The organism is Mesorhizobium sp. BR115XR7A (assembly GCF_020165315.1).
Lineage (GTDB): Bacteria > Pseudomonadota > Alphaproteobacteria > Rhizobiales > Rhizobiaceae > Mesorhizobium > Mesorhizobium australicum.
The window spans coordinates 111,652-166,319 of sequence record NZ_JAIUHW010000006.1; the positions used below are offsets into that span (position 1 = coordinate 111,652).

Sequence of the window (54,668 nt, forward strand, 5' to 3'; positions counted from 1 at the left end):
GGTGACGGACCAGGCTGCGGGAACGGCCGGGATGAAGCTGGTGGAGCGGCCTGAGCCGCAGCCAGCGATAAACGATGTCGTCGTTCAGGTTCATGCTTCGGGATTCGTCCCGACCGAGCTGGCATGGCCCTCGACCTGGACCGATCGCCGCGGCCTTGACCGAACACCGTCGATCCTTGGGCACGAGCTGGCCGGAGTTGTCGTCGCACTCGGCTACGGCACAACGGGACTGTCGGTAGGTCAGAGAGTATTCGGCCTCGCCGACTGGCATCGCGACGGCACGCTCGCGGAGTATGTAGCCATGGAAGCACGCAACCTCGCGCCGCTGCCGGGCGACGTCGACTTCACGGTGGGCGCAAGCCTGCCGATCTCGGGTCTCACCGCGTGGCAGGGACTCTTCCAGCATGGCCGCCTTCAGGCGGGGCAGAGCGTCCTCGCGCACGGTGCGGCCGGCGCGGTCGGGTCGATGGTGACGCAACTTGCACGAGAGGCGGGCGCCTACGTCATCGGCACCGGACGCGCCGCCGACCGTCAGACGGTGCTCGACTTTGGCGCGAATGAGTTCGTCGACCTCGAGAACGACGCCCTCGAAGACGTGGGCGAAGTCGCTCTCGTGTTCGATGTGATCGGCGGGGAAATCGGGAAGCGGTCCGCCGGCCTGATTCGAGCCGGAGGAACACTGGTGTCCGTCGTCGGATCGACAGAGGCGCGGCCTGCCGACGGCCTGGCGGTCGACTTCGTTGTCGAGTCCGATCGTGCCCAACTGAGCGAGATCGTCCAGCGGGTGCGGGACGGACGACTGCGGACGAACATCGGCAACGTTTCGACCCTCAACGATGCCGTCGCCGCCTTCAACCCTACCGGGCGACGCACTGGGAAGACGATCATCCGCGTTCGTCCGTGAGGATTTGGAAATGGCGAGGGGCAAGGGTCCTCGTCGGTCGAAAGCTGAGCATCCAGCAGATCAAATGACCTTCAAGAGGCGTTCGAACGCTAGGCACCGGGAGTTTGCGGCCGGCGTCGATGTTGGCCAGCGCAACATGCTCTCGGCTCATCGAGCCGCCGCTCGTTGTTCGAGCCGTCGCGCATACTGCGTCAGCGGAAAGCATAGGGCGAAGAAGATCAGCGCCACCAGCCCATAGACCTTGAACGGTTCGAAGGTGGCGTTGTTGATGGCGTTTGAGGTTCGCACCAGCTCCTCGAAGCCGATGATCGAGGTCAGCGCGGTCGACTTGATCAGCTGCACCAGGAAACCGACCGTCGGCGCGCGGGTGATCGCGAACGCCTGCGGCAGGATGATCAGCCTGAGCTCCTGCAAATAGTGCAGGCCGAGGCTGGCGCCGGCATCCCATTGGCCCAATGGCAGCGCATCGACGCCAGAACGCCAGATCTCGGCCAGATAGGCGCTGGCGAAGAAGGTGAGGCCGAGCACCGCCGCGGTCCACGGCTCGATGCGCAGGCCAAGCATCGGCAGGCCGAAGAACATCAGGAACAGCTGCATCAAGAGCGGCGTCCCCTGGAACAACGCGATGTAGCCGGAGGCAACGCGCCGGCTCCATTTATTCTTGGCGATCCTCAGGAACAGCACCGCCATTCCGACCAGCGCGCCGCCGACGAAGGCGGCCAGCGACAAAAGCACCGTCCAGCGCGCGGCAAGCAGAAGGTTGCGCACGATGTCCCAGAGGGTGAATTCGATCATGACACGCCAGCTCCGAGCGCGCGGCGGCCGCCTGCAACCAGCAGCCGCCGCAAGGCCATCGACATCAAGAGATAGACCAGCGTCACGACGAAATACGTCTCGAAAGAACGGAAAGTGCGCGCCTGCAGCATGTCGGCCTCATAGGTCAGCTCGCGCACCGCGATCTGCGACACCACGGCTGATTCCAGCATCATGATGACGATCTGGCTGGTCAGCGCGGGATAGATGATCTTGAGCGCCTGCGGCAGCACGATCTTGATGAACACCTGCCGTGGCCTCAGCCCGAGCGCCAGGGCCGCTTCCGTCTGCCCGTGCGGCACCGCGTCAAGGCCGGCGCCGACGATCTCGATCGTGTAGGCGGCCATGTTGAGCGTCATCGCCAGCATGGCGGCCAGGATCGGATCGAGCCTGATGCCGAGGCTCGGCAGGCCGAAGAAGATGAAGAAGAGCTGCACCAGGAACGGCGTGTTGCGCATCACCTCGACATACCAGCCGATGGCCCGGCGCAGCAGCGCGGGGCCGCTTCGCCGCCCGGCGGCACCGAGGATGCTGAGCAGCGTGCCCGCAAGCGTGGTGACGGCGATCAAAAGGATCGTCGTCGCCGCGCCGTGCGCGATGTCGGCCACGGCACCTGGAAGCCAGCCGAAGGCCACGGCAACTCAATCCTTGAGGTTGTCGGGGTTGAGCGGCGTCTTCAGCCAGGCTTTCGAGCTTTCGTCCAGCTTGCCGTCGGCCAGCATCTTGGCAATGGCGTCGTTGACCGCCTTCTTGAGGGCATCCTCATGCTTGTTGAGGCCGATATGCGAAGGCGAGGTCAGAAGCTGAAACTTCTGCTCAGGCTTCAGCGCATCCTGCTTGGCCAGCACCTGCGCGCCGACATCGTTGCCGACGACCATCAACTGGGTCTGGCCTGAGATGAAGGCCTGGATCACCGAATTGTAGTTGTCGAAACGCTTGATGTCCGCCGAGGCCGGTGCTGCTTCGGTGAGCGAGGTGTCTTCCAGCGTGCCGCGATTGACGGCGACCGACTTGCCGCCGAGATCTTCCTTGCCTTTGACGGGCATTGCCGCCGGACCGATCACCGCGATGTAATAGGGCGCGTAGGCAGCGGCGAAGTCGATGACCTGCTCGCGCTCTTTCGAGTAGCCGACGCTCATCAGGATGTCGACGCGATGGTCGTTCAAATAGGGGATGCGGTTCTGGCCGGTGACGGCAACGGTGTTGAGCTTCACCTTGAGCGTGTCGGCGATGTACTGCGCCACATCCATGTCATAGCCCTTGAGGCTCATGTCGGCACTGGCCGAGGAGAAAGGCGGGAAGTCGGCGAAGACGCCGACATTGATGGTGCCGGCCTTGGTGATGTCGGCCAGCGCGTCGGCATTGGCGGCTTGCGTGGCGAAGCCGGCTAACCCCAGGAGCAGAACGGCGGCGATGGATGATTTGCGGTGGATTGTCATTGTCATTCCCCTTCTGGAAGCTTTTGATTGTTTGGGTCGGCCGCCGGCTCCAGTGCGGCGGCCGCCTTTCTCTGTCAGGCCCCCTTGCCTGATACTGCCGGGCTGAACACCATCAGGCTCAGGATCTCGAACAGCACCTGCGCGCCGGCGTGCGCCGTGTTGGTGGTGGCGTCATATTGCGGCGCCACCTCGACGACATCGCCACCGACAATGTTGAGACCCTTGAGGCCGCGCAGCAGTTCGAGCACTTCGCGCGTCGTCAGCCCGCCGACTTCCGGCGTGCCGGTGCCCGGTGCGAAGGCGGGATCGACGCTGTCGATGTCGAAGGACACATAGGTCGGGCCGTCACCGACTATTCTGCGCGCCTTCTCGATGATGGCGGGAATGCCGAGACCGGTCACTTCCTCGGCATGGACCACGGTCATGCCGGACTCGTAGGTGAATTCCCACAGATATTCGGCCGAGCCGCGGATGCCGATCTGGATGGTGCGCGTCGGATCGAGCACGCCGTCCAGCACCGCGTTGCGGAACGGGCCCCCATGGTGGAATTTGGTCAGGTCGAACAGGCCGCTGGTGTCGCAATGGGCGTCGATGTGGATCAGGCCGACCGGGGCCTTCTTGCCGACCGCCTTCAGGATCGGGTGGGTGATCGAGTGGTCGCCGCCGACCGACAACGGGATGACCCCGGCGTCGACGATCTGGTTGATGCGCCGCTCGATATCCTCATGGCTGGTCTCCAGCCGGTAGCGGCTCTGGAACGGAACGTCGCCGATGTCGGCGACCCTGAGTTCATGCGTCGGCGCGCATTCCAGCACATGATTGTAGGGGCCGATGCGCTCGATCGCCCGCAAGGCGCGCGGCCCGAAGCGCGAGCCCGGCCGGTTGGTGACGCCGAGATCCATCGGCACGCCTGTTATCGCCACCTGCAGGTCGCCGAAGTCCGGATTGTCCGCTGCGATTTCGCGGTAGGGCGCGGCAAGGAAGGTCGGGATGCCGGAATAGGGCGCCAGCCGCGTGCCGCTCTTGGAAAAGATCTTGTCGGCGACCTTGCGGAATTTCGGGTCGAACATCTCGCCGCCATGGCTCTCGCCATATTTGCGACGCAGCGCATCGAGCTTGCCGCGATCGTATCCCATATCCGCTTCTCCTCGGCTGATGCAGTGGTGCCGGCGGTGATTTCGGGCGAACCGACCGTCATCCGGCCGGGCCGTTGTCCCGCTGGCAGTCTGCAGATTTCACGTCTTGATGTTGTTCCGGATCAAAGTGTCCGGCAGCCGCTTTGAAAAAGCAATTGATATTGTTAGGGTGTTTCCTGTGAGAAAATCTCACAGTAAAGCCGAGCATCCATGGCCAAGCGCCTGCCACCACTCAACCCGCTGCGCGCCTTCGAGGCCACGGCCCGCCATGCCTCGCTGACCAAGGCGGCGAACGAACTGAATGTCACGCACGGCGCCGTCAGCCACCAGATCAAGGCGCTGGAGCAATCGCTTGGCGTCAAGCTGTTCGAGCGCGTCGGCCAGCGGGTCAAGCTGACCCCGCATGGCGCCGAACTTTTGCCGGCGGTATCGGTCGCCTTCGACGGCATCGCCGCCGCCACCCAACGGCTGACGCGGCCGGCAAGCAGCGGCGCGCTGTCGGTGTCCTGCGTGCCTGCGTTGCTGCTCTTGTGGATGACGCCGAGGCTGGGCAGCTTCACCGCGCAATATCCCGACATCCAGCTGAAGCTCATTCCCTCCAACGATCCCAAGGATATCCGGGCGCCGCATATCGATGTCTGCGTGCATTATGGCGATGGCAGCTGGGCCGATTGCTGGATGCGCAAATGGTCGGGCCTGGAGCTGTTCCCGGTGGTCAGCCCGACGCTGATCAACAACCGGCCGATCCGCAATGTTCGCGACCTCGCCGACCATGTCTTGCTGCATGGCGACGATGGCCGCGAGTGGCACACCTGGCTGGCCGCCGCCGACGCGCTGGACCTGGAGCGCGGCCGGCGCCATCATCTCGGCGATGCACGCATGACGGCGGAAGCCGCCGTCCATGGCCATGGCGTGGCGCTGGGCGACTCGGTGACGGCAAGCGCGCTGCTGGCCAGGGGCATGCTGGTCGCGCCGTTCAGCCTGTCGGTGCCGGCGGTCGACGATTTCTATGTCGTTTGCCGCAACGAAATGCGGACGACGCCGATCGTGCAGGTGTTCATCGACTGGCTGTTTGCCGAGAAGGCCGGGGATGACGGCCGCGCCGACGCCCCGGTTGCGGGCCGCCTCGTCACCCGCCGCAAACGTCCCGCGCTCAAGGTGATGGGCGGCAAACCCACATAGCCGCATGCAGGGCTTTCTTTTTGTCGGGCCAGCCTGAAAGCGGGCAGCGTTTTTGCCAATTCGATGCTATGAGGCCTGTCGCGATTGTGGGTGGCAGGCAGCGAAGGCGGCAGCAAGCATGGCAAAGACCGATATTGCGCGGCGTGTCTATAACCACACCTGGAAGCTCGACCCGATCGTGCGCAGCCTGCTCGATACGGATTTCTACAAGCTTTTGATGCTGCAGATGATCTGGGGCATGTACCCCAAGGTCGACACCACCTTCTCGCTGATCAATCGGACGACTTCGGTCCGCCTCGCCGACGAGATCGATGAAGGCGAGCTGCGCGAACAACTCGACCATGCCCGCACCTTGCGCTTCTCCAAGAAGGAAATGATCTGGCTGGCCGGCAACAATTTCTACGGCCGCAAGCAGATTTTCGAGCCGGAATTCCTCGCCTGGCTGGAAGGCTTCCGGCTGCCCGACTATGAGCTTTCCAAGCGTGACGGCCAGTACGAGCTCTCTTTCTCCGGCCCCTGGATGTACACCACGCTTTGGGAGATCCCCGCGCTCGCCATCATCAATGAATTGCGTTCGCGTGCCGCTCTGCGATCGTTCGGGCCTTTTACGCTCGACGTGCTCTATGCCCGCGCCAAGGCCAAGATGTGGGCCAAGACCGAACGGCTGAAGGCGCTGCCCGGCATCCGCATCTCGGATTTCGGTACCCGCCGGCGCCATTCCTTCCTGTGGCAGCGCTGGTGCGTCGAGGCGCTCAAGGAAGGCATCGGCGAAGCTTTCACCGGCACCTCCAATGTGCTGCTGGCCATGGACAATGATCTCGAAGCGCTGGGCACCAACGCGCATGAACTGCCGATGGTGTTTGCCGCCCTTGCCAATTCAGAGAAGGAGCTGAAACAGACCCCCTACAAGGTGTTGCAGGACTGGCAGCGCTACTATGGCGGCAACCTCTTGATCGTGCTGCCCGATGCCTTCGGCACCGCCTCGTTCCTGCGCGACGCGCCGGACTGGGTGGCCGACTGGACCGGCTTCCGCCCCGACAGCGCGCCGCCGATCGAAGGTGGCGAAAAAATCATCGACTGGTGGCGCGAGAAGGGCAAGGACCCCAAGCAGAAGCTGCTGATCTTCTCCGACGGGCTCGAGGTCGAGACCATCGAGGAGACGTACCGCCACTTCAAGGGCAAGGTGCGCATGTCCTTCGGCTGGGGCACCAACCTGACCAACGACTTCGAAGGCTGCGCGCCGACGCAAACCAACAGCCTCGACGCCATATCGCTGGTCTGCAAGGTCACCGAGGCCAATGGAAGGCCGGCGGTCAAGCTCTCCGACAACCCGGCCAAGGCGACCGGCGATCTCAAGGAGATCGAGCGGTATCTGAGGATTTTTGGGCAGAAGGATCGCGTGGAGCAACTGGTCAAGGTTTGAGGGTGGTCGGGCTCTTGAACAGTTCGAGTTCCGCCGTAGAACGCCTCGGTCTGCCGTTTGCCTTGTGGTTCTCGGCCTTGTGGCTCGTCTCCCCCACTTCCGCCTTCGCCCACGCCTCCGACCGTGGCCACGTCCTGCTCCTCCCCACCGGCTACTATCTTGTCGGCGGCGCTTTCGCCGTGGCCGCCAGTTTCCTTGTCTTGGCATTGCTGCCGCCCGACACCCTCGACCGTTTCTGGCGCCGACGCCTGCCGCTATTCGCCTTCGGCGACAGCGTCCGCGCCGCCATCAGCTTGATCTCCTTTGCCGGCTTTGCAATTCTCCTCGCCGCCGGCTTCATAGGCAGCCGCGACCCGCTCTCCAACCCGCTGCCACTGGTGGTGTGGACGCTGCTATGGGCCGGCCTGACACTGCTGCAAGGCGTGTTCGATCTCTGGTCGTGGCTCAACCCCTGGTACGGCCCGTGGCGGCTGCTGTCGCGGCTGACCGGCGGAAGCGATGACGGCGTCAGGCAACTTCCGCAATGGCTCGGCTGCTGGCCGGCTGTCATGCTGTTTTTTGCCTTCGCCTGGTTCGAACTCGTCTATCCCGCTCCTGACGATCCGGCGCGGCTGGCCTTCGCCGCCGGCCTCTACTGGCTGTTCACCTTGGTGGCGATGCTGGTGTTCGGCTACGACAGATGGGGTCGAAGCGGTGAATTCCTCGGCATCTTCTTTTCGGTGGTGGCGCGCTTCGCGCCGATCGAGCGCGGCGACAAAGGCCGACTTGCGCTGTGCTGGCCGGGCGCCAAACTGCTCCGGGCCCAGCAGCTGCCCGCCAGCGGCATCGCCTTCCTGCTGCTCGCTTTGTCCTCGGTCTCCTTCGACGGCCTGTCGAAGACCTTCTCCTGGCTCGGCCTGTTCGGCATCAATCCGCTCGAATTTCCGGGCCGCACGGCCGTGATCGGCAGCGGCACGCTTGGGCTCGTTATGACCTTCGTGCTGCTCGCGGCGGTGTTCCTGCTTGCCGTCGTCCTCGGCCAGCGTCTTGCCCGCGGCGGCCAGCCTTTCGCCCAGGCAGCCGGCATGCTGGTGTGGTCGATCGTGCCGATCGCGCTCGCCTACCATGTCGCGCATTATCTGACGGCGCTGCTGGTCGACGGCCAATATGCGCTGGCCTCCCTGTCCGATCCCTTCGCGCTGGGCTGGAACCTGTTCGGCACCGCCGACATGCAGGTCGAGGCCGGCATCGTCGCCGGCGCGGCGTCGGCATGGTGGCTGTGGAATGTCCAGGCGGGCGCCATCATCCTTGGCCATGTGCTCGCTGTCCTCGTCGCGCACGGCTTTGCCTGGCGCCTGCATCCCCAGCCTGCCCGCGCCGCGCTCAGTCAGTTTCCGCTCACCGTGTTGATGATCGCCTACACCATTTTCGGTCTCTGGCTGCTTGCCACGCCGACAGTCGGATGAGACAAGCCATCTCCTGTGAGCCATGCCCCGACGGAAAGCTTGCTTGCCAGGCCAAGCCTTTGGTGATTTAGTTTGTACACATGCAATTTTGCATCCTCTTGCCGAGGATGTTCGAGCCGCCTTATCGTTGGTCAAAACACAAAAACAGGGGAACGAACGTGACTGACAAGAACGGATTTTTCGATCTCTCCAAAACCGCACTCACCCGCCGTACCACGCTGAAGGGCCTCGCCGCCGGCGCTGGCCTCGCCATGGCGCCCGGCTTCGTCCGCTACTCCCAGGCACAGAGTTCGGCGCCGATCAAGATCGGCTTCCAGTCGCACCGCACCGGCATTGGCGCCGCCTATGGCCGCTGGTACGAGAAGACGACCGCCGCCGCGATCAAGGCGATCAATGCCGCCGGCGGCATCAATGGCCGCCAGGTCGAGGTGATCATCGAGGATGACGGCACCGATCCCGGCCGCGGCGCCGAAGTGGTCGGCAAGTTCGCCACCCAGCACAAGACCGACATCGTCTTCGGTACGCTGTTCTCGCATGTCGTGATCGGATCGGCGCCTGCCGCCGGCGAAAACAAGATGCCCTACTTCGTCGTCAGCGAAGGTCACCATGTCGCCTCGACCAAGCTCAACCGCTATGTCTTCCAGCCCGGTATCACCGACGTGAAGAGCCAGATCCAGTCGATGGCGCCATGGATCGCGGCCAATGCCGGCAAGAAGGTGACGCAGATATTCCCCGATTTCGCCTTCGGCTACGACCATCGCGACTACCTGCCGCCGGCGCTGAAGGCGCAAGGCGCCGAGGTGATCGCGCAGATCGCCATTCCACCGACGGAATCGTCCTTCACCAAGTACTTCCCGCAAATCCCGCCCGAGACCGAGGTGATCTACCACGTCATGGTCGGCCCGGCGGTGCTCACCTTCGTCAAGGAACTCGGCGAGTTCTACGGTTCCAACCGGCCGCAACTCTTCGGCTTCATCGATTCGCTGGAAGCCGTGGACATCAACAGCCCCGGCCTCGAATTCCTCGACGGCAGCCATTTCTGGGAAGGCTCGCCGCGCTACGCCCAGCCCGACGACACCGAAGCGCAGAAGGCCTATCGGGCCGCTGTCGGCATCGACGACAATGGCGCCGCCGTCGGCGACGCCAAGGATGTCTCCACCGCCGCGCACATGTTCGGCTGCTGGGAAACGCTCTACGTCGTCAAGAAGGCGATGGAAGACGCCGGCTACAAGGGGCCGGAAGACCGCGCCAAGCTGGTCGAGGCGACCGAGGCGCTGAAGGAATTCGCCGAAGGCCCGGAGCATCCGCAGGGGCCAAAAACCTTCAATGGCAAGATCCACCAGTGCTTTGGCATCCAGAACATCTCCAAGGTCGAGGGCGGCAAGCTGAAAGTCGTGCACAAGACCAAGATCGAGGATGGCCTTTACGAGGCCGAAGGGGATTACACGACGCAGGCGCTGTGAACTTGGCCATCTAGCAAGCGTGAGCGCCAAGGCACCCCCCTCTGGCCTGCCGGCCATCTCCCCCGCAAGGGGGGAGATCGGCAGTTCGTATGGCAGCGCCCATCTGCCCGCGTTGATGATTGGCGAAACCAGCGAGGACATCCAATCTCCCCCCTTGCGGGGGAGATGCCCGGCAGGGCAGAGGGGGGTGCCTCGCGCATCCGTTGGTGCATAACAAATGCACTTCGGACCTCACCTTCTCCTCGCAACCCTTGAAGGCCTCGTCACCTCGGCCGTGCTGGCGTTGACGGCCCTGGGCTTGTCGCTGGTGTTCGGCGTCATGCGTGTCGTCAACGTCGCCCATGGCGAGTTCTTCATGCTGGGCGCCGTGCTTGCCTGGGCGATCACATCGGCAATTGGCGGCCATCCGGCTCTTGGCTTCCTGGCGGCGCTGGTGATCGCGCCGCTGATCGTCGGCGCCATCGCGCTGGTCGCCGAACGGCTGGTGCTGAGCCGGCTCAACTACAATCCGGAAGCCACCATCGTCGCCACCATCGGCATGCTCTACATCATCCAGCAGCTGGCGCTGACCTTCTATGGCCCCGAAGCGCGGCCCGTGGAGCCGCCGTTCAGCTATCGCATCCTTCTGCCGTGGTTCGGCTATTCCGGCTACAAGCTGTCTATCATCGCCGCATCCGCTCTTCTGCTGATCGCGACATGGCTGGTGCTGACGCGCACCAGGATCGGCCTCATCATGCGTGCCACGCAGTATGACAGCGAGACGGCGCAGGCCTTCGGCATCCCGGTCGGCCGCGTCTATGGCGGCGTCTTCGCGCTCGGCGCCATGCTGGCGGCGATCGCCGCGGTGCTGATCGTGCCGATCAGCCAGGCGCACTACCTGATGGGGCAGGATCCGCTGCTCTTGTCCTTCATCGTCGTCATCATCGGCGGCCTCGGCTCGTTGCGCGGCACGGTCGTCGCCGCCGTGCTGATCGGCCTCTCTGACGGCATCATTTCGATGTTCTTCTCGCCTACGCTGGCCAAGATCATCGCCACGCTGCTGGTCGCCATGGTGCTGGTGTTCCGGCCGCAAGGCCTGTTCGGGACGGCATCGCGATGAGCGAAGCTTCGCCGGCAAAGGCCTATGCGCTGCATCTCGGCGTGATTGCCATGCTCTTCATGCTGGGCTTCCTCTTGCCGGGCTATTATCACGGCCTGCTCGCCCGCATCATGGTGCTGGCGGTCTTCGCCATGGGCTACAACATGCTGTTCGGCTATGTCGGCCTGCTCAGCCTCGGCCACGCGATGTTCTTTGGCGCCGGGCTTTACGGCGCCGGCCTTGCCGTCATCCAGCTCGGCTGGAGCGTGCCGCTGGCGTTCCTCGCCGGCATTGCCTGCGGCGCGGCGTTGGCGCTGGTGATCGGCCTCCTGGCGCTGCGCACCACGGGCGTCGCCTTCATGATCGTCACCATGATGTTCGCGCAGGTGTTTTATCTGGCCATCCTCTATTTCGCGGCCTGGACCGGCGGCGATCAGGGTCAGGTCGTGCCGCAGCCGGCGCGTGTCCTCAATCTCGGCGCCACCTCGCTCGATCTCACCAACCCGACCGTACGCTACATGACGGCGCTCGGCTTGTTTTCGCTCGTGCTGCTGATCACGCTTGCCGTCGTCCGGTCCAGATACGGTCGCGTGCTGATCGCGATCCGGGAGAATGAGGAACGCACGAAGATGCTGGGCTACGACACCTTCTCCAACAAGCTTGCCGCCGTTATCGTCTCCGGCACGATCTGCGCGGCGTCCGGCGCCGCCTACGCGCTGCTGTTCGGCTATGTCGGGTCGAGTTTCGCCTCGGTACAGTATTCGATCCTGCCGCTGCTGTGGGTGCTGCTCGGCGGTGCGGCCACAACGCTTGGACCACTGATCGGCACGCTGTTCATGTACTATGTCATCGACGTCACCAGCGGCTACACGTCGGCCTACCTGCTGATCGTCGGCATGGCACTCATTCTGCTGGTGCTGTTTTTCCCGAAAGGCATTCTCGGCACCATCCGCCAGCGCTGGCTTGGATGGCTGCCATGACGCCGCTGCTGACCACCAAGGGCCTGTCGCGCAGCTTCGGCGGCCTGCGTGCGGTCGACAATGTCGACTTCACCCTGATGCCGGGCGAGATCCGCGCCGTCATCGGTCCGAACGGCGCCGGCAAGACAACCTTCGTCAGTCTGATCAGCGGCCGCATCCAGCCGTCTTCGGGAGCGATCGTCTTCGACGGTGCCGACATCACCGGCCTGCCGACCTATGCCAGGGTCCGCCGGGGCATCGCCTACACCTTCCAGATCACCAGCGTCTTTGCCAACCTCAGCGTCTATGACAATGTCGCGCTGCCGGTGCAGCTCACGCTCAGCGATCGCCGCTCGAAGGCTGAGCTGCGTGCCGGCGTCATCTCTGCGCTTGAACGTACAGGGCTGGCCGACCGCACCCATATGCCGGCCGGGCAATTGTCCTACGGCCATCAACGATTGCTCGAAGTGGGGATGGGCCTGGCGCTGAAACCGCGCCTGCTGATCCTCGACGAGCCGACGCAAGGTCTGGCCGACAGCGAGATCGACAATTTCATCGAACTCGTGCGCGACATCGCCAAGAGCGCCACCGTGATGCTGATCGAGCACAACATGCCGGTCGTGATGCAGCTTGCCGATCGCATCACCGTCTTCAACGCCGGCAGGATCCTGGCCGAGGGCACGCCCGAGGCGATCCGCGAGAACGCCGCGGTTCAGGAAGCCTATTTGGGAACGGCGCCATGACGGAGGCGAGCACGGTCGAAGCGCTGACGATTTCCGGGCTCGATTGCTTCTATGGCGCGGTCCAGGTGCTCTATGGGCTCGACCTGGTGCTGAACAAGGGCGAGGTGCTGTGCCTGTTCGGGCGCAACGGCGCCGGCAAGACGACGACGCTGAAGGCGATCATGGGCCTGGTTCCCGCGCGCGCCGGCTCGATCAGGCTCGCAGGGCAGGAATTGACCGGCCTGCCGGCGCATGAAGTGCCGAAGGCCGGTGTCGCCTACGTGCCGCAGGGCAGGCGGCTGTTCGCCGAGATGACGGTGGCCGAAAACATCGAGATCGGGCTGATGGCGCGAGGCAAGGGCAAGGCGACGCGCGAGAACGTTCTCGACCTCTTCCCGCTGCTGCGTCAGCGGCTGCGGCAGCGCTCGGGCACCTTGTCCGGCGGCGAGCAGCAGATGCTGGCCATGGCGCGCGCGCTTTGCCTTGAGCCGCAGGTGCTTTTGCTCGACGAACCGACCGAAGGGTTGATGCCGTCGATGATCGCCAGGATCCGCGACACGGTGTCGAAGCTGCGCGAGATGAATGTTTCCACCATCCTGGTCGAGCAGCGGGTCGATGCCGTGCTGTCGGTCGCCGATCGTGTCTGCTTCATCGAAAACGGCCGCAACCGCGAGACGGTCGATGTCGAGGCCCTGCGCGTCGACCCCTCGGCGGTCCGGCGCTATGTCGGCGTGGGCTGATCAACCGAAAAACAGAAAACCCGCGACCAAGAAGGTCGGTACCAGCACCAGCCCGGACCACAGCATGTACCCAAAGAAGCCCGGCATCTTGACGCCGCGATGTCTGGCAATCGCATAGACCATGAAGTTGGGTGCGTTGCCGATATAGGTGTTGGCGCCCATGAACACGGCGCCGGCCGAGATTGCGGCAAGCGTCGAGGCGAACTCCGTCATCAGGTGGCGAGGATCGCCGCCCGCCAGCTCGAAAAACACCAGGTAGGTCGGTGCATTGTCGAGGAAGGACGACAATGCACCGGTCAGCCAGAAATAGGCGAGGTCGTTGGGCGTGCCTTGCGCCGAGGTGACGAGCGCGACCAGCGGCGCCAGCGCACCGTTGTGGCCGGCCCTCAAAATGGCGACGACCGGGACGATGCAGATGAAGATGCCGGCGAACAGTTTGGCCACTTCCGCGATCGGACCCCAGTTGAAGCCGTTCGCCTCGCGGTGGCTCTTGTAGGAGAGCGGAAGCGATAGCAGGGCCAGCGCGAGGATGATCGCGTCGCGGACCAGGTTCTGCAGTTCGAGACCGACGCCGAACACGGAAAAACTCACGCCCGGCTTCCACGCCGCCGACAGCAGGATGGCCCCGATCACGCCGGCCAGCAGCGGGAGGTTGGCCAGGCCGCGCAGGCGCACCTTCGTATCGGGTGTCGGATCCTTGATCTTCGGTGCGCCGGCCTCGCGCCGGTGCAGGATGAGGTCGATCGCCAGGAACGCCGCCAGCACGACGACGCCAACGAACAGCGTCTCCCGGTAGAGGTTGGTGGTCGTCCAGAAGAAATCGACACCGCGCAGGAAGCCGACGAACAGCGGGGGGTCGCCGAGCGGCGTCAGCGAGCCGCCAATGTTGGACACAAGGAAAATGAAGAAGATGACGACATGGGCATTGAAAGGCCTGTTGTCGTTGGCGCGCAGGATCGGCCGGATCAGTATCATCGAGGCGCCGGTCGTTCCGATCACCGAGGCCAGCAGCGCCCCGACGATCAGCAGCCCGGCATTGACCAGCGGCGTGCCGTGGATGTTGCCGGCAAGCAGGATGCCGCCTGAAATCGTGTAGAGCGCAAACAGCAGGACAATGAACGACATGTATTCGGTGAGCAGCGCGTGCAGCACCGCCTCGGTCGCCGCGGGAGCACCGAAGGCAATCGCGAGCGGCACGATCACCAGCGCCGCCCACAAGGCCGCGATCTTGCCGTAGTGATGTTCCCAGACATGGTGGAACAGCAGCGGACCGGTCGCGATCGACAACAGCAGCCCGGCAAACGGCAAGGCCCACCACAGCGACATGGCGCCGCCAGGCAGGCCGTGCTCTTCGGCCGCGAAGGCCTGTGCCGGAAACAGCATCGCGACGATGATCGCGCCGCCCGCCCCGGTCGCTATCGGCAAGTATCCCCTTCTACCCCCCACGAGTCAGCCCGAAGTGCGATCTTCGAGCGTCACGCCGGCATCGCGCATCTTCGCCAGCATTGTCTCGAGCGATCCGTTGAGATCGATGCCACGGCAGGCATCGAGCCTGACCGTGGTTCTAAACCCTTGTTTGACCGCGTCCAGCGCCGAGAAGGCGACGCAGAAATCGGTCGCCAGGCCGACCAGGGTCAGTGTGTCGATGCCGCGCTCCCGCAGATAGCCGGCGAGCCCCGTCGGCGTCGCATGATCATTCTCGAAGAAGGCGGAATAGCTGTCGATGGCCGGGCGAAAGCCTTTGCGGATGACGAGTTCGGCCTTGGTCCAGGCAAGTCCGGAATGGAAATCCGAGCCGAGACTGCCCTGGATGCAATGGTCCGGCCAAAGCGTCTGCTGACCATAGGGCATCTCGATCGTCGAATAGGGCTGCGACCCAGGATGGCTGGAGGCGAAGCTGGAATGGCCGGCGGGGTGCCAGTCCTGTGTCAGCACGACATGGTCTGTTCGCCGGACCATGTCATTGACCAGCGGCACGATCTCGTCGCCGCCGGCAACGGCCAGCGCGCCGCCCGGGCAAAAGTCGTTCTGCAGGTCGATGACAACGAGCGCTTCGTCGGCCATGGGCTTCCTTCCTGTCAGGCTGGGGTCGGGCTCCGAACGAGGCACCCGGCGAAAGAAAAAGCCGCTGGCGCGACTGGAGGAGAAACTTGACCAGATGGCGTTCCGCGTCAACCTCCAGCGGCATAACAAATGCGTGGCGATGCCAGCCGGACGGATGCCGGCGCAAACTCTGGCTTTGACAATTTCCGCCGTCTTGATATCATTTGCATACGAATGAATTTACCGGTCGAAGCCGGTAAAGACTTTCCTTGGGCAAGCGCCTCGGGAGGGCCAGTTTCGGGCAAAGCCCATTTTATCGGGAAGCCCCACCTTATCGGGAAGCCCCACCTTATTGGGAAGGCCCACCTTATTGGGAAGGAAAGCGTGATCCGTTACGCGAAACCCACCACGGTCGACGAAGCGCTCGCGCTGCTTGGCGGGGGCGTCTGGCGTATCCTTGCGGGCGGTACGGATTTCTATCCGGTGCAGGGCAGCAAACCATTTCGTGACAATGTCCTCGACATCAACGGCCTGACAGCGCTGCGCGGCATCGCCGAGACCGGCAGCCACTGGATCATCGGCGCGCGCACGACATGGACCGACATCATCCGCCATCCCTTGCCACCGGCCTTCGAGGCGCTGAAACAGGCCGCGCGGGAAGTGGGTTCACCACAAATCCAGAACGTCGCCTCGGTCGCCGGCAATCTCTGCAACGCCTCGCCGGCCGCCGACGGTGTGCCGGGGCTGCTGGTCCTTGATGCCGAGGTCGAGCTGCGCTCGGCGGCGGCGACGCGCCATCTGCCCTTGTCGGCGTTCATCCTCGGCAATCGCCGTACGGCCTTGCGGCCTGGCGAGATGCTGACGGCCATCCACGTGCCGAAGCCCGCCGGCACATCGGCCTTCGTCAAGCTCGGGGCGCGGCGCTATCTCGTTATTTCCATTGCCATGGTGGCGGTGCGTCTGGTTGCCGAGAATGGCACCGTCGCGCAGGCGGCCGTCGCCGTCGGCTCGTGTTCGGCCGTGGCGAGGCGGCTTGCCGGTGTCGAGGCGGCGCTGCTCGGGCTTCCCCTGGACGCCGGGCTTGTTGCCGCGGTCCGGTCCGCCCCGATGGCTGAGCTGCAGCCGATCGCCGACGTGCGCGGCAGCGCCGAATACAGGCTCGACGCGGTGCGCGAAATCGTTGCGCGCGCCGCCCTTGAGGCCGCGGGCAAGCCTACGGACGACAAGGTGGCCGCATGAGCATGGAACGCGCCGATATCGCCTTCGCGGTCAATGGCGCCGCCGTCTCGGTCAACGTGCCGCCGCTGCGCCGGCTGTCCTCGGTGCTGCGTGACGAATTGCGGCTGACCGGCACAAAGGTCGGCTGCGACGCCGGCGACTGCGGCGCCTGCACGGTGCTGGTCGACGGCGCTCCCGTCTGCGCCTGCCTGATGTCGGCGGCCTCTGCTTCCGGCACTATGGTGACGACGGTCGAGGGCCTCGCCAATGGGCGCCTGTCGGCGCTGCAAGCCTCGTTCCTGGCGCATGGCGCCGCGCAATGCGGCATCTGCACGCCGGCGCTGCTGGTCGCGGCTTCAGCGCTGCTGGACACGAAACCCAGGCCGACCGAGACCGAGGTGCAGGATGCGTTGGGCGGCATCCTCTGCCGCTGCACCGGCTACCGCAAGATCATCACCGCGGTGATGGAGGCTTCCCTCCAGACCGCGAGCCTGGACTTCCGTCTGCCTCGGTCCGGCCACGCCACCGGCGCGTCGCCGGTCAGGCTCGACGGTGTGCCAAAGGTGACCGGTGCCGAGAAATTCGGCGGCGATTCCTTCCCGGCCGATGCGCTTGCGGTGCTGGTGATCCGCTCGCCGCATCATCATGCCGGCTTCGCATTCGGCGAGATCGATGGCTGGGCAGGCAGCCATCCCGGTATCACGGGTGTTTTCACGGCCGCCGATATCCCGGGAAAAAACTGTTTCGGCGTTATCGGCCCGTTCGCCGACCAGCCGGCGTTGGCCGAGGGCTTTGCCCGGCTTCGCGGCGAGGCTGTCGCGCTGGTCGCCGGCGAGCGCGAGGCGATCCTCGATCTCGATCTGTCGGATTTCCCCGTCCGCTGGACCGAACTGCCGCATGTTCTCCAGCCCGGCGATGCGCAGGCCGAAGGTGCGGCGCTGATCCATGAAAACCGCCCGGCCAATTTGCTGACCAAGGGCTTCGTCGAACGTGGTGATCCCGAGTCGGCACTTGCCGATGCGGCGTTCATCGCGAGCGATACGATCGAAACCTCCTATGTCGAGCACGCCTATATCGAGCCGGAAGCCGGCTATGCATATCTCGACGGCGACACGCTCGTCGTCGTCGCCTGCACGCAGGCGCCTTACATGGACCGCGACGATACGGCAAAAGTGCTCGGCCTTCCCGTCGACAAGGTGCGCATCGTACCGACCGCGACCGGCGGTGGCTTTGGCTCCAAGCTCGACGTTTCCCTGCAGCCGCTGATCGGCCTTGTCGCGCTGAAGACCGGGCGGCCCGCGGCCCTTGCCTACACCCGCAACGAATCCATGATGTCGACCACCAAGCGCCATCCGGCGCGGATGAAGGCCACCGTCGGCGCGGATGCCGAGGGCCATGTCATAGGCATGATCTTCGAAGGCGATTTCAACACCGGCGCCTATGCGAGCTGGGGGCCGACGGTCGCCAACCGCGTGCCGGTGCATGCCTCCGGTCCTTATTTCACGCCGAATTACCGCGCCGAGGGCCGCGCCATCCACACAAATGGGCCGATTGCCGGCGCCTTCCGTGGCTTCGGTGTGCCGCAGGCGACGATCATGCAAGAGACGCTCTATGACGAGCTCGCCGGCAAACTCGGTATCGATCGGCTCGATTTCCGGCTGAAGAACTGCCTTCGGAACGGATCCGAAACGGTTACCGGCCAGGTCCTGGAGTCCGGAGTCGGCATCGCCGAATGCCTCGAGGCGTTGCGACCGCATTGGGCGCGGGCGACAGCCGATGCCGACGCTTTCAACAGCGCCAACCTGGACAGAAAACGCGGCGTCGGCGTCGCTTCGTGCTGGTATGGCTGCGGCAACACCTCGCTGCCCAATCCGTCGACCATCCGGGTCGGCATCGCGGCTGACGGCGCGGTCATCCTGCACCAGGGCGCGGTCGATATCGGTCAAGGATCCAACACCGTCATCACGCAGATCTGCGCCGACGCGCTCGGCCTGCCGCTGGAAAAATTCCGGCTGAAGAGCGCCGATACGGCGATCAGTCCCGACGCTGGCAAGACCTCGGCCTCGCGCCAGACCTTCGTCACCGGCAAGGCGGCCGAGAAGGCGGGCCGCGCCCTGCGCGAGAAGATCCTGCGCTTTGCCAATGTCTCGGAAAAGGCTTCGCTTGAACTGGATGGCCCGGCGATCGTCATCCGCGAAGGCGAGGCGACACGAAGCATCGATGTTGGCTTACTCGACGTGGATGCGGACGGCTTCGTCTTCCACGCCGAGGAGACATACGACCCGCCGACGCTGCCGCTCGATGCCAAGGGCCAGGGCAAACCCTATGCGGTCTATGGCTATGGCGCGCAGATCGCCGAACTTGAGGTCGACCTCAGGCTCGGCACGGTGAGGCTGGTCAGGATCATCGCCGCGCATGACGTCGGCAAGGCGATCAACCCGCTGCTGGTCGAGGGCCAGATCGAGGGCGGTATCGCGCAAGGCATCGGCATGGCACTGATGGAAGAATACATCCCCGGCCGCACCGAGAATTTGCATGACTATCTCATCCCGACCATCGGCGACGTGCCGCCGATCGAGACCATCCTTGTCGAGGTGCCCGATCCCGAAGGGCCGTTCGGCGCCAAGGGCCTGGGCGAGCACGTGCTGATCCCGACGGCGCCGGCGATCCTCAATGCCATTCGTCACGCCACCGGCGTGCTGGTCACCAAGGTGCCGGCAACGCCAAGCCGCATCCTGGCGGCCATCCGCGAGAAGGAGGCACGCGCATGAGCGAGCTTGCCGAGCGTTTCGAAACCCATGATCCCGGCGAGAAGCTGGTGGCGGAAAAGATCCGCTGCGATGCCTGTCCCGTCATGTGCTACATCGCTGACGGACGCACCGGAGCCTGCGACCGCTATGGCAATATCGCGGGCCGCATCGTGCGCATGGACCCGCTGACCATCCTCGACCATGCGGCCGAGACCGGGGCCGCCATTGTCCCCTTTGTCGCCGAGGGCGAGCAGTGGGATGGCGAACTCATCAACACCGGCCGCCGCTTCGTCACCGCAATCGGCGCCGGCACAACCTATCCCGACTACAAGCCCGCTCCCTTCATCGTCAGCCAGGAAGTGGAAGGCGTCGATCTCGTCACCGTGGTGACCGAAGGCATCTTCTCCTATTGCGGCGTCAAGGTGAAGATCGATACCGACCGTCATATCGGACCCGAAACAGCTGTTGTGCGGGCTGAGGGCGAAGCCATCGGCCATGTCACGACGGGAGAATATGGCTCGCAGATGCTGTCGCTGGGCGGCGTGCATCATCTGACCGGCGGCTCCAAGGCGGAAGGCCGCGCCACCTGCGATGCGCTGCTCAACCTGTGCAACCGCAAACCGGTGGAACTCACCATCGACGGCGGCGCCACGGTCATTGTCGAAGCCGGCAAACCACCCGTCATCGACGGCAAGCAGGAACATCGCATGCGCGTCGGCTGCGGCTCGGCCACCATCGGCATGTTCGCCACGCAATGGCGCGGGCTGGTCGACGAGGTGGTGGTGGTCGACGACCACATTACCGGCGTCGTTTCCGAACACCAGGCCGGCAAGGTGCTGGGCTGGCAGGATACCGGTATCAAGATCGTCGGCCGCCGCTCGACGCCGGGCCGCTATTTCAAGGTCTCCGAGCCCGGCCTCGGCTGGGGTGGCACCAGCATTTCAGATCCGCTGTCGATCCTCGGCGAATGGAACGCCAAGAAGGGCGCGCGGCCGGGCCTGTCGCTGCTGATGGTTTCGACCACCGGCGAGCAGTTCGCCTATTACGAGCTCGACGACGACTTGAAACCGGTCGAAAAACCGTTTCCGGAGCGGCTGCAAAAATCGGTCAACCTGATCGAGGACAATTGCGAGCCGGCTTTGTGCACCGTGCTGTTCATCGGCGGCGCCGGCGGGTCGCTGCGTGCCGGCGTCACTGAAAACCCGGTCAATCTCACCCGTTCCGTGCAAGGCCTGAAAACCTACGTCACGGTCGGCGGCGCGCCGGTCTATGTCTGGCCGGGCGGCGGCATCACGCTGATGGTCGATGTCACCAGGGTTCCGCCAGGCGCCTTCGGCTACGTGCCGACGCCGGCGCTGGTGGCGCCGATCGAGTTCACGCTGCGTCGCGACGACTATGTCAGGCTTGGCGGCTACGAGGCCGAAATCCGCAGCGTCGCGGATATTGTCGCCAAGGGCGGCGAGTACCTCAATCCCCGACGCGGCACGGGTGCCCCGGCCAGCAATCCATGGCCGCCGCTGGCGCAGTTGCGCCGCGCGGGCTCGGATGGGGCCGGCTGATGGAAGGCCCGCAAGCGCATTGGCTGCAGGATGGCAAGCGGCTGCATCTCAACCATGGGCCGATCGACCTGATCGTCGAGGCCTTTGGCGAGGCTGACGAGTGTCGCGCCGCCTATGCCCAAGCCGTCGCGCGCTTCCAGACGATCCTGATCGAGTTGGTCGAGGAGCTTCCCGAACTGCGCCTCCCGGCATTTTTCTTGGCGCCGCGAACCTTCGCCGGCCCGACGGCGCGCCGCATGGAAGCAGCCGTCATGCCCCTGGCGGAATGCTTCATCACGCCGATGGCCGCCGTCGCCGGATCGGTAGCCGACGAAATGCTTGCCGCGTTGCTTGCCGGCCGCAAGCTCGACCGCGCCTATGTCAACAATGGCGGCGACAGTGCCCTCCATCTCGACAAGGCCACGTCGATTGGCTTGGCGGTCGCCGGGACCGGCAACGGCATGGCCGACCGGATCACGATCCGCGCGCAAGATGGGGTGCGTGGTGTCGCAACCAGCGGCTGGCGTGGCCGCTCCTTCTCGCTTGGCATTGCCGATGCCGTCACCGTGCTCGCGCGCACCGGCGCCGAGGCAGATGCGGCGGCGACGCTTATCGCCAACGCCGTCGACCTGCCCGGCAATCCCGCCATCAGGCGCACTCCCGCAAGCGACCTGTCGCCCGACAGCGATCTTGGCGCACGGCTGGTGACACAAGGCGTCGGCACGCTTGCCTCTGGCGAGGTGGCGCGGGCGCTGGACAATGGCCTCGCCGTCGCCGAAGATTTTCGCCGGCGCGGCCTGATTGCCGCATCGGCGCTGTTTCTTGGTGGGGAGGCCCGTATCAGCGGCTCCGTTGCACTCGGCCCGCCCAACAAGCATGAACCGGAGGAAGTTGCCCATGCCTGAGTTTCCGATCCGCAAGATCGCGGTGCTGAGCGAAGAGATTTTTCACGACGGTGGGCCTGTCACTGACGTGCCGCGCCGGCGTGCCGCCGCCATGGCGGTGGTCAAGAACCCTTTCGCCGGGCGCTATGTCGAGGAGCTGCAGAGCGCCATGGACGATCTGAAGCCGCTCGGCCTGCTGCTTGCCGACCGGCTGATCGCGGCGCTCGGCGGCGACGTGAAACAGATCGACGGCTACGGCAAGGGCGCCATTGTCGGCAGCGCAGGCGAGCTGGAACACGGCGCGCTGTGGCATGTACCCGGCGGTTACGCGATGCGCGAGCGGCTGGGCGATGCCAAGGCGATCGTGCCCTCGGCCAAGAAGGTCGGCGCCTTCGGGTCAAAGCTCGACGTACCGCTCGGCCACATCAACGCCGCCTATGTGCGCAGCCATTTCGACGCCATGGAGGTCGGCATCAGCGACGGCCCGCGTCCTGACGAGATACTGTTCTGCCTCGCCATGACCTGTGGCCCGCGCATCCACAACCGCATGGGTGGCCTCGCTGCGGATGACATAAAAGCCTGGGACGGGCTGCGGTGAGCGGCGAGGACAACCTGCTCAAGCTGGTCGAGACCGAAGAGGCCGACGATCACGACTACCTCCTGCAGGAACAGGTCGGCTTCATCCTGCGCAAGGCGCACCAGCGCCATGTCTCGATCTTCGCCGCCCGTATCGCCGATCTGACGCCGCCGCAATTCGCCGCACTGGCCAAGCTGCGCGATGTCGGCGAGACCTCGCAGAACCAGCTTGGCACGTTGATCGCCATGGATGCCGCGACGGTGAAGGGCGTCATCGACCGGCTGAAGGCGCGCGGCCTGGTCGAGCTGTCCCGGCATGAGGTCGACAAAAGGCGGCTGCTGGTCAATCTGACGGCCGAGGGTCGCGACGCGATCGAGCGGCTGATCCCGCTTGCCCGGGAAATCACACAGGAAACGCTGGCGCCGCTCACGAACAAGGAAATCGCCACCTTCATGAAGCTGCTGGCGAAGCTGGCGTAGAGCGGCGGCGAGGTCCTTTCCTCTCCCCCGATCGACGGGGGAGAGGAAGGGCCAAGCTGTCGCTCGGACGAAGAACCTGGACCTTGGGCCGGCGCTTATCTCCGGCGAAAACTCACAGGCCGTTGTCCTTCAGCACCTGGGCGGCGTTTTCCTTGGTGATCTTCTGCGTCGGCAAGGTGATGGTCTTTTCCACCTTCTCGCCGTTGAGGAACTTGATCGCCTGGCGCAAGCCTTCCGCGCCTGGGGTCACATAGGTGAAGGTCGCCGTCAGCTCGCCCTTGTTCACCATCTGCACGCCTTCGTTGGGCAGGCCGTCGATGCCGATGAACTTGATGTCCTTCTCGCGGCCGACATCCTTGGCGGCCAGATAGGCACCGTAGGCCATCGGGTCGTTGTGGCCGTAGACGAGATCGATCTTCTCGTTGGTCTTCAGCGCGTTGGCCATCAGATTGTAGGCTTGGTCCTGCTTCCAGTCGCCCGACTGCTGGTCGAGCAAATATTTGATGCCCGGTTCCTTGTCGGTGAATTCATGGAAGCCGTCATGGCGGTCATGCGCCGGCTGGGTGCCCATGCCGCCCCAGATCTCGACGACATTGCCTGCTGCCTTGCCCTTGCCGCCGAGCAGTTCGACGGCGTATTCGCCGGCCGCGCGGCCGATCAGCTTGTTGTCGCCGCCGACGAACTGCGTGTAGTCCTTGGTGTCGACATTGCGGTCGAGCACGAAGACCGGGATCTTGGCGTCGATCGCCTGCTGCACGACGCCGGTCAGGCCGGCGGATTCTTTCGGCGAGACCAGCAGCGCGTCGACTTCCTGGCGGATCAGGTTCTCGACGTCGGCGACCTGTTTCTCCGTCTTGTCCTCGCCGTCGGTGATGATCAGCTCGACCTCCGGATGCTTGGCGGCCTCGGCAATGATGTCCTTGTTGAACTGGGCGCGCCAGGGCTCGATGGTGGTCACCTGCGAAAAGCCGATCTTCCACTTCTTGTCCTGGGCGAAGGCATGGCCGGTGGAGAGCAGTGCCGTGGTGGTCAGCAGTGCCGCGCCGAGTGCGGCAAGCTTCAGCATGTCACGTCGTTTCATTTCTTGTTTCCTCCGAGATTGAGAGACGGTGTCTCTTGCGACGGCCGTTTTGCGGCGGCCGTTTCCTTGTGCGCCGCCCCGGGCAGGCGCAGATAGGCCATGAGATCGCCGGCATTGCGCTCCTGCACGAGCACGGTGCCGATGATGATCATCCCCTTCAGCACCAGCTGAAGGTTCGAATTGATGTTGTGGAGCTGCAATATGTTGGACAGCAGCCCGAAGATCAGCACGCCGCAGAAGGTGCCTGTCAGGCTGCCGCGCCCGCCCATCAGGCTGGTGCCGCCGATGACCACGGCCGCGATGGCGTCGAGTTCCAGCCCGGCGCCGGCATCCGGCTTGCCTTGCCGGTACTGCGCCACGTAGAGCACCGCGGCGATTCCGGCGAGCAGGCCTGATATGGCATAGGTGGCGATCTTGACGCGGCCGGCGGCGATGCCGGAGAGCCTGGCCGCCTCCTCGTTGCCGCCGATCGCATAGACATAGCGGCCGAAGGGCGTGAAGCGCAGCACCGCGCCATAGATGACAATGGCGCCGAGGAAGAACAGGCCGGGCATTGGGATGACGCCGAACACCAGCGAGCGCAGCAGCTCGAAATCGGCGGTTGCGTTGGAACCGGTATAGACCGGCAGCACGGCATTGTTCTGGCCGGCGGTGAGCCGGGCGATGCCGAGCGCCGTCACCATCATCGCCAGCGTGACGATGAACGGCTGCAGCCGCCCGCCAACGATGATGAAACCGTTGACGGCGCCGAACAGCAGGCCGACGCAGGGCGCCACCAGCAGCACGCCGAGAACGCCGAATTTGGGCTCGATCTGCGGCAGCAGGTACCACAGCGAAAGACAGCACAGGACGACGCCGACGGTTGCCGGCGTGACCAGCCCGCGAACGGTGTCCAGCCTGACATCGCGAACGGCGGCATCCGCGCCGGCGCGGGACTTCTCCACATTGAGGAAGATGAAGCGCGTGACGACGAAGCCGAGGCACAGCGCGACTAGCGCGACGGTCGGCACGCCCAGAACGACGCCGGGCGTCACGCCCGGAACTGTCAGCAGCATGGCGCACACCACCGAGCAGATGGCCATCAGCGACCCGACGGAAAGGTCGATGCCGCCGGTGATGATGACAGCCGTCATGCCGGTGGCGATCAGCCCGGTGGTCGATACCTGGCGCAGCACGTCGAGCAGATTGCCGTAGGACAGAAAGATGTTGTTGCCCTTGGAACTCACCGGCGAGCCCAGCACGCCGATAAGGAAGATGGCGATCAGGCCCCAGTAGAGCTTGGTGCGGGACAGGAGTTTCAGTGCGGTCATGCGGCGGGTCTCGATAGGGTCCGGCGCGGTGCAGCGAGGCGCATGATGGCCTCCTCGCTCGCCGCGTCGCGCGAAAGGATGCCTGTCTGGCGGCCGTCGGCCATCACCAGGATGCGGTCGGAAAGATGCAGCAATTCCGGCAGCTCGGAGCTGATGACGGCGATGGCCAGGCCATCGCGCGCCAGCCGGAAGATGAGGTCGTAGATTTCGCGCTTGGCGCCGACATCGATGCCGCGCGTCGGCTCGTCGAGCAACAGCACCCTGGGCCTGGTCGCCAGCCACTTGCCGATGACGACCTTCTGCTGGTTGCCGCCCGACAGCGTGCCGGCGGGCTGGTCGATGTCGCGGCAGCGTATGCCGAGCGCCTTGACCGCCTGCCGCGCCAGCCCCTGCTCGCCGGCCAGCGAGCGGATGCCGAAGCGCGCCAGCGCGCCGACCAGCGGCAGCGCCACATTGTCCGATATCGAGGCCTGCAGGTGCAGGCCCTGCGTCTTGCGGTCCTCGGTCACCAGCGCGATGCCGAGGCGTCTTGCATCGCGCGGCGAGCGGATATCCACTGGCTGGCCGTCGAGCCGGATCTCGCCGCCGGCACGGCCATCGCTCGAGCCGAAGATCGCTTCCATGATCTCGGTGCGGCCTGAGCCCAGCAACCCGCCAATGCCGAGGATTTCTCCGGCGGCCAGATCGAAGCTGACGCCGCCGACCACCTGCCGCCAGCCCTGGCGGTCGGGCTTCGACAGCGACAGGTCGCTGACCGAAAGCACGGTCCTGCCGCCGGGATCCCGCTCACCTTGGGAGGATGCGAGCAGGTCCCGTCCGACCATCGCCGAAATGATGGCGTTTTCGTCGAGTTCGGCCATCGGCCGCGTCAGCACATGGCGTCCGTCACGGAAGACGGTGACGCGACCGGCCAGATGCATCACCTCGTCGATGCGGTGCGAAATGTAGACGATGGCGACGCCGCTATCGGCAAGCTGGCCGATGATGCGGAACAACCGCTGGCATTCGGCCGGCGACAGGGCCGAGGTCGGCTCGTCCATGATCAGGATGCGCGCCGACATCGACAGCGCCTTGGCGATCTCGACCAGTTGCTGTTCGCCGACACGCAAGGCGCCGACGCGAGCGTCCGGATCGAGTTCGATGCCGAGCCGCTGCAGGAGGGCGCTTGCCGCGCGGCTGCTCGCCTTGCGGTCGACGATCAGCCCGGCGATCAGCTTTTCACGGCCAAGAAAGATGTTGTCGGCGACGCTGAGCTCCGGCACCAGGTTGAGTTCCTGGTGGATGATGGCGATGCCGGCATCCTCGGCGTCGCGCACGCCGGCGAAGCCGACCGGCCGGCCATCGACGCTGACCGTGCCTTCATAGCCGGTATAGACGCCGGAGAGGATCTTCATCAGCGTCGATTTGCCGGCGCCGTTCTCGCCCATCAGGGCATGGACCTCGCCGCGTCGCAGTTCGAAGCCGACATCGACGAGCGCGGCGATGCCGCCAAAGCTCTTGGAAATGTGCTCGGCGCTCAGAACGATGTCCGGCCGATCCGATGCCGCATTGCGCGTCGAAGAAGAAGGGGAACTGCTCTCTTGCATGACAATGGCGGCCTCCCTTCCGTCGTCGTCAACTCCAGGCAAACGCTAATCTAAACGTTTCGATAGTGTCAAGCCGATATCAGGTGCCAGAAGTTTGATGCATTTCGATTCTTGCTTAAAAAGACAGGATTCCGTAGGTATTGGCGGCAGAGGGGGGGACGAAACGTTTCGAAAATGACAGCGTCAGGGCGAAAAAAACAGCGCAGATCCACCGCGCCCACCATGCTTCACGTGGCGGAGGCCGCGCGTGTCTCGGTCGCCACCGTGTCGGCGCTGATCAATGGTACGGCGACCGTCAGCCCGGAACTCAGCCAGCGTATCGAACAGGCAATCCGCGATATCGGCTACAAGCGCAACGCCATCGCCCGCAGCCTGAAGATGGGCACGACCCGCACCATCGGCCTGACCGTCCCGCACATCACCAACCCATTCTTCACCGCCGTCGTTTCGGTGATCCAGCAGGCCTTCGACCGCGCCGGCTATGCCGTCATGCTGTGCTGCACCGACGAGGATTTGAACACCCAGGACGACCAGATCAGGCTGCTGCTCGACCGCATGGTCGACGGGCTGATCGTGGCGCGCGTCGGTGGCGGTGCGATCCTCGAGCGGATCGTCGTCGACGCCAATGTGCCGGTCGTGTTGCTGGACCGTCTGTGCGAGGGCGTGGACACCGACGCCGTGGTTCTCGACAACCAGCGCGCGGTGTTCGACGCCATCAGCTATCTGATCAATCTCGGCCATCGGCGGATCGGCTACATTACCGGCACCTCGGATATTTCACCCATGCATGACCGGATGACCGGATATTGCGAGGCGCTCCAGGCCGCCGGCTTGCCGGTGGCCGAGGAACTGGTTCGTTCCGGCAATTTCCACGAGATCGACGGCTACAACGCGACCATGCAGCTGCTGTCGCTGCATGAGCGGCCAAGCGCCATCTTCTCGGCCAACAACCCGATGGTGATCGGCACGATGAAGGCGATCCGCGACATCGGCCTGTCCTGTCCGGAGGACATTTCGGTAGCCTGCTTCGACGATTTTCCCTGGTCCGACGTGTTCCAGCCGCAACTGACGACGGTGGCGCAGCCGGTGCAGGCGATCGGCGAACAGGCGGCGAATCTGCTGCTCGACCGTCTCGCTGGCAACAGGGACGCGCCGCCACGCAAGCTCGTCCTCAAGGGCCGTTTGATGATCCGCAATTCATGCCGCCCGCTGGGGACAATGGTGCAGAGCGTGAGCGCCTGAGCATGCCGAAAGTGTGAAGCGGTTTTCGGGCAATTCTCGGGATTTGATCAGGGCGTGAAGACCCCGGAACACAGTTCCTGCAGCTTCGAAAAGATGCCTTTGCCGCCGGTGATAATTTGCGTCCCGCTCTGCAGCACTGTCTTCGGATCCGCCTTCAGCACAGTGCCGCCGGCCTCCTCGATCAGCAGCATGCCGGCGAGGCAGTCCCAGGGGTTCATGTGTTCTTCCACATAGCCAAGCAGCCGGCCCGAGGCGACATAGGCAAGCATCAGCGCGCCTGACGCGTTGCGGAAGAAGACGCCGCCCTCGGCCAGGATCTTCTTGATCAGCACGGCGATGTTCTCGGCTTCGGCCCGGTTTGAGAAGCCGGTGCCCACCGAGCCCTCTTGCAGGCTGGTGGCCGCACTCGTTTTGATCGGCCTGCCGTTGACGAAGGCGCCGCCGCCCAGCCTTCCGTGGAAGGTCTCGCCGGTCGACGGCTCGTGGATGACGCCGACGATCGTCTCGCCATTTCTTGCGCAAGCGATCACCACGCACCAGGCCGGAATGCCGCGTACGAAATTGGCGGTGCCGTCGATGGGGTCTATGACCCAGGCATGGCCGGTCGAGCCGGCGACCGAGGCGTGCTCTTCGCCGATAATGCCGTCTTGCGGATAGTCGGCGGCGATTGCCGCGCGGATGAACAGCTCGACCTCGCGGTCGGCCTGCGAGACCAGGTCCTGATGGCCTTTGCTCTCGATGGTCAGGCTGTCGAGATCGCGGAAATATTTCAGGCCGAGTTCGCCGGCCCGCCGCGCCAGGTCGATGGCAAACTGCTCGCGTCTATCGAGGTCATGGGGCAAGGCAAGGCTCGCAGTTGCGAAGGATACCCGCACTTAGCAGAGCATCGACGTCGGCAAAAGCTCCAGGCCGCCTGTTTCAGGCCGCTTGCGACAACGATCTGTGCGCCTCGGCCAAAATCTCGAAGGAGCGCACGCGGGCGGCGTGGTCCGATATCTGCGCCGTGACCATCAGCTCGTCGGCGCCGGTGCGTCGCACGAACGCATCGATGCCTTGCCGGACTGTTTCCGGTGAGCCGACGACGGCGCAGGACAGCGCCTGGCTGAGCATGGACTTGGCCATCGGGTCGAGATCCCGGTCATAGTTCTCGACCGGTGGCGGCAATTTTCCCGGCCTGCCGGTGCGCAGATTGACGAAGGCCTGCTGCAGCGAGGTAAACAGCAGCCGCGCCTCGGCGTCGGTGGGTGCCGCGAAGACGTTGAGGCCGAGCATGACATGCGGCTTTTCGAGCTGCTCCGACGGCTGGAAGCGCGAGCGGTAGATGTCCAGCGCATGATCGAGTTCCGCCGGCGCGAAATGCGAGGCGAAGGCGTAGGGCAGGCCGAGCATGGCGGCGAGCTGCGCGCCGTAGAGGCTCGACCCAAGAATCCAGATCGGCACCGTCTGGCCCTCGCCGGGCACGGCGCGCAGACGCTGGCCTTCCTCGGCCGGCAGGAAATAGCCCATCAGCTCGACGACATCCTGCGGGAAATTGTCGGCGCCGGCCTCGAGATTGCGGCGCAGCGCGCGCGCCGTGTTCATGTCGGTGCCGGGAGCGCGACCGAGGCCAAGGTCGATGCGGCCGGGAAACAGGGCGGCGAGCGTGCCGAATTGCTCGGCGATCACCAGCGGCGCATGGTTGGGCAGCATGATGCCGCCGGCGCCGACACGAATGGTTTTGGTGCCGCCGGCGACATGGGCGATGACGACCGATGTGGCCGCGCTGGCGATGCCCGGCATGTTGTGATGTTCGGCCAGCCAGTAGCGCTTGTAGCCGAGCCGCTCGGCGTGGCGGGCGAGATCGAGCGAATTTGCGAGCGATTGCGAGGCATCGCTGCCTTCGACGATCGGCGACAAGTCGAGAACGGAAAGTTCGGTCATATACTGGTCTCCACGATCTTCTTCTCGCGCACCTGGGCCTCGAAGGCCTTGCGGTCGGGAATGGTGATGCCGAGCTGGCCTTCCAGCGTGTCGGCAAGTTCGGCGGCGGTGGCGATCTGCTTCTGCTCGGTGCGGCCATCGACGTGATGGATCGATAGGCGATCGCCGCGCAGCGCATAGCGCCGGTCGGGTGCGGCGCGGGCCGCTATGACGGAAGTGAGGAAATGCGATGCCGGGTTGTTCGACAGGAAGTAATTGGCGACGGAATAGTCGACCTCATAGTGCGGCTGCAGGTCGAAGCGATATAGCGAGCGCCAGTCGCCGCCGATCAAGGCCTGCAGGAAATGATCGCCGGCCTCGACGATGCGAAATGTCTCGTGCGGCGTTTTTTGTTCCCGGCCGGGCTTCAGCAGCAGCGGCGCCGTAAGCGTCAGGCCGCCGAATCCGACGTCGGCGATATAGGTGTGGCCGTCAAGCTCGACGCGCAAAAGCATGTGGCTACGCGCCGTGACGGCGTCCTCGCTCTGCCCCCAAAGCACACGCGCGGCAAGGCCGCCGACCTTGAAGCCGAGCGCCTTCAGCGCGTGCATGAAGAGGAGATTGTGCTCGAAGCAATAGCCGCCACGCCCACCAAGGACGATCTTGCCCTGCAGCGAGGCGATATCCAATCGGACCGGGCGTCCCAGAAACGGATCCATATTCTCGAACGGGATCGCCTGCGGATGCAGGAAATGGAGCGTCTTCAGCGTGTCGAGCGAAGCGTGCCCGGAACCGGCATGGCCGATCCGGGCGAAATAGGCGTCGAGGTCGAAGGGAACGTCATTCATTGGGAAGGGCACCGGGCACTGATCGGCCGGATATAAGCATTCGATCCCGCCGTCGCAAACCGTGCGCCGGTTATCCGGCTGCCGCGGCGTCCTGCTCGTCGGCTTCGTCCTCAACGACCGCCGTGTGTTGGGCGGCGAGAAAATTGCCGACATGGCTAAGGCTCTCGAAATGATCGCAGAACACCTTGACGACGACCAGCAGCGGCACCGCCATCAGGGCGCCGACGAAGCCCCACAGCCATGACCAGAACGCGATGGCGATGAAGATCGCCACGGCGTTGATCTCGAGCCGCCGCCCGACCACCATCGGCGTCACGAACTGGCCTTCGATGATGTCGCACAAAACCAGGAAGGCAGGCGCCAACAGGGCATAGGCGATCGTGTCGAAGGTGATGAGCGCGATGACGGTGACCAGGACAAGCGTGATCATGGCCCCGACATAGGGTAGGAAATTGAGCAGGGCGGCCGCCGCGCCCCAGACCAAGGGATTGGGCATGCCGAGCGCCCACAGGCCGAGGCCGATGACCGTGCCGAGGCCGGTGTTGATGATGGTGACGGTGAGCAGATAATGCGAGATTTCCCGCTCGACGTCGTAGACGACGCGCAGCGCCCGCTTCTTTTCGGTGAGGCTGGCGAAGGACTGGATGATCTTCTCGTAGAACATCGTGCCCGAGGCGAGCAGGAACAGCGACAGCACGAAGATGATGGTCAGGCTTGTCCCAGCCGACAGGATGTTGCTCGCCGCCGACGAGAAGAAGCCGGACTGCGCTACCGCGACCTTTTGCACACCCGGTTCCTGCGATGTCTCGGTCAGCCCTTCGATCTGGTGCGCGATGTCCATGATCCTCTCGAGCGGCCGTCGCAACTGCGCCAATCGCTCGGTCAGCTGCTGGCCGATGGACGATGTGTTGTTGATGAGATCGATGACAGGCCCACTGAGCACATAGCCGGCGCTTGCGAAGACGAAGATCGACACAAGCACCAGAAGCGTCGCCGAAACCACTTCGGGAATGCCGCGCTTGCGCAGCAGCCGCACGATTGGGGTCAGCGTCAGCGCCAGCAGGAAGGCTAGGATGACCGGCATGAAAAAAGCGCGCGCGAAATAGAGCGCATAGACGGTCATGAACAGGAAGATACCGATGAGCAACGAGCGCATGAGACGCGTATCGGCACGCGCCGCCACTCGCGATTCTTCGGCTTCGGCAACGCCTGCGCCCAAAGCGGTGGGTTCGGCCTTCATCGCGATCCCCTCGGCGGGCACATCACAACTGATGCAATCCGCAGACGGAAACGCCAGCGCGGCTTCAAGGTTCCGTTAGCCGGCACTGACGGCGTGGCCGCCTTCGAGCGGCGGCGCCGTCAATATAGCTCAAACCGACGGCTCGGCTGCGAGCGTTCCACGATTACATGCCGTGTAATTGAGTCCGGGCAGGCGGCGGGCCTAGTACGGGAGCAGGCCTTCGCAGCCCAAGGGCTCGCAAGGCTGGCGCGGCGAGGATGTCGCCGGCACGATTACGCCCACCCCTGAAAGAGGACATCACGATGCAAAGATTTACCCTTCAAACAACCGAGTCGGCGCCGGAGAAATCCAGGCCCGCGTTGAAGGCGCTTGAGGAGAAGTTTGGCTTTCTTCCGAACGTCATGGCGACGATGGCCAACAATCCGGTTCTCCTCAATGGTTTCGTCAGCAGCTTCGGCAGTTTCCACGGCGGAAGCTTCGACGAGATCGAAAAGCAGGTGCTGCTGCTGACCAACGCGGTCACCATCAAGTGCCCCTGGACCGTCGCCGCGCATTCGACATTCGCTATCGAGGATGGGATTGCGGAAAGCGAAGTCAAGGCGATCCGGGATGGCAGGTTGCCGACGGACCCAAAATATGCGGCACTCTCGGCCCTGACGAGGGCGCTGATCGAAAACAAGGGAAACGTGAGTGACGCCGACATCGATGCGTTTGCTTCGGCGGGCTATTCGAAAGCCCAGATCCTGGAAGTGGTAACCGGCGTCGGCGTCTCCACCATGGCGGCAACCACCACCAACATGGCCGGCACGCCGATCGAAGAGCGCTTCCAGCCGCAGGCATGGTCTCCCGCCGCCGCGATTGCCGCCTGACCCGATCGACGGCGCATGGATCTTCTGGTGCCATGCGCCGTCGCTGCGTGATTGCATCGCGTGTATCGTTCGAGGGACTGCGAGGACAGCGGGCATGAAGACCAACTCCAGAACGGCCATGACACCCGACCTGGGCACGCTCTTGCGTTACTGGCGCGATGTGCGTGGCAGAAGCCAGCTTGATCTATCCCTCGATACGGGCATTTCGCAAAGGCAGATCAGTTTCATCGAAAGCGGACGCAGCGTTCCCGGCCGTGAGACCTTGATGGCGATCGCGGGGGCGCTCGATGTCCCTTTGCGCGAGCGTAATGCCCTGCTTTTGGCGGCGGGCTACGCGCCGATGTTTTCCGAAGGCGCCTGGAACTCCATGGAAATGAAGAGCGTCACCGACGCCCTGACGCGCATCATGCGCCAGCATGAACCCTATCCGGCGCTGGTCATGGACCGGTACTGGAATGTGCTGATGACCAACGAAGCCGCACCGCTCTTCTTCGGCTGTTTCCTCGACATGGCCGCGCGCGAAGGGCCGCGCAACATGCTCCACCTCATGTTCGATCCCAAAGGCATGCGCCCGTTCGTCGCCAATTGGCCCGACGTGGCGCGGAGCCTGTTCGAGCGGGTCTATCGCGAATCCATCGGCCGCGTCGTCGACGAAAAGACCAGGGAGTTGCTGGCGGCGCTGCTCGCCTACCCGGACGTGAACAGCGATTGGAAAAATCCGGTGGCGATCGGCTTCATGCCGGTCATTCCGCTTGGCTTCATCAAGGACGGTCGCCGCCTGGACTACTTTTCGATGGTCACCACGGTCGGCACTCCCCAAACCGTCGCCGCCCAGGAACTGCGCATCGAGTGCCTGTTCCCAGCCGACGAGGCGACCGAAATCCATCATGCCGCGATGATGGATGCGGCCCTACACCGGGCAACGCGATAAGCATGCTCATCCAGGGCTCATGGAATGAGGCTCGCGGGCCTCCGTAAGTTCACGCGACAGGCGCCGCCACGGTCGGCGCGGATTTCGCGGTTTCCTTGCGTACGATCGGCGCCACCTTGGTGCCGTAGAGCTCGATCGCCTTCATGATCTTGGCGTGCGGCATGGTGCCGATCGCCATCTGCAGCAGGAAGCGGTCATTACCGAACACCCTGTGCTGGGTCACGATCTTTTCCGCCACCTGCTCCGGATTGCCGACGAACAGCGCGCCGTCGGGACCACGCGACTGGTCGAAATGCGCACGCGATGTCGGACCCCAGCCGCGCTCACGGCCGATGCGGTTCATCACCTCGGCCTGGGGGCCGTAGAAGTCGTCCGCCGCCTGCTCGGTCGTGTCGGCGATGAAGCCATGCACGTTGATGCTGGTCGCCAACCCCGTCGGATCGCCGCCAGCGCGCTTGGCGGCCTCACGGTAGAGGTCGAACAGCGGCGCGAAGCGCGCCGGTTCGCCGCCGATGATGGCAAGCGCCAGCGGCAGGCCGAGCGCGCCCGCCCGAGCGGCCGATTGCGGCGTTCCGCCAATGGCGATCCAGACCGGCAGCCTGTCCTGGAAGGGCCTGGGATAGACGCCGCGATCGTTGATCGGCGCGCGCAGCCTACCCGACCAGGTAACCTTCACCTGATCGCGGATGGCCAGCAGCAGGTCGAGCTTTTCGGCGAACAGCTCGTCATAGTCTTCGAGGTTGTAGCCGAATAGCGGGAAGGATTCGATGAACGAACCTCGCCCAGCCATGATCTCGGCGCGGCCGCCCGACAGAAGGTCGAGCGTGGAAAACTGCTGGAAAACGCGCACCGGATCGTCGGAGGACAATACCGTCACCGCACTGGTCAGCTTGATGCGCTTCGAACGCTCCGCCGCCGCGGCCAAAGCCACGACCGGTGCCGAGGCGGCATAGTCCGGCCGGTGGTGTTCGCCGAGGCCGAAGACGTCGAGCCCGACCTGGTCGGCAAGTTCGATCTCCTCGATCAGGTTGCGCAGCCGCTCATGCGGACCGATGGCGCCGGGACCCGGCACAGGGCTCACATCGGCAAAAGTGTAGAGGCCGAGTTCCATTTGGATGTCATCCCAGTGTGTTGATTGTTGCGCTAGGGTCGGATGATTTTAGCTCTGTTCGACCTGAAATCTGAATCCGACCCTAAATCGAAGAGATAGATAGAGCATGATATCGTCCGAAAACCGCTTTCCCCTTTTCGGCATCATGCTCCAGAGGTAGCGACGCGTCCGTCGCGCCGCCAGAGGCTGGCTGGTGAACAGTGCATGTCGATTTCGGCGGAAAATGCGTCTCCCGGGTGCAACATCCCGGAATTTCATGGCTGGCATGCCGTTTTGGCGCTTGAACTCCCGGTTTTCGCGCGTATGTAAGCGTCGCGAATAGACTTCAAGGAAGTGGACTTGGCTATCTACAGGGAAAAAGACATTTTCGAGCGGCGCAATGCCGCGACCGAGGCAAAGAAGGCGCTTCTGGAGCGCTTCAAGTCAAAGCCGGCAGCAGACGATCCCGCGGTGCTGGCACGACAGGCCGAACGCAAGGCGATCCTTGCGGCTCGTGAGATCCGCGAGGCCGAGAAGGCCAAGCTGAAGCAGGAAAAGCTGGCACGCGAGGCGATTGAGAAAGCCGAGCGTGAGGCAGCAGCCGAAGCTGCGCGCATTGCCGCCGAAGAGGCAGCGCAAGCGGATGCCAAGCTTCGGGAAGCTGAAGAGAACGAGCGTATCGCTCGTTTGCTTGCCGATGAAGCAGAGCGCAAGGCAAAGCGCGACGCACGCTATGCGGCACGCAAGCAGCGCACCGGCAGGACACCGCCCGGCTTTACGGGTCGCTAACAGCGCACTCGCCTCGATGGATGATGAATGAGGGACGCGCCAAGGCGCGGCCCTTTTTCGCGTGTCGGTGTTGCCCACGGGGAGCCTCCCTGCATCCAGGGACGTCGATTCATGGATGTCAGCTCGGTCGATAGCGCCAGTCGGTGGACAGGGCCGTTCAGGCCGCGAGTTTCAGCCCCATGATGCCGCAGACGATCAACGCGATGCAGCCGAGCCTGATCGCCGTCGCGGGCTCGCCCAGCAGCCAGACGCCGAGCAGCGCCGTGCCGACGGTGCCGATACCGGTCCACACCGCATAGGCTGTGCCGACAGGCAGGCTCTTCAGCGCCAGGCCAAGCAAGGTCAAACTGACGATCATCGACGCGACCGTGAGCACGGTCGGAACAAGCCTGGTGAAGCCGTCGGTGTATTTGAGCCCGATCGCCCAGCCGATTTCGAACAGGCCGGCGAAGAACAGAAGAATCCATGGCATCGGAACGCTCCATCCAGAACATCCGGCCGAAAGGTCTTCGGATGCTCAATCAAACAATGGGCGGGCCGTCCCAACCAGATTTCGGGAAATGCGAGGTCGTCCCCGCACCGTCGATATAGGGTGTCTGAACGCCCAATCAACAATTCGCCGGCGGCATGTCGGACGCCGCCGGTGAAATCCATGCACGCTGTGCGATCTACTTTTCCTTGATCCTCGTCGCCTTGACCGGCGGCGCCTTCAGGGCCGGAGCGGCTACAGGCTTCTTGGCGTCTTTCTTTGGTTTGCGGGCTTCCTTGCCTGCCTTCATCGCACCTTTAGCCATGATTCGTTCCTCCAGTTGCGGGAAACGGAGTGAAACAAGACAAACGCCAGACTGCAAGAGGCGAGTGCCTGCTGCCAGCGTCGGCAGGCCGCTTTCAACCGGTTTCTAATTTGCTCGTAAACCCCGGCAGTCCATGCCATGCTTGTCTTCGCACTGCAGCATCGACCCGTGCACCGCCGGGTGATCGTCAGGCAGGCCCGTCAGGACGACAATGCGGATCCATATCGGCTGCGAGATGAGCTTCGACTTTCCGCAGGAAACGCCGCTCATCGCAATGCTCAATGTCCACTATTCCCGCGCCTCCGATCTTGAGCGTCCGGATTTCCTGACCTCCAACCCGCCAGTGCCGATTGAGAGTTATCGCGACAGTTTCGGCAACTGGTGCAACCGGCTCGTCGCCCCGCCCGGGCGTTTCACTTTCGGTACGGATGCGGTGATCCGCGACTCCGGCACGTTCGAGATGGGCGAGTTGATGGCGTGGCAGCATGAGGTGCGCGACCTGCCGGCTGAAACGCTGCTGTTCCTGCTGCCCAGCCGGTTTTGCGAAAGCGACCTCTTGGCAAGCGAGGCATGGCGGCTGTTCGGCCATATGCCATCAGGCATCCCGCGCGTGCAGGCGGTGTGCGATTTCGTCCACAACCACATCGTCTTCGACTACGGCAACGCACGGGTGACGCGCACCGCCGCGGAAGCCTGGCGCGAACGGAGCGGCGTGTGCCGCGATTTCGCGCATCTTGCCGTCACGTTTTGCCGGGCACTCAATATCCCGACGCGCTACTGCACAGGCTACATCAGCGACATCGGCATGCCGAAGCCTTGGGCGAGCATGGATTTCTGCGCCTGGATGGAGGTTTATCTCGGCGGCCGCTGGCACGCTTTCGATCCGCGCAACAACGCGCCACGCATCGGCCGCATCCTGATCGCCTCCGGCCGCGACGCGGCGGATGTGCCGCTAACCCATATCTTCGGGCCAGGGTTGCTTGCGGGCTTCAAAGTGTGGACCGACGAGATCCAGGAATAGCTGGCCTTCCCGCCAGCAGGTTTCGAACACATTGAACGACCCGACGATTGGCGCGTTGTGATGGCTGTGCAACTCCGCGGCAGAGCCGCTACACTGCCTCGAAGAGGATAGAACCTGCATGGCTGGACACGGCGGCTCCAGAACGGTTATCTACGCGGCGCTCGCCGGCAATCTCGCCATAGCGTTGACCAAATTCGCCGCCGCCTTTTTCACCGGCAGTTCGGCTATGCTGTCGGAAGGCGTGCATTCGCTGGTCGATACAGGCAATGGCGGCCTGTTGCTCTACGGCATGCACCGGGCGGCACGCCCCGCGGACAGCTCGCACCCGCTCGGCCATGGCCGTGAACTCTATTTCTGGAGCTTCATCGTCGCCCTTCTGGTCTTCGCGCTGGGCGCTGGCGTGTCGTTCTACGAGGGCATCATCCACATCATGGCGCCGGAGCCGGTCGCCAACGCTAGGGTGAACTACATCGTTCTCGGCCTGTCCTTCCTGTTCGAAGGCAGCTCCTGGCTGGTGGCGCTGAAGGAATTCCGCAAGCAGAAGGGCAAGCAGGGCTGGCTGCAAGCCGTGCAATCGAGCAAGGATCCGAGCGTCTATACCGTGCTGTTCGAAGACAGTGCCGCCCTTCTCGGCCTGGCCGTCGCCTTTGCCGGCATATTGGCGGCGGAGATTTTCGAGATGCCCGAACTCGACGGCGCCGCCTCGATCGGCATCTCGCTCATCCTCGGCACGACGGCAATCTTCCTGGCGCGTGAAAGCAAGGGCCTGCTCATCGGCGAGCCGGCCTCACCCGAGGTGCAGAGGAAGGTGCTGGCGATCGTCCAGCAGGATCCGGCGGTGCAGCGGGCGAACGGCGTGCTGACGGTGCATATGGGTCCGGAAGAAATCGTCGCCGGCCTGAGCATCGAATTCGAGGACCATTTGTCGGCGCCGGAGATCGAGGCCTGTGTCGAGCGCATCGAGGCGCGGTTGAAGAAGGAGATGCCTGAGATCACGCGGCTGTTCGTCAAGCCGCAGACGTCAGGCACCTGGGAAAAGCGGCGCAAGCTGATCGAATCCGCGTCCGGATAGATTCGAGTACGAACTTTTGCGACACCGCGGTGCACTTTTCGGGATTCTGGCCTCTGGACCAGCGCCCCGCCGTTGCCTCGGGTCTCCGTGCCGCTAAAATCAGCCGATCGAAGTTGGAGGAATGACAATGAAGATCGACGGCGGCTGCCATTGTGGCGCCATCACCTATGAGGCGGAGGTCGACCCGGAGAAGACCTCGGTCTGCCATTGTACCGATTGCCAGCAACTGACCGGTACGGCATTTCGCGTTACCGTTCCTGCGACGGAGGATCACTACCGGATCACCAGCGGCGAACCGAAGATCTACATCAAGACCGTGGCGAGCGGCGCCAAGCGAACGCAGGCTTTTTGTGCCGACTGCGGCTCGCATCTCTATGCGACATCGGTCGGTGACGGTCCGAAGGTCTATGGGATCAGGGTCGGGACCTCGCGGCAGCGCCAGAACCTGGTCCCGAGACACCAGAAATGGCATCGGTCGGCGCTGCACTGGCTTCCGGAATTCGAGGGTATGACGACGGTCGAAGAGCAGTAGCGTTCAGTCGTCGCCTTCGACGACCCTCAATCTCAGCTGCCCGGTCTTTGAATCGGCAGCGCGCGGTGCGGCCTCCACCTTGGCAGGGGCGCCGCCGCGCGGGGCGTCGGGCTCGCCTTCTCCGAATTCCAGCGCCTCGATCTTCTGGCCACGCTTGGTCACTTTCGAGGTCGAGACGAGTATGTCTTCGATGTCCTTGGCCGACTGGCCGAAATGGCCCTGCAATTTGCGCACCCGCTCGTCGACACGCTGGACGTCTTCCATCAGCCTGATGACTTCGCCTTGGATCAGATGCGCCTGCTCGCGCATGCGCGCATCCTTGAGGATCGCCTGGATGACCTGGATCGACAGCATCAAGAGCGAAGGCGAGACGATGATGACGCGGGCACGGTGCGCCTTCTGGACAACCGCTTCGAAATTCTCGTGGATTTCGGCGAACACCGATTCCGACGGCACGAACATGAAGGCGGTGTCCTGGGTTTCGCCCTGCAGCAGGTATTTTTCCGAAATGTCGCGGATATGGACCTCGATATCGCGGCGGAAGGCCTGGGCCGCGACCTTCTGCAGGTCGGCGTTATCGGCGGCCCGGATGGCATTCCACGCTTCCAGGGGAAATTTGGCATCGATGGCAAGCGACGGCGCGCCGTTCGGCATTTTCACCAGGCAGTCCGGCCGGCTGCCGTTCGACAGCGTCGCCTGGAATTCGTAGGCGCCGTGCGGCAGGCCGTCGGCGACGATCGCCTCCATGCGCGACTGGCCGAAGGCGCCGCGCGTCTGCTTGTTGGAGAGGATCGCCTGCAGCTGCACGACCTGGCCGGCCAGCGACTGGATGTTGCCTTGCGCGGTGTCGATGACCGCCAGCCGCTCCTGCAGTTTCGCGAGGCTCTCATGCGTGGACTTGGTCTGCTCGGTCATGGTCTGGCCGATGCGGCCGGTCATGGCGTCGAGCCGCTGGCCGATCGACTGCGTCAATTCGGCTTGGCGGGCGCCGAACACTTCGGCGATGGCGCCCATGCGGCCCTGCATCTCGGCCTGGGATTGCAGAATGCCGGCCATCCGCGCCTCGGCGTCGCGGGCATGGTCGGCGGCTTCCGCTGCGGCGACCGCGCGCGCCTTGGCCGAGCGCCACAGCGCGATGACGAGCGCCACGAACAAGCCGAGAAACAGCAATGTGGCGACGGCCAAGACGTGGCCGAGCGTGATAGTCGAGGCGCCGAGCCGTGCGGCGGGCTCCGAAAGGATGGTGCTCAGATCATTCATGTGGACAGCATAGCCGATTCGGCGGTCTGGCACAGATCAAAACGTGAACGAGGCGCAGGCGCACCGGTTGACGCCTTTCTATTGAGGTCTTAGGTGAAACGCCATGCCGATCAAGCCGCTTATCATTCTTCCCGATCCCATCCTGCGCCAGGTCTCCAAGCCGGTGGAGCGCGTCGACGCGCCGGTACGCAAACTGGCCGACGATATGCTGGCAACTATGTATGACGCACCCGGCATCGGGTTGGCGGCAATCCAGGTCGGCGAGCCGCTGCGCATGCTGGTGATCGATCTCGCCAAGGAAGACGAAACCCCGGCGCCACACGTCTTCATCAACCCGGAAATTCTCGAAAGCGCCGACGCGCGGTCCGTCTACGAGGAAGGCTGTCTGTCGATCCCTGATTACTATGCCGAGGTCGAGCGCCCGGCTTCGGTGAGGGTCAAATATCTGGACCGTGACGGCAAGCTGCAGGAGATCGAGGCCGAGGGGCTGATGGCAACCTGCCTGCAGCACGAAATCGACCACCTCAACGGCGTGCTGTTCATCGACCACATCTCGAAGCTGAAGCGCGACATGGTGGTGAAGAAGTTCAAGAAGCTCGCCAGGGACAAGGCGCCAGGCAAGCTGGTGGGATAGGGCAATGCCCCTTCGCGTCATCTTCATGGGCACGCCGGAGTTTTCGGTGCCGACGCTGCGCGCCATCGCCGAGGCTGGCCACGAGATTTCAGCCGTCTACACGCAGCCACCGCGCGCCGCCGGCCGGCGCGGGTTGGAACTGACGCCGTCACCGGTGCAGCGCGAGGCCGGGCGGCTTGGCATCGAGGCGCGAACGCCGGCATCGTTGAAAAGCGAGGCCGAGCAGGCTGCTTTTGCCGACCTCGGCGGCGATATCGCCGTGGTCGTCGCCTATGGATTGCTGTTGCCCAAGGCAATTCTTGACGCACCCCGGCTTGGCTGCGTCAACGGCCACGCATCGCTTTTGCCGCGCTGGCGTGGCGCCGCGCCGATCCAGCGCGCCATCATGGCTGGAGATACCGAGACCGGCATGATGGTGATGCGCATGGAGGCGGGGCTGGATACCGGCCCGGTGGGACTGGTTGAAAAATGCGCCATCGGCCCCGATATGACAGCCGGCGATCTGCATGATCGGTTGATGAGTGTCGGCGCTGCCCTGATGGTGGAAGCGTTGGCGCGGCTGGAACAGAATACCCTGGCATTTACCGCGCAGGCGGCCGAAGGGGTGACTTACGCCAGGAAAATCGATAAATCCGAGACGCGCGTGGAGTGGACACGGCCCGCGGCCGAGGTTCACAATCACATTCGTGGCCTGTCGCCGTTTCCCGGCGCCTGGTCCGAGATTGAAATTGGCGGCCGTATGGAACGGCTGAAACTGCTTCGCTCGACGCTATCCGAAGGCGTGTCGCCTTCGGAAGATTTGGGCGAGTCGGGAGGAATTCTCGATGACCGGCTGACAGTCGCCTGCGGAAAAGGCGCGGTCAGGCTGGTCGAAGTTCAACGTGCGGGCGGAAAGCCCGCCGCCGCGTCGGAATTCCTGCGCGGAGCCAAGATCGAAAAAGGACTGAAATTCTCATGAGCATGATGTCGATACGCGCGGCGACGCCGCGGGACCGCGAGGCCATCCGCCTCGTCGAGGAACACGCTTTCGGCCAGCAAACGGAGGCCGGACTGGTCGACGCGTTGGTGACCGGCGGTGACGCCGTCGTCGAACTGGTGGCGGAAGAGGACGGCCAGGCCGTCGGCCATATCCTGTTCTCACGGCTGTTCGTTCAGAGCGGCGGCAAGAGTTTTGCCGCCGTGGCGCTTGCGCCGCTGGCGGTGGAGCCTTCCTTCCATGGCAGCGGCATCGGCGGCGCGTTGATCCGCGAGGCCCATATTCGGCTCAAGGACGCCGGCGAGACACTGGCCGTCGTGCTGGGCGATCCGGCCTATTACGGCCGTTTCGGCTATAGCCACGCCCGCGCAGAAAAGTTCGAAAGCGAATACCAGGGCGAGGCGCTGCAGGCGCTGGCCTGGGGCGAAGCTCCCGAATCCGGCAGGCTGGTCTACGCCTCCGCCTTCACCGCTCTCGCCGCCTAGGCGGGGGCGTATAGCCGACCGGCATGCCGCGTTTTCGCCTAGATATCGAATATGACGGCAGCCTGTTTGCCGGCTGGCAGCATCAGGCCGACCAGCCTTCGGTGCAGCAGGCGATCGAGCAGGCGATCGAGAAATTCTGCGGCGAGGCGGTCCGGCTGCGCGCCGCCGGCCGCACCGATGCCGGCGTGCACGCGACCGCGCAGGTGGCGCATGTCGACCTTGCCAAGGCGTGGCCCGACGACAAGGTGCGCGATGCCGTCAATGCACACCTGCAGGCGGCCGGCGCGCGCATAGTCATCCTGAAGGCCACGATCGTCCCGGACGATTTCGATGCCCGTTTCTCCGCCATCGGCCGGCACTATCTCTACCGCATCCTCAACCGGCGGGCGCCCTCGGCGCTGGAGAAGGGTAAGGTGTGGTGGGTACCGAAGCGGCTCGATGCCGCCGCCATGCACGAGGCGGCGAAGCTCCTGCTCGGCCGGCACGACTTCACCACCTTCCGCTCGACGCAGTGCCAGGCCAACAGCCCGATCAGGACATTGGAGCGGCTCGATGTGAGCCGGGCGGGCGATGATCTGATCGAGGTGAGGGCATCGGCACGATCCTTCCTGCACAACCAGGTGCGCTCGATGGTCGGCTCGCTGAAGCGGGTCGGCGACGGCGGCTGGACATCGGGCGACCTCAAGGCGGCGCTCGAGGCGCGAAACCGCGCCGCCTGCGGCCAGGTGGCGCCGCCCGACGGGCTTTTTCTCATTGGCGTCGATTATCCCGGGTAGAACCCTGGTTCTCCCGGGTAGAACCCTGGTTCTATCCGGGATAAAGCCCGGAAAGGCTCTGGCCCCCGACATCGTCCGGCACGGAGATGCCAAGCAGCGTCTGCAGTCCGAACAGCACCAGCAGCGAAGCGACGAACATGCCGACGAAAACGGCGGTGCCGAAGGCAGCGCCCCTGCCGATCGTCGCGTTGGTCATGCGCCAGGTCAGCACCATCGACAGGGAAAATAACAGCAGCGACACAAGGCTCGAGACCTGGCTTGCCGAGGACAGGAAAAGCCTGATCAGCGCCGAAGGCAGCATCAGCCAGGCGGTGATCGCCGAGGCCCAGTTGCTGGCCACGACATAGTGGACGAAGCGCCCGCCGATGCCGGCGCGCCGCGCCACCAAGGCGAGCGCCACCAGCGGCAGTACCCAGGAGCCGATATCGACTGTCGCCAGTCGCACCAGCATGCTGAAGCGGCCGGCGAAGGCATCGGGATCGCCGATCTCGTTGGCGATGCCGACCCAGCCGACGATCAGCGCCGGTGCCGCGACGATGATGGCGAAGAACGAATTCCAGAAGCCGTCGGCCGTGAGGTCGAGCAGGCGCAGGCCGTCGGCCTTGCCGAGCATCAGCCGCCAGGCGCCGGTCAGCGAAGCTTGGGTTTCGTCCGCCGAAAGCATGCTGGTCAGCCCTGTCCGAACCAGTCGTCGATGAAGCGCTGGTAGATCCGCGTCAGCGTTTCCAGATCGGCGATGGCCACGCGCTCGTCGACCATGTGCATGGTCTTGCCGACCAGGCCGAATTCGACCACCGGGCAATAATCCTTGATGAAGCGCGCATCCGATGTGCCGCCGGAGGTGGATAGCGCCGGCTTTTTGCCGACCACCGCCTTGACCGAGCCGCTCAGCGTCTCGACCAGCCTGTCGTCGCGGGTCAGGAAGACGTGGCTCGGCCGGTCGCGCCAGACCAGCTCATAGTCGACTGGCGTCTTCTTGCCCGGCCGGTATTTCTTGCGCCCAGCCGCCTGATCGAGGCGGTTGTGGATTTCCGCCTGGACCGTCTCGGCCGTCCAGCTGTCGTTGAAGCGGATGTTGAAGGTGGCGGTTGCCTTGGCGGGAATGACGTTGGTGGCCGGGTTGCCGACATCGATGGAGGTCACCTCGAGGTTGGTCGGCTGGAAATCCTTGGTTCCCTTGTCGAAGACGGGATGCAGCAAGGCGTCCACCAGGCTCATCAGGCCGCGCACCGGGTTGTCGGCAAGCTGCGGATAAGCGGCATGGCCCTGGCGGCCATTGACGGTGATGCTACCCGACATCGAGCCGCGCCTGCCGATCTTGATCATGTCGCCGAGCGTGTCCGGATTGGTCGGCTCGCCGACGATCGAGGCGTCCCATTTCTCGCCTTTGGACGCGGCCCATTCGAGCAGCTTGACCGTGCCGTTGATGGCAGGCCCTTCCTCGTCGCCGGTGATCAGCAGCGAGACCGAGCCCTTCGGGCCACCATTCGCCTCGACGTGGCGCGCCACCGCGGCGATGAAGCAGGCAATGCCGCCCTTCATGTCGACCGCGCCGCGGCCGTACATTTCGCCGTTGGCGATGTCGGCGGCGAAAGGCGGATGCGTCCAGGCGGCTTCGTCGCCGACCGGCACCACGTCGGTATGACCCGCGAACATCAGATGCGGGCCATTGCCGGAGCGCCGTGCATAGAGGTTCTCGATGTCGGGCGTGCCGTCTTCGGAGAACACCGGCCGATCGACCAGGAAGCCGAGCGGCTTCAGCATCGCCTCCAGCGCGCTCAGCGCGCCGCCTTCGGCTGGTGTCACCGAGGCACAGCGGATGAGAGAGGCAAGGTTTGCGGCGGGGTCAGTCGGCAGCGTCATGGCAAAAGCGATAGTCGAAAGCGAATGGCCTGTCACGGCCAGACATATGGCCAAGCCAATGGCCGACGATACCGCCGACATTATGGTTTTCATGTCGTATAGTTCTGGCTGATGCGGAGTAAGAGATGGCAAACGGCGAAAAAAGGATCGTCATTGCCGGCGCCGGCAGCATTGGCTGTTATGCCGGCGGCTGCCTGGCGCTCGCCGGGCGGCGGGTTGTCCTGCTTGCCAGGCCGCGCATCGAGGCAGCGCTGCGGCAGGGCGGATTGCGCGTCAGCGACCTCGAGGGCCGCGATCGCCTGATCAAGCCGGCAGAGCTTGCCGTCACCGCCGATCCGGCCGCGTCCTTGCCGGGGGCCGATGTGATCCTGGTCACCGTCAAGAGCGGCGCGACGCGGGAAATGGCGGCACTCATCAAGGCCCATGCCCGTCCCGATGCCGTGGTGGTGAGCCTGCAGAACGGCGTCGACAACGCCGACAGGCTGCGCGCGGCGCTTGGCCCGCGAACGGTGCTGGCTGGCATGGTGCCGTTCAATGTCGTGCAATCAGCCGATGGAGAGCTGCCGTTGCGCGTCCACCGCGCCAGCGACGGCAAGGTTATGGTCGAAGAAGGCAATGTCGGCCTTGCCGACCTTCTCGACACCGAAGGCCTGGCTGTCGAAACGCGTGGCGATATGAAGGCCGTGCTGTGGGGCAAGCTTCTGATGAACCTGAACAATGCGCTGGTGGCGCTGTCGGGCTTGCCGCTGGCAACTGAACTCGCTGACCGGCGCTGGCGGCTGATCCTGGCCAGCCAGATCGACGAGGCCTTGCTGGCGATGAAAACCTCCGGCATCGAGCCGGCGCGGATCGCCGGCCTGCGCCCGACGCTGCTGCCGAAGGTGCTCAGGTTGGCCGACTGGCTGTTCAAGCTCCTGGCGCGGCGCATGCTGGCGATCGATCCCGAGGCGCGCTCGTCGATGTGGGACGATCTGCAGCGTGGCCGGTCGACCGAGATCGACGACTTGCAGGGCGCTGTTTTGCGGCTCGCTGAAAAAGCCGGTACGCCGGCGCCGACGGTCCAGCTTATCAGCGCGCTGGTGCGCGCGGCGGAAGCCGAGCGGCTTGGCTCGCCAAGGCTGGTGCCGGAGAAGGTTGCGGCGCCGCCGGCCGGCCATCGATCAACGTGATCTTCTGCCAGATCTTGCGCGACAGGTTGGACGCCAGGTTCTCGATGTCGTTGACACCGTCGATGACGACGGCGTCATTGACGGATTGGGCGAACAGCGCCGCGATCTTGCCGGTGATCGACAGCATTTCGGAGCAATAGTCGAGATAGCGCGCGAGATCCGCGGCATTGGTGAGACGGGCCGGCGAATGCGCCGTCGGCTTGAAGCTGGCCGACAGCGCCGCCGGATCCTTGGTCAACTGGTGCATGTCGATGACATGGATCAGCGATCTGAGGCCGTGCAACTGGCGAAACACCTGCTTGCGCTTGATGCGCTCCTCCGTGCGGATCAGGGCCAGGAAGCCGAGCACGGCGAGGATGATCATGTTGATCGTGGCTTCGATGCCCTGCACCGACTGCACCGCATCGTCGGCTTGCGAGATGCGAATGAGCGGCAGGATGGTTCCGACGAACAGGAAGATCAGCGCGCCCGCGATGACGGCGGCGACGATGATGCCGCGCAGCCACCAGATCGGCGCTTCCAGGGTCTTCGCGGCCTTGGCCAGATCGCGCGACAGCGACACAAGTTCGGCGGCGACGCCGCGCAACCCGGCATCCGGGAAACGGTCGGCCACGCGCCCTTCCAGCCGTTCGGCGGTTTCGATGATCAGTTTCGGATCAAGCGTGCGGTAGCGCATGGCGATCCGATCGGCCCCCTAGGGCATGATGCCGAAAAGTGTGAAGCGGTTTTCCGACGACGTCATGCTCTATTTCTTTGATTCTGCCGGCTCGTTGGTGCGCCGGCCATAACGGTTGGGTCCAGGCTGCCCTGGAAACAGGCACAACACAAGGAAGGCGACGATCGAGACAACCGGCACGAACAGGATCAGCGCGGCAATGCCCGGCTTGTCGAGGTCGTGCAGCCGCTTCACCGCCAGCGCGATGTTCGACCACAGCGAGGCGATGAAGGCGATGAAGAAGATGAACGACCACATGTTGCTCTCGGCCGAACCCTCCGGCACCAGCGTGAAGCGGTACAGCGGAAACGCCTGGATGATGGCGACGAGCAACCCGCCAAGAAAATAGGCCGCGCGGCTGACGCGGCCCGAGGTCTTGAAGAAAAGCCAGTTGAGATCCGATCTTTCAGGCAAGCGGGTCCGATCCATATTGATTGGCACCCCTGGTGCCTTCGAGAATGCCGAGTTCGACCAGCAGCCAGATGCCGCCGATGACGGGTACGAAGCCAATCAGCGTCCACCAGCCCGACTTGTTGCGGTCGTGCCAGCGTTTGGCATAGAGGGCAATCGCGAAATAGATCGATGCCAGCGCGAAGAGGATGCCGATGATGCCGATCTGGGCACCGCTGGCCGTGGTGACACGCGTGCCGAGGATCGCATCGAGAATGAAAGCAATAACGCCGATAATGATGAATACGCCGATGCCAGCCCAGAACTTGCCCCGGTTGATACGGCCATCAAAGCTTGTGAGCAGATATTTCCAGTCCATGTCACCCCTCCAGTTGAACCAGCGCGGCCGATTGTCGCGCCGGCGGAAGGTGCGCCTGCCCGGCGGAAAGATCAATCGCGCAGCAATTCGTTGATCGAGGTCTTGGACCGGGTCTTGGCGTCGACCCGCTTGACGATGACGGCGCAGTAGAGACCTGGGCCCGGCTCGTTGTTTGGAAATGCCTTGCCCGGCAGCGAGCCGGCGACGACCACGGAATTCGGCGGCACCTCGCCATAGAAGATCTCGCCGGTGGCGCGGTCGACGATCTTGGTCGACTGGCCGATGAAGACGCCCATGCCCAGAACCGAGCCTTCGCGCACGATGCAGCCCTCGACCACTTCGGAACGCGCCCCGATGAAGCAATTGTCCTCGATGATGGTGGGGCCGGCCTGCATCGGCTCCAGCACGCCGCCGATGCCGACGCCGCCCGAAAGGTGGACGTTCTTGCCGATCTGGGCGCAGGAGCCGACCGAGGCCCAGGTATCGACCATGGTGCCGCTATCGACATAGGCGCCGACATTGACGAAGGACGGCATCAAAACCGCGCCCGGCGCGACATAGGCCGAACGGCGCACAATCGACGCCGGCACGGCGCGGAAGCCCGCCTTCTCGAAATCGACGGCGCCCCAGCCGTCAAACTTGGACGCCACCTTGTCCCACCACACGGCCTCGCCGGGGCCGCCCTTGATGATCTCCATCGGATTGAGCCGGAAGGAGAGCAGCACCGCCTTCTTCAGCCACTGGTTGACATGCCACTTGCCGTCGGCCTGCCGCTCGGCGACGCGGGCGGTGCCGCGGTCGAGCAGGTCGAGTGCCGACTGGATGGCGTCGCGCACCTCGCCGCGGGTCGCGGTCGAAATGGCGTCGCGTTCCTCGAAGGCCCTGTCGATGGTCTTTTCGAGGCTCGCCAGATCGGGCTTCGACATGAATTTGCTCCATTACCAAGCTGTTAAGGGCTGCGCCTTAACCTGTTTAAAAGTCGCGCGGACCCTATGTTAAGGTGGAATGGGGGTCAATCGCGCCAGCGTCATGGGACGGCGCAAGTAAAGGAATGGACGGGTGGATTCGATGACTCCCATGGAAAAGGCGGGATGGACGCCGCTGCCGCACTCGGATGAGGATCTGGAGCGGTCGAAAAGCGTGCCGGACACGCCGCAAACGCGGGCCGAGACCTACCGCCTGGCCTGGAACGATCCCGACTTCATGACCCGGCGCGAGCTGCGCGCCGTCAGGCTGCAACTGGAACTGCTGAAGCCGGAAATGATCCTCGCCGAGCGCGGCATTCGTTCGACCGTGATCCTGTTCGGCGGCGCGCGCCTGCCGGAGCCCGGCGGCGAGGCCTGGGCGGCCAAGAACGAGATGCAGAAGAAGAACCTTGAGGAAAACAGCAAATATTACGAGGAGGCGCGCAAATTCGCCCGCCTCTGCTCGCAGCAGTCGGCCACTTCATATTATCGCGAATATGTGGTGGTGACCGGTGGCGGTCCGGGCGTGATGGAAGCGGGAAACCGCGGCGCCGATGATGTCGGCGCGCCGTCGATCGGGCTCAACATCGTGCTGCCGCACGAGCAGGCGCCGAACCCCTATGTGACGCCGGAGCTCTGTTTCAACTTCCACTATTTCGCCATCCGCAAGATGCACTTCGTCATGCGCGCCAAGGCCGTGGCGGTGTTTCCCGGCGGCTTCGGCACGATGGACGAGTTCTTCGAGACGCTGACGCTGATCCAGACCGGACGCATGGAGCGCGTGCCGGTGATCCTGTTCGGCAAGTCCTTCTGGAAGCGGGCGATCGACCTCGACTTCCTCGCCGAGCAGGGCACGATCAGCCCGGGCGACCAGGACATCATCGATTTCGTCGACACAGCCGACGAAGCCTGGGGCATCATCAGCCGCTTCTACAAGCTAGGGAGTGAGTGAGTGAATAGGCAATGGGAATTAGTGAGTAGGGATTAGTCAGTAGGGATTAGTCAGTAGTGAGCGAGCGAAAGGTGTGCTCCTCCACTACTCACTACTCACTACTCACTACTCACTACTCACTACTCACTACTCACTACTCACTACTCACTATTCCCGTCAAAAATTCCGCGAGATCGTCGGTGACGTAGTCGACGTCGTCCTCCTGCGCCGGGTCGCGTTCCCAGATTTCCGAAAAGGTCGGCTCGAAATTGCGCGGCACCACGAGAACCGTGGTCATGCCCAGCGACTTCGGCACGGCCAGGTTGCGGGCGAGATCCTCGAACATCACCGCATTGTGGCCGGTGACGGCGTGCAGTTCGGCGAACTTCTCGTAGGTCTGGCGCGCCGGCTTGGGATTGAGGCCGGCAGCGACGATATCGAAAATGTCGTCGAAATGGTCGAGGATGCCAAGTTGGCGCGCGGTGCGCTCGGCATGCCTGCGGTCGCCATTGGTGAAGATGAACTTGCGGCCGGGAAGCTGGCGGATGGCGGTGCCGAGGACGGGATCGGGCACCAGCCACGAATAGTCGATGTCATGGACCTTCTCCAGAAAGTCGTCGGGATCGATGCCGTGGCGCGTCATCAGCCCGTTCAGCGTCGTGCCGTATTCGCGATACAGCTCCTTCTGCAGCTTGCGCGCCTCCTCGCGCGGCAGCGCCAGCAGTTCCCCGACATAGGCGGTCATCTTGACGTCGATCTGCGAGAACAGATTCGAGTGATGCGGGTAGAGCGTGTTGTCTAGGTCGAACACCCAGTCGGTGACATGGGCGAAGCGGGCGGGATCGGGAAGCGTGGTCATGCGCTCTTATGGCATGAAACAGGGATTCTGAAATGGACTTTATCCACAACTTATGCGCGTCGAGAGTGGCGGAAATGGCCTCACGATTCAAATTTTAGCCATCCCGGAAAGGTGGCCTTCAGGGCTTGCTGGCACAGAGACAAGTCCTGTGGGAGCCCGCGATGAACAGCATTATTCTCAAATCCGCCGCCATCGCCTTCGCCTCCGTCGCTGCCTCGCTCCTGCTGACATTGATCATCGTCCCAGCGATGGGATTCCCGATCACGCGCACGATCTGGCTGACGTCGACGGTCTGTCCGCTCGTCCTTGCCTGGACGGCATGCGCCGGCACGTTCTGGCAGAGCGACAGGTTGAAAAATGCCCATCGCGAATTGGCCCGTGCCCATGCCCAACTCGCCGCGGCGCACCGCCGCCTGGCGGAAAAGGCGAGCCGCGACGACATGACCGGCATGCTCAACCGGGAAAGCTTCTTTGCCGCGCTGGACGGCTCCCGGCGCAAGTCCGACCGCGGCGCGCTGTTGATCATCGACGCCGATCATTTCAAGAAGATCAATGACAATTTCGGTCACCTGACCGGGGACGACGCGCTGCTGTTGATCGCCAGCGCCATCGAGCGCGGCGTGCGCAGCGGCGACGTGCTCGGCCGGATCGGCGGCGAGGAGTTCGGCGCGTTTCTGACCGGAGCCACGGAACAGGAGGCCAAGCGCGTTGCCGAACGGATCCGTCGCGAGGTCGAGCTGATCCGCTTCCGACCCGTCGATGAGCGAACCATTCCGTTGACCGTTAGCATCGGCGGCACCGTGTGCGGCGAGGATGTCAACGTATCGGACCTGATGCGCGCCGCGGACCGGCGCCTCTACCAGGCCAAGCATGCGGGCCGCAACCTGACGATCCTCGATACCGACATTTCCGAAGCCGCATGAGCGGGTTCGCCAGCACACCCGGCCGGTTAAGAAATCTCTAACCCTGTTTGCATCCGGTTGTGCCGCTTGTCAGGCTTTTTACCGCCTTGAGGCCATGCTTGGCACGATACTGGCTTCCGTGACGATGCGTGTGCCGTTCGGGGAATGTCATACGCGCATCGAAGTCCCAGCCGAGAGGCCTGTCATGAGTTTCTTGATCAAAAAAATGTCGCGCCGCACGCTCGTGCAGGCGCTGATCGCCCTGCCTGCCCTGTCCTTGTTCCGCAAGCTGCCTGATACGGCCGCCACCCATGCCGGTTCATCCCGGGCCAATCCCGACGAGATCGTCGAGGTCAATGGCTGGATCCTGAAGCGGAGCGACTTGGCATGATCTTCGACAGCTACGACGCGTATCGCGCCGCCAATTTCGCGCCAAAGGTCTGTGTACTTGGTTCCGGCCCCGCCGGCACCACGATCGCCAGGAAACTTGGCGCGGCCGGCATCCCGGTCGTGGTGCTGGAAGCCGGCTCGCGGGAATTCAGCGACGAGTCGCAGGATTTCTACCGTGGCACGACGGTCGGCGATTCCTACTTCGATCTCGATATCACGCGGTTGCGGTTCATGGGCGGCAGTTCCAATCACTGGGCCGGTTGGTGTCGCGTGCTCGACAAACAGGATTTCGAGCCGAAAGCCTGGGCACCCGACACCGGCTGGCCTATCCGGCGCGCCGACATCGAACCCTATCTTGCGGAAGTGCGCGATATCCTCGACCTTCCCGATTTCCGGCCAGATGTGCCGATCTCGGACGACATTCGCTGGGTGCAGCTGATCAAGAGCCCGGCGGTCCGGTTTGCAGAAAAGTTCGGCGACCAACTCGACCAGAGCAAAAACATCGCCGTCGTGCTCAACACCTACGCCACCGAGCTTGCCGGAGATGGCAAACGCGTGACCGGCGCCAAATTATGGTCCAACGGGCAGGACGCCGGCTCGTTCAGCGCCGACTATTTCATCGTCTGCACCGGCGGACTGGAGAATTCCCGGCTGCTTTTGTGGTCCAACCAGCGCTCCAACGGCGGCGTCGTGCCGAACGCGACGGCGCTTGGCCGCTACTGGATGGAGCATCCGACCTTCGAGGGCGGCAATGCCATCCTGGCCCACGACGGCGCGTTCGAGGTCGATGCCGTCAAGGAGGCCTTCTTCTCGCCGATGGCTGCCGCGATGGAACGGCTCAAGATCATGAATTTCGGCATCAGGCTGATCGAGACTCCCTATCCGGGCGTCAAGAGCCTCATCGCTGATCTTGCCTGTACGGCGCCGCACATGGCGGAATGGGTGTCGGGCAAGCTCGACCAGAACCTGCGTTGCGCCGCTCAGCTTTATGTCGCCTGGGAACAGGCGCCGCTGGCTTCGAACCAGATCGATCTGTCGAAGACCGAGGTCGACCATGCCGGCGTGCCGCGCATCGAACTGCACTGGAAGAAGTCGGAACTGGAACACCGCACCCTGCTCGAAGGCTTGAGGCTGTTCGGCACGACGCTTGCCCAGAAGAACCTGGGCCGGGTGCGCATTGCCGACTGGATCTCGAAGGGCGACGATTATCCGACCAACGAAGAGACGGCGGGCCACCATCATATGGGCGGCACGCGCATGGGCACCGACGTCACCAGGAGCGTGGTGGACGCCAACTGCAAGGTGCATGGCATGGACAATCTCTATGTCGGCGGCTCTTCGGTCTTTTGCACGTCGGGACAAGCCAATCCAACGACGACGATCACCGCGCTCGCCTGCCGGCTGGGTGAGCACCTGAGCAAGGTGGTCACGGTCTGAGCGCAGTCGTCGTCCCTGCTCGGATCACCACCCGTTCTGCCGACGCCAAGGATGGCGCCGGCAGAGGCTCAAAAGCCGTAGAGGGCGATGCGCACCAGCACGGCGGCGGCGGCGAGCGACACCAGCAGGATGCCGAGGCCGATAGGCGATCCCCAGCCGTACCATTCCATCGCCAGCTTCGCGTATCTGAACTCTTCCTCATGCGAGAGAGGCGTACGCTGTTGGATCAGGCTCATTTTCCACTCCTCGTTGGCGGCCGCCCCTTGCCTATCGCAAGCCGTGGCCGCATATTGCTATAATAGTCTAAATGTTAGACAGATTGATAATTAGATGATCGAACTAAATTCGTCAAGCGGAGATCGCGCCGAACTGACCGCCGCGATCGGCCTTGCCATCATGCAGTGGCAGGACGCGACGCAGGCCTATGACGATGCGGTAGGCGCGAGACTCGGCCTCAACATGGCCGAGCGCCACTGTATCGGACTACTGCATGGCGGCCCGCAATCGGCCGGCGCGATCGCGGCCGCGACCGGGCTGACGCCGGCCGCGGTGACCGCGCTGATCGATCGGCTGGAGGCGCGCGGTCTCTTGACGCGCACGCGCAGCCTCGAGGACAGGCGCAAGGTGGTTATCGAGGCAACGGAGACAACACGGGAGCTCTCGGCGCGCTATTACGGCGCCATCGCGCGGGAAGGTGAAAAGCTCATCGCCACGTTCGGCGACGCCGAGCTTGCCACCATCCGGCGCTTCGTCACCGCCGCGCTCGAGCTGCAGCGCGACCAGCTTGTGCGGCTGAAGGCCGAGGCACCGCAGCCGCGCTGATTTTAGGCGTCAAACCCCTAGCGGTCCGATCGGCCGAAGCGCCGTTCGAGATAGGCCTGGCCGAATTCCAGCGCGATCGACAGGATCCAATAGATCATCGAGGCGGTGATCAGCATCTCGATATGGCGGAACTCCGTCTGGCCCATCGTGCGGGCGAGATACATGATCTCCCAGACGCCGACGACCGACACCAGCGAGGAATCCTTCAGCATGGCGATGAACTGGTTGCCGGTCGGCGGGATGATGACGCGCATGGCCTGCGGCAGGATGACCAGCGCCATGGTCTGGCCGGGGCTCAGGCCGAGCGCCGTGGCGCCTTCGCTTTGGCCGCGCGGGATGCTTTCGATGCCGGCGCGGAAGATCTCGGTCATGTAGGCGCCATAACACAGCGACAACGCAACGATGCCGGCCGGCACCGCGCCGATCACATAGCCGACCTGCGGCAGGCCGAGATAGATGATGTAGATCTGCATCAGCAACGGCAGGCCGCGAAACAGCGACGTGTAGAAGGTGGCCAGCCCGTAGACGATGCCGTTGCCGGTCAGTTTGGCGATGGCCCCGATAAGCGCGATGGTCGTTGCGATGAGAATCGAGATCGCCGAAATGTAAAGCGTCGTG

Annotated in this window: 58 protein-coding genes (2 of these 58 only partly in view); 32 read left to right on the forward strand and 26 right to left on the reverse strand. The window is 64.0% G+C overall.

The features are described from left to right. Positions 1-904, forward strand: partial view of an NADP-dependent oxidoreductase gene (locus LB557_RS14655; protein ID WP_140711763.1) — the 3' portion only. The gene continues 14 nt to the left of window position 1, outside the view; the window shows 904 of its 918 coding nt (coding positions 15-918); the start codon falls outside the window, past its left edge; the stop codon is at positions 902-904. A 147-nt stretch (positions 905-1,051) separates the two neighbouring features. Here LB557_RS14655 and LB557_RS14660 read toward each other — a convergent pair whose 3' ends face one another. From LB557_RS14660 to speB, 4 genes are all read right to left on the reverse strand, one after another. Continuing rightward, positions 1,052-1,699, reverse strand: coding sequence for an amino acid ABC transporter permease (locus LB557_RS14660; RefSeq protein ID WP_140719258.1), 648 nt, complete (start codon positions 1,697-1,699; stop codon positions 1,052-1,054). Beyond that, entirely contained in the window at positions 1,696-2,352 is a 657-nt protein-coding gene (locus tag LB557_RS14665; protein ID WP_015314474.1) for an amino acid ABC transporter permease, read from the reverse strand. Before LB557_RS14665 ends, LB557_RS14660 begins: the two co-directional genes overlap by 4 nt. A 6-nt stretch (positions 2,353-2,358) precedes the next feature. Further along, the gene (locus LB557_RS14670; RefSeq protein ID WP_411970548.1) at positions 2,359-3,156 is read right to left on the reverse strand and encodes a transporter substrate-binding domain-containing protein; all 798 of its coding nucleotides are present in this window, start codon (positions 3,154-3,156) and stop codon (positions 2,359-2,361) included. Between the two features lie 74 nt (positions 3,157-3,230). Continuing rightward, a complete protein-coding gene (speB, locus tag LB557_RS14675) occupies positions 3,231-4,292 on the reverse strand; it encodes an agmatinase (RefSeq protein ID WP_140711757.1) in 1,062 nt (353 codons plus the stop codon). A 210-nt stretch (positions 4,293-4,502) separates the two neighbouring features. Here speB and gcvA point away from each other — a divergent pair, with 210 nt between their 5' ends. The 8 genes from gcvA to LB557_RS14715 all read left to right on the forward strand — a co-directional run bounded on the left by gcvA (position 4,503) and on the right by LB557_RS14715 (position 13,304). Further along, a complete protein-coding gene (gene gcvA, locus LB557_RS14680) occupies positions 4,503-5,474 on the forward strand; it encodes a transcriptional regulator GcvA (protein WP_224641936.1) in 972 nt (323 codons plus the stop codon). Between the two features lie 118 nt (positions 5,475-5,592). Continuing rightward, complete coding sequence (pncB, locus tag LB557_RS14685) at positions 5,593-6,897, forward strand: nicotinate phosphoribosyltransferase (protein WP_140824217.1); 1,305 nt, start codon at positions 5,593-5,595, stop codon at positions 6,895-6,897. Between the two features lie 50 nt (positions 6,898-6,947). Further along, positions 6,948-8,342 carry a hypothetical protein gene (locus tag LB557_RS14690; RefSeq protein ID WP_411970551.1) on the forward strand — a complete coding sequence of 465 codons (1,395 nt, stop codon included), beginning with the start codon at positions 6,948-6,950 and terminating at the stop codon, positions 8,340-8,342. Positions 8,343-8,500: 158 nt separating this feature from the next. Next, positions 8,501-9,805 carry an ABC transporter substrate-binding protein gene (locus tag LB557_RS14695; RefSeq protein WP_140615274.1) on the forward strand — a complete coding sequence of 435 codons (1,305 nt, stop codon included), beginning with the start codon at positions 8,501-8,503 and terminating at the stop codon, positions 9,803-9,805. A 217-nt stretch (positions 9,806-10,022) separates the two neighbouring features. Then, positions 10,023-10,904, forward strand: a complete 882-nt coding sequence (locus LB557_RS14700) for a branched-chain amino acid ABC transporter permease (RefSeq protein ID WP_140615272.1) — start codon at positions 10,023-10,025, stop codon at positions 10,902-10,904. Continuing rightward, positions 10,901-11,863: a branched-chain amino acid ABC transporter permease gene (locus tag LB557_RS14705; RefSeq protein ID WP_224641934.1), complete on the forward strand. Its 963-nt coding sequence runs from the start codon at positions 10,901-10,903 to the stop codon at positions 11,861-11,863. Before LB557_RS14700 ends, LB557_RS14705 begins: the two co-directional genes overlap by 4 nt. Continuing rightward, on the forward strand, positions 11,860-12,585 hold the full coding sequence (locus tag LB557_RS14710) for an ABC transporter ATP-binding protein (protein ID WP_224641933.1): 726 nt from the start codon (positions 11,860-11,862) through the stop codon (positions 12,583-12,585). Before LB557_RS14705 ends, LB557_RS14710 begins: the two co-directional genes overlap by 4 nt. Beyond that, positions 12,582-13,304 (forward strand): ABC transporter ATP-binding protein, encoded by a 723-nt coding sequence (locus LB557_RS14715; protein ID WP_140615266.1) that lies wholly within the window; start codon positions 12,582-12,584, stop codon positions 13,302-13,304. Before LB557_RS14710 ends, LB557_RS14715 begins: the two co-directional genes overlap by 4 nt. Here LB557_RS14715 and LB557_RS14720 read toward each other — a convergent pair whose 3' ends face one another. Both LB557_RS14720 and pncA read right to left on the reverse strand, forming a co-directional pair. Beyond that, complete coding sequence (locus LB557_RS14720) at positions 13,305-14,687, reverse strand: sodium:proton antiporter (protein WP_181171071.1); 1,383 nt, start codon at positions 14,685-14,687, stop codon at positions 13,305-13,307. Between the two features lie 66 nt (positions 14,688-14,753). Next, positions 14,754-15,368 carry a bifunctional nicotinamidase/pyrazinamidase gene (gene pncA, locus LB557_RS14725; protein WP_224641932.1) on the reverse strand — a complete coding sequence of 205 codons (615 nt, stop codon included), beginning with the start codon at positions 15,366-15,368 and terminating at the stop codon, positions 14,754-14,756. Between the two features lie 363 nt (positions 15,369-15,731). On the opposite strand from pncA, the gene LB557_RS14730 reads away from it, so the two are divergent. Genes LB557_RS14730 through LB557_RS14755 form a run of 6 tightly spaced genes read left to right on the forward strand, consistent with a single transcriptional unit; the run spans position 15,732 to position 22,793 of the window. Next, positions 15,732-16,586 (forward strand): FAD binding domain-containing protein, encoded by an 855-nt coding sequence (locus LB557_RS14730; protein ID WP_224641956.1) that lies wholly within the window; start codon positions 15,732-15,734, stop codon positions 16,584-16,586. Continuing rightward, the gene (locus tag LB557_RS14735) at positions 16,583-19,336 is read left to right on the forward strand and encodes a molybdopterin-dependent oxidoreductase (protein WP_224641931.1); all 2,754 of its coding nucleotides are present in this window, start codon (positions 16,583-16,585) and stop codon (positions 19,334-19,336) included. The genes LB557_RS14730 and LB557_RS14735 overlap by 4 nt, the downstream gene beginning before the upstream one ends. Next, entirely contained in the window at positions 19,333-20,874 is a 1,542-nt protein-coding gene (locus tag LB557_RS14740) for a 6-hydroxynicotinate reductase (protein WP_140719234.1), read from the forward strand. Before LB557_RS14735 ends, LB557_RS14740 begins: the two co-directional genes overlap by 4 nt. Then, positions 20,874-21,758, forward strand: a complete 885-nt coding sequence (locus LB557_RS14745; protein ID WP_224641930.1) for a UPF0280 family protein — start codon at positions 20,874-20,876, stop codon at positions 21,756-21,758. The genes LB557_RS14740 and LB557_RS14745 overlap by 1 nt, the downstream gene beginning before the upstream one ends. Next, positions 21,751-22,335, forward strand: coding sequence for an amino acid synthesis family protein (locus tag LB557_RS14750; RefSeq protein WP_015314457.1), 585 nt, complete (start codon positions 21,751-21,753; stop codon positions 22,333-22,335). Before LB557_RS14745 ends, LB557_RS14750 begins: the two co-directional genes overlap by 8 nt. Then, positions 22,332-22,793 carry a MarR family winged helix-turn-helix transcriptional regulator gene (locus LB557_RS14755; protein ID WP_140660160.1) on the forward strand — a complete coding sequence of 154 codons (462 nt, stop codon included), beginning with the start codon at positions 22,332-22,334 and terminating at the stop codon, positions 22,791-22,793. Before LB557_RS14750 ends, LB557_RS14755 begins: the two co-directional genes overlap by 4 nt. Before the next feature lie 112 nt (positions 22,794-22,905). Here the strand turns inward: LB557_RS14755 and LB557_RS14760 are convergent, their stop codons facing one another. Genes LB557_RS14760 through LB557_RS14770 form a run of 3 tightly spaced genes read right to left on the reverse strand, consistent with a single transcriptional unit; the run spans position 22,906 to position 26,770 of the window. Then, on the reverse strand, positions 22,906-23,874 hold the full coding sequence (locus LB557_RS14760) for a substrate-binding domain-containing protein (protein ID WP_015314453.1): 969 nt from the start codon (positions 23,872-23,874) through the stop codon (positions 22,906-22,908). Further along, positions 23,871-25,184, reverse strand: coding sequence for an ABC transporter permease (locus LB557_RS14765; protein WP_224641929.1), 1,314 nt, complete (start codon positions 25,182-25,184; stop codon positions 23,871-23,873). Before LB557_RS14765 ends, LB557_RS14760 begins: the two co-directional genes overlap by 4 nt. Then, entirely contained in the window at positions 25,181-26,770 is a 1,590-nt protein-coding gene (locus LB557_RS14770; RefSeq protein WP_224641927.1) for a sugar ABC transporter ATP-binding protein, read from the reverse strand. Before LB557_RS14770 ends, LB557_RS14765 begins: the two co-directional genes overlap by 4 nt. A gap of 222 nt (positions 26,771-26,992) precedes the next feature. Between LB557_RS14770 and LB557_RS14775 the strand changes: the two genes are divergently transcribed. After that, the gene (locus LB557_RS14775; RefSeq protein WP_224641925.1) at positions 26,993-28,012 is read left to right on the forward strand and encodes a LacI family DNA-binding transcriptional regulator; all 1,020 of its coding nucleotides are present in this window, start codon (positions 26,993-26,995) and stop codon (positions 28,010-28,012) included. A 47-nt stretch (positions 28,013-28,059) separates the two neighbouring features. Here the strand turns inward: LB557_RS14775 and LB557_RS14780 are convergent, their stop codons facing one another. From LB557_RS14780 to LB557_RS14795, 4 genes are all read right to left on the reverse strand, one after another. Then, positions 28,060-28,854: an inositol monophosphatase family protein gene (locus tag LB557_RS14780; RefSeq protein ID WP_224641923.1), complete on the reverse strand. Its 795-nt coding sequence runs from the start codon at positions 28,852-28,854 to the stop codon at positions 28,060-28,062. A gap of 76 nt (positions 28,855-28,930) precedes the next feature. After that, complete coding sequence (locus LB557_RS14785; RefSeq protein ID WP_140719225.1) at positions 28,931-29,932, reverse strand: LLM class flavin-dependent oxidoreductase; 1,002 nt, start codon at positions 29,930-29,932, stop codon at positions 28,931-28,933. Continuing rightward, a complete protein-coding gene (locus LB557_RS14790; protein ID WP_224641922.1) occupies positions 29,929-30,759 on the reverse strand; it encodes an arylamine N-acetyltransferase family protein in 831 nt (276 codons plus the stop codon). Before LB557_RS14790 ends, LB557_RS14785 begins: the two co-directional genes overlap by 4 nt. A gap of 70 nt (positions 30,760-30,829) precedes the next feature. Then, the gene (locus LB557_RS14795; protein ID WP_015314446.1) at positions 30,830-31,999 is read right to left on the reverse strand and encodes an AI-2E family transporter; all 1,170 of its coding nucleotides are present in this window, start codon (positions 31,997-31,999) and stop codon (positions 30,830-30,832) included. A 302-nt stretch (positions 32,000-32,301) separates the two neighbouring features. On the opposite strand from LB557_RS14795, the gene LB557_RS14800 reads away from it, so the two are divergent. Then, entirely contained in the window at positions 32,302-32,868 is a 567-nt protein-coding gene (locus tag LB557_RS14800) for a carboxymuconolactone decarboxylase family protein (protein ID WP_140789958.1), read from the forward strand. Positions 32,869-32,962: 94 nt separating this feature from the next. Then, on the forward strand, positions 32,963-33,799 hold the full coding sequence (locus tag LB557_RS14805) for a helix-turn-helix domain-containing protein (RefSeq protein ID WP_140789956.1): 837 nt from the start codon (positions 32,963-32,965) through the stop codon (positions 33,797-33,799). A 49-nt stretch (positions 33,800-33,848) separates the two neighbouring features. On the opposite strand, the gene LB557_RS14810 is transcribed toward LB557_RS14805, so the two are convergent. After that, positions 33,849-34,910 carry an LLM class flavin-dependent oxidoreductase gene (locus tag LB557_RS14810; RefSeq protein ID WP_015314445.1) on the reverse strand — a complete coding sequence of 354 codons (1,062 nt, stop codon included), beginning with the start codon at positions 34,908-34,910 and terminating at the stop codon, positions 33,849-33,851. 339 nt (positions 34,911-35,249) lie between these two features. Between LB557_RS14810 and LB557_RS14815 the strand changes: the two genes are divergently transcribed. Then, the gene (locus LB557_RS14815) at positions 35,250-35,678 is read left to right on the forward strand and encodes a DUF6481 family protein (RefSeq protein WP_015314444.1); all 429 of its coding nucleotides are present in this window, start codon (positions 35,250-35,252) and stop codon (positions 35,676-35,678) included. A 157-nt stretch (positions 35,679-35,835) separates the two neighbouring features. Here the strand turns inward: LB557_RS14815 and sugE are convergent, their stop codons facing one another. Continuing rightward, positions 35,836-36,150, reverse strand: coding sequence for a quaternary ammonium compound efflux SMR transporter SugE (sugE, locus tag LB557_RS14820; protein ID WP_224641920.1), 315 nt, complete (start codon positions 36,148-36,150; stop codon positions 35,836-35,838). Positions 36,151-36,346: 196 nt separating this feature from the next. Further along, on the reverse strand, positions 36,347-36,472 hold the full coding sequence (locus LB557_RS31610; RefSeq protein ID WP_015314442.1) for a hypothetical protein: 126 nt from the start codon (positions 36,470-36,472) through the stop codon (positions 36,347-36,349). Between the two features lie 211 nt (positions 36,473-36,683). On the opposite strand from LB557_RS31610, the gene LB557_RS14825 reads away from it, so the two are divergent. From LB557_RS14825 to LB557_RS14835, 3 genes are all read left to right on the forward strand, one after another. After that, positions 36,684-37,493 carry a transglutaminase-like domain-containing protein gene (locus tag LB557_RS14825; RefSeq protein WP_140615238.1) on the forward strand — a complete coding sequence of 270 codons (810 nt, stop codon included), beginning with the start codon at positions 36,684-36,686 and terminating at the stop codon, positions 37,491-37,493. Positions 37,494-37,611: 118 nt separating this feature from the next. After that, positions 37,612-38,565 (forward strand): cation diffusion facilitator family transporter, encoded by a 954-nt coding sequence (locus tag LB557_RS14830; RefSeq protein WP_140711717.1) that lies wholly within the window; start codon positions 37,612-37,614, stop codon positions 38,563-38,565. A gap of 127 nt (positions 38,566-38,692) precedes the next feature. Beyond that, positions 38,693-39,097, forward strand: a complete 405-nt coding sequence (locus LB557_RS14835) for a GFA family protein (protein ID WP_140719219.1) — start codon at positions 38,693-38,695, stop codon at positions 39,095-39,097. A gap of 3 nt (positions 39,098-39,100) precedes the next feature. Here LB557_RS14835 and LB557_RS14840 read toward each other — a convergent pair whose 3' ends face one another. Then, entirely contained in the window at positions 39,101-40,357 is a 1,257-nt protein-coding gene (locus tag LB557_RS14840; RefSeq protein ID WP_015314438.1) for a DNA recombination protein RmuC, read from the reverse strand. A gap of 103 nt (positions 40,358-40,460) precedes the next feature. On the opposite strand from LB557_RS14840, the gene def reads away from it, so the two are divergent. The 4 genes from def to truA are packed head-to-tail and all read left to right on the forward strand — an operon-like array spanning position 40,461 to position 43,228. Then, complete coding sequence (gene def / locus LB557_RS14845; protein WP_015314437.1) at positions 40,461-40,991, forward strand: peptide deformylase; 531 nt, start codon at positions 40,461-40,463, stop codon at positions 40,989-40,991. A 4-nt stretch (positions 40,992-40,995) separates the two neighbouring features. Then, positions 40,996-41,949, forward strand: coding sequence for a methionyl-tRNA formyltransferase (fmt, locus tag LB557_RS14850; protein WP_140660150.1), 954 nt, complete (start codon positions 40,996-40,998; stop codon positions 41,947-41,949). Beyond that, on the forward strand, positions 41,946-42,452 hold the full coding sequence (locus LB557_RS14855; protein ID WP_015314435.1) for a GNAT family N-acetyltransferase: 507 nt from the start codon (positions 41,946-41,948) through the stop codon (positions 42,450-42,452). Before fmt ends, LB557_RS14855 begins: the two co-directional genes overlap by 4 nt. 23 nt (positions 42,453-42,475) lie before the next feature. Next, positions 42,476-43,228, forward strand: a complete 753-nt coding sequence (gene truA / locus LB557_RS14860) for a tRNA pseudouridine(38-40) synthase TruA (protein ID WP_224584121.1) — start codon at positions 42,476-42,478, stop codon at positions 43,226-43,228. A gap of 31 nt (positions 43,229-43,259) precedes the next feature. Here truA and LB557_RS14865 read toward each other — a convergent pair whose 3' ends face one another. After that, a complete protein-coding gene (locus LB557_RS14865) occupies positions 43,260-43,892 on the reverse strand; it encodes a transporter (RefSeq protein WP_224641918.1) in 633 nt (210 codons plus the stop codon). Between the two features lie 5 nt (positions 43,893-43,897). Then, positions 43,898-45,091: a succinyl-diaminopimelate desuccinylase gene (gene dapE / locus LB557_RS14870; protein WP_015314432.1), complete on the reverse strand. Its 1,194-nt coding sequence runs from the start codon at positions 45,089-45,091 to the stop codon at positions 43,898-43,900. A gap of 125 nt (positions 45,092-45,216) precedes the next feature. Here dapE and LB557_RS14875 point away from each other — a divergent pair, with 125 nt between their 5' ends. Beyond that, positions 45,217-46,260 carry a 2-dehydropantoate 2-reductase gene (locus tag LB557_RS14875; protein WP_224641916.1) on the forward strand — a complete coding sequence of 348 codons (1,044 nt, stop codon included), beginning with the start codon at positions 45,217-45,219 and terminating at the stop codon, positions 46,258-46,260. On the opposite strand, the gene LB557_RS14880 is transcribed toward LB557_RS14875, so the two are convergent. From LB557_RS14880 to dapD, 4 genes are all read right to left on the reverse strand, one after another. Next, complete coding sequence (locus LB557_RS14880; RefSeq protein ID WP_224641914.1) at positions 46,160-46,936, reverse strand: hypothetical protein; 777 nt, start codon at positions 46,934-46,936, stop codon at positions 46,160-46,162. The two genes, LB557_RS14875 and LB557_RS14880, sit on opposite strands and share 101 nt — an antisense overlap. Positions 46,937-47,005: 69 nt before the next feature. Beyond that, entirely contained in the window at positions 47,006-47,389 is a 384-nt protein-coding gene (locus tag LB557_RS14885; protein WP_027143826.1) for a DUF805 domain-containing protein, read from the reverse strand. After that, a complete protein-coding gene (locus LB557_RS14890) occupies positions 47,382-47,744 on the reverse strand; it encodes a DUF805 domain-containing protein (protein WP_140660146.1) in 363 nt (120 codons plus the stop codon). The genes LB557_RS14885 and LB557_RS14890 overlap by 8 nt, the downstream gene beginning before the upstream one ends. Positions 47,745-47,815: 71 nt before the next feature. Then, entirely contained in the window at positions 47,816-48,670 is an 855-nt protein-coding gene (gene dapD / locus LB557_RS14895; RefSeq protein ID WP_140719199.1) for a 2,3,4,5-tetrahydropyridine-2,6-dicarboxylate N-succinyltransferase, read from the reverse strand. A 142-nt stretch (positions 48,671-48,812) separates the two neighbouring features. Between dapD and LB557_RS14900 the strand changes: the two genes are divergently transcribed. Continuing rightward, the gene (locus LB557_RS14900; RefSeq protein ID WP_015314426.1) at positions 48,813-49,661 is read left to right on the forward strand and encodes an LOG family protein; all 849 of its coding nucleotides are present in this window, start codon (positions 48,813-48,815) and stop codon (positions 49,659-49,661) included. 133 nt (positions 49,662-49,794) lie between these two features. Here LB557_RS14900 and LB557_RS14905 read toward each other — a convergent pair whose 3' ends face one another. Further along, entirely contained in the window at positions 49,795-50,499 is a 705-nt protein-coding gene (locus tag LB557_RS14905) for a pyrimidine 5'-nucleotidase (RefSeq protein WP_015314425.1), read from the reverse strand. Positions 50,500-50,660: 161 nt separating this feature from the next. Here LB557_RS14905 and LB557_RS14910 point away from each other — a divergent pair, with 161 nt between their 5' ends. From LB557_RS14910 to LB557_RS14920, 3 genes are all read left to right on the forward strand, one after another. Further along, the gene (locus LB557_RS14910) at positions 50,661-51,422 is read left to right on the forward strand and encodes a GGDEF domain-containing protein (RefSeq protein WP_224641912.1); all 762 of its coding nucleotides are present in this window, start codon (positions 50,661-50,663) and stop codon (positions 51,420-51,422) included. Between the two features lie 184 nt (positions 51,423-51,606). Continuing rightward, a complete protein-coding gene (locus LB557_RS14915; RefSeq protein ID WP_140789929.1) occupies positions 51,607-51,792 on the forward strand; it encodes a hypothetical protein in 186 nt (61 codons plus the stop codon). Further along, positions 51,789-53,228, forward strand: a complete 1,440-nt coding sequence (locus LB557_RS14920) for a GMC oxidoreductase (protein WP_224641911.1) — start codon at positions 51,789-51,791, stop codon at positions 53,226-53,228. The genes LB557_RS14915 and LB557_RS14920 overlap by 4 nt, the downstream gene beginning before the upstream one ends. A gap of 68 nt (positions 53,229-53,296) precedes the next feature. On the opposite strand, the gene LB557_RS14925 is transcribed toward LB557_RS14920, so the two are convergent. Next, on the reverse strand, positions 53,297-53,464 hold the full coding sequence (locus tag LB557_RS14925) for a hypothetical protein (protein WP_015314421.1): 168 nt from the start codon (positions 53,462-53,464) through the stop codon (positions 53,297-53,299). Between the two features lie 94 nt (positions 53,465-53,558). Here LB557_RS14925 and LB557_RS14930 point away from each other — a divergent pair, with 94 nt between their 5' ends. Continuing rightward, on the forward strand, positions 53,559-54,050 hold the full coding sequence (locus tag LB557_RS14930) for a MarR family winged helix-turn-helix transcriptional regulator (RefSeq protein ID WP_015314420.1): 492 nt from the start codon (positions 53,559-53,561) through the stop codon (positions 54,048-54,050). 17 nt (positions 54,051-54,067) lie between these two features. On the opposite strand, the gene LB557_RS14935 is transcribed toward LB557_RS14930, so the two are convergent. Further along, positions 54,068-54,668, reverse strand: the 3' portion of a protein-coding gene (locus LB557_RS14935) for an amino acid ABC transporter permease (RefSeq protein WP_015314419.1). It continues 368 nt past the right edge of the window; only the last 601 of its 969 coding nucleotides appear in the window; its start codon lies beyond the right edge, outside the window — the gene reads right to left on this strand; it ends in the stop codon at positions 54,068-54,070.

Bases quoted from the DNA above. Each gene is read 5' to 3' on its own strand.
- LB557_RS14740 (WP_140719234.1), top strand. From the start codon at position 19,333: ATGAGCGAGCTTGCCGAGCGTTTCGAAACCCATGATCCCGGCGAGAAG.
- LB557_RS14705 (WP_224641934.1), top strand. From the start codon at position 10,901: ATGAGCGAAGCTTCGCCGGCAAAGGCCTATGCGCTGCATCTCGGCGTG.
- fmt (WP_140660150.1), top strand. From the start codon at position 40,996: ATGCCCCTTCGCGTCATCTTCATGGGCACGCCGGAGTTTTCGGTGCCG.
- LB557_RS14715 (WP_140615266.1), top strand. From the start codon at position 12,582: ATGACGGAGGCGAGCACGGTCGAAGCGCTGACGATTTCCGGGCTCGAT.
- LB557_RS14875 (WP_224641916.1), top strand. From the start codon at position 45,217: ATGGCAAACGGCGAAAAAAGGATCGTCATTGCCGGCGCCGGCAGCATT.
- LB557_RS14770 (WP_224641927.1), bottom strand. From the start codon at position 26,770: ATGCAAGAGAGCAGTTCCCCTTCTTCTTCGACGCGCAATGCGGCATCG.
- LB557_RS14810 (WP_015314445.1), bottom strand. From the start codon at position 34,910: ATGGAACTCGGCCTCTACACTTTTGCCGATGTGAGCCCTGTGCCGGGT.
- LB557_RS14710 (WP_224641933.1), top strand. From the start codon at position 11,860: ATGACGCCGCTGCTGACCACCAAGGGCCTGTCGCGCAGCTTCGGCGGC.
- dapE (WP_015314432.1), bottom strand. From the start codon at position 45,091: ATGACGCTGCCGACTGACCCCGCCGCAAACCTTGCCTCTCTCATCCGC.
- LB557_RS14785 (WP_140719225.1), bottom strand. From the start codon at position 29,932: ATGACCGAACTTTCCGTTCTCGACTTGTCGCCGATCGTCGAAGGCAGC.
- LB557_RS14910 (WP_224641912.1), top strand. From the start codon at position 50,661: ATGAACAGCATTATTCTCAAATCCGCCGCCATCGCCTTCGCCTCCGTC.
- LB557_RS14750 (WP_015314457.1), top strand. From the start codon at position 21,751: ATGCCTGAGTTTCCGATCCGCAAGATCGCGGTGCTGAGCGAAGAGATT.
- LB557_RS31610 (WP_015314442.1), bottom strand. From the start codon at position 36,472: ATGGCTAAAGGTGCGATGAAGGCAGGCAAGGAAGCCCGCAAACCAAAG.
- LB557_RS14930 (WP_015314420.1), top strand. From the start codon at position 53,559: ATGATCGAACTAAATTCGTCAAGCGGAGATCGCGCCGAACTGACCGCC.
- LB557_RS14720 (WP_181171071.1), bottom strand. From the start codon at position 14,687: ATGCTGTTTCCGGCACAGGCCTTCGCGGCCGAAGAGCACGGCCTGCCT.
- LB557_RS14745 (WP_224641930.1), top strand. From the start codon at position 20,874: ATGGAAGGCCCGCAAGCGCATTGGCTGCAGGATGGCAAGCGGCTGCAT.
- LB557_RS14790 (WP_224641922.1), bottom strand. From the start codon at position 30,759: ATGAATGACGTTCCCTTCGACCTCGACGCCTATTTCGCCCGGATCGGC.
- LB557_RS14835 (WP_140719219.1), top strand. From the start codon at position 38,693: ATGAAGATCGACGGCGGCTGCCATTGTGGCGCCATCACCTATGAGGCG.
- LB557_RS14805 (WP_140789956.1), top strand. From the start codon at position 32,963: ATGAAGACCAACTCCAGAACGGCCATGACACCCGACCTGGGCACGCTC.
- pncA (WP_224641932.1), bottom strand. From the start codon at position 15,368: ATGGCCGACGAAGCGCTCGTTGTCATCGACCTGCAGAACGACTTTTGC.
- LB557_RS14670 (WP_411970548.1), bottom strand. From the start codon at position 3,156: ATGACAATCCACCGCAAATCATCCATCGCCGCCGTTCTGCTCCTGGGG.
- LB557_RS14830 (WP_140711717.1), top strand. From the start codon at position 37,612: ATGGCTGGACACGGCGGCTCCAGAACGGTTATCTACGCGGCGCTCGCC.
- LB557_RS14880 (WP_224641914.1), bottom strand. From the start codon at position 46,936: ATGCGCTACCGCACGCTTGATCCGAAACTGATCATCGAAACCGCCGAA.
- LB557_RS14660 (WP_140719258.1), bottom strand. From the start codon at position 1,699: ATGATCGAATTCACCCTCTGGGACATCGTGCGCAACCTTCTGCTTGCC.
- LB557_RS14890 (WP_140660146.1), bottom strand. From the start codon at position 47,744: ATGGACTGGAAATATCTGCTCACAAGCTTTGATGGCCGTATCAACCGG.
- LB557_RS14915 (WP_140789929.1), top strand. From the start codon at position 51,607: ATGAGTTTCTTGATCAAAAAAATGTCGCGCCGCACGCTCGTGCAGGCG.
- LB557_RS14855 (WP_015314435.1), top strand. From the start codon at position 41,946: ATGAGCATGATGTCGATACGCGCGGCGACGCCGCGGGACCGCGAGGCC.
- LB557_RS14735 (WP_224641931.1), top strand. From the start codon at position 16,583: ATGAGCATGGAACGCGCCGATATCGCCTTCGCGGTCAATGGCGCCGCC.
- LB557_RS14700 (WP_140615272.1), top strand. From the start codon at position 10,023: ATGCACTTCGGACCTCACCTTCTCCTCGCAACCCTTGAAGGCCTCGTC.
- LB557_RS14760 (WP_015314453.1), bottom strand. From the start codon at position 23,874: ATGAAACGACGTGACATGCTGAAGCTTGCCGCACTCGGCGCGGCACTG.
- sugE (WP_224641920.1), bottom strand. From the start codon at position 36,150: ATGCCATGGATTCTTCTGTTCTTCGCCGGCCTGTTCGAAATCGGCTGG.
- LB557_RS14920 (WP_224641911.1), top strand. From the start codon at position 51,789: ATGATCTTCGACAGCTACGACGCGTATCGCGCCGCCAATTTCGCGCCA.
- LB557_RS14800 (WP_140789958.1), top strand. From the start codon at position 32,302: ATGCAAAGATTTACCCTTCAAACAACCGAGTCGGCGCCGGAGAAATCC.
- truA (WP_224584121.1), top strand. From the start codon at position 42,476: ATGCCGCGTTTTCGCCTAGATATCGAATATGACGGCAGCCTGTTTGCC.
- gcvA (WP_224641936.1), top strand. From the start codon at position 4,503: ATGGCCAAGCGCCTGCCACCACTCAACCCGCTGCGCGCCTTCGAGGCC.
- LB557_RS14900 (WP_015314426.1), top strand. From the start codon at position 48,813: ATGACTCCCATGGAAAAGGCGGGATGGACGCCGCTGCCGCACTCGGAT.
- LB557_RS14795 (WP_015314446.1), bottom strand. From the start codon at position 31,999: ATGAAGGCCGAACCCACCGCTTTGGGCGCAGGCGTTGCCGAAGCCGAA.
- pncB (WP_140824217.1), top strand. From the start codon at position 5,593: ATGGCAAAGACCGATATTGCGCGGCGTGTCTATAACCACACCTGGAAG.
- LB557_RS14865 (WP_224641918.1), bottom strand. From the start codon at position 43,892: ATGCTTTCGGCGGACGAAACCCAAGCTTCGCTGACCGGCGCCTGGCGG.
- def (WP_015314437.1), top strand. From the start codon at position 40,461: ATGCCGATCAAGCCGCTTATCATTCTTCCCGATCCCATCCTGCGCCAG.
- LB557_RS14765 (WP_224641929.1), bottom strand. From the start codon at position 25,184: ATGACCGCACTGAAACTCCTGTCCCGCACCAAGCTCTACTGGGGCCTG.
- dapD (WP_140719199.1), bottom strand. From the start codon at position 48,670: ATGTCGAAGCCCGATCTGGCGAGCCTCGAAAAGACCATCGACAGGGCC.
- LB557_RS14825 (WP_140615238.1), top strand. From the start codon at position 36,684: ATGCGGATCCATATCGGCTGCGAGATGAGCTTCGACTTTCCGCAGGAA.
- LB557_RS14840 (WP_015314438.1), bottom strand. From the start codon at position 40,357: ATGAATGATCTGAGCACCATCCTTTCGGAGCCCGCCGCACGGCTCGGC.
- LB557_RS14925 (WP_015314421.1), bottom strand. From the start codon at position 53,464: ATGAGCCTGATCCAACAGCGTACGCCTCTCTCGCATGAGGAAGAGTTC.
- LB557_RS14905 (WP_015314425.1), bottom strand. From the start codon at position 50,499: ATGACCACGCTTCCCGATCCCGCCCGCTTCGCCCATGTCACCGACTGG.
- LB557_RS14775 (WP_224641925.1), top strand. From the start codon at position 26,993: ATGCTTCACGTGGCGGAGGCCGCGCGTGTCTCGGTCGCCACCGTGTCG.
- speB (WP_140711757.1), bottom strand. From the start codon at position 4,292: ATGGGATACGATCGCGGCAAGCTCGATGCGCTGCGTCGCAAATATGGC.